This is a genomic window from Thainema salinarum CENA647, from assembly GCF_057732415.1.
Genome location: NZ_JBYJZJ010000022.1, coordinates 515352 through 573022 on the forward strand (window position 1 = coordinate 515352; position 57671 = coordinate 573022).

The window sequence follows — 57671 nt, forward strand, 5'->3', positions numbered from 1 at the left end:
CGCGGTTTGACATGTTTCCCACTCTACTGGTGCCCGATGGCGCATTCATGATTGACCGCCGGATGGGGGTATATGGCTATCCGCTGGAGATTCAGGTGCTGTTTTATGCTGCTTTGCGCACGGTGCGAGAGCTGTTGCTGCCCGATGGTGACGGGCAGGGCTATATCGATGCCGCAACGGAGCGCTCTAGTCAACTGGCCTACCACATCCGGCAGTACTACTGGCTGGATATGGTGCGGCTGAATGAAATTTATCGCTATCGGGTAGAAGAATTTGGTCAGTCGGTAGCAAACTGGCTGAATATCTATCCAGATTCCATTCCCGACTGGTTGACCGAGTGGTTGCCGATGGATGGAGGGTATCTGGTGGGCAATTTAGGGCCAGCCCGGATGGATTTTCGCTTCTTTGCTCAGGGCAATCTGCTGGCAATTCTAACTTCGTTGGCGGACGAGCGGCAATGTCAAGGAATTATAACGTTGATTGAAGAATGCTGGTCTACCTTAGTAGCGCAAATGCCGATGAAGCTGTGCTATCCGGCGATGGAAGGGCGCGACTGGCAGACGGCAACGGGCTGGGATCGGAAAAATGCGCCCTGGTCTTACCACAATGGCGGCAGCTGGCCTGTGTTGCTGTGGAATTTGACGGCAGCAGCGCAAAAGATGGGCAAACCGGAACTAGCAGAAAAGGCACTCGCGATCGCACAGCAGCATCTCCTCAAAGACGAATGGCCGGAATATTACGACGGCAAGCAGGGACGACTGATTGGTCGGGAAGCCCGGAAGTTTCAGATGTGGACAATTGCAGGATTCTTGGCCGCTCACTCCCTGCTGGAAAATCCGCACTATTTGGAGCTGATTACCTTTGAGGATGAACCGATTGTGCTCAGTTGTGACCTGCGATCGCAAGCCCTCCCTTACACAGAAATTGACTTAACATAAATTGATAGTTCGAGTCCGACTGCCTGGTGCATAGAAAACGCTGAACCGCTGATTTGACAAGCAGTCTGGCTTACCAAACCGTCAGCGTTGCAGCAGGGGGGACGGCGAACAGGACATAACTCATCCTAATGATTCCGATCTACCACCTTTTGATGGATCTCAATCCCAAGGATCTCAAGATAGAAGTAAAGTAATGTAAACAAGGCTCATCTTTAGCGCTGCTCATCCCAATCCCTCCCCCAAAAGCTGCGGTAGTTCTCAAGCTTATAACCTGAAACCACTACCAAGCTGCGATCGCAGTTCAGCGCTAGATGGCAATGCCTTGGTCGCTATTCCTATTCTTCAGTTCTATGCCAAACGAGAATCCAGTGATGCTATCGCGTGGTTTGCTAACTGCGCTTGGTATCCGGACCTTTCACTATTATCAACACCGCATCCCTCCGTCTACGCCGCTCTTGCTAGTGAGCAATCACCGCAGCATCTTGGACGTGCCGCTGCTAATGGATATCACCAATCGGCCCATCCGATTCGCCTGCCACCACTACATGAGCCAGGTGCCCATTCTGCGCGACATCGTAGATCAGATGGGGGCACTGCCGCTAAATGAACCGGGACAAAACCAGCACGAATTCTTTCGGCAAGCGGTACAGCTCCTGAAGCAGCAGGAAGCCATTGGCATTTTTCCCGAAGGTGCAGAACCGATGGTGCAGCCCAATCCCGCCGATGAAGTCGGAGAATTCCATCGCGGCTTTGCCCATTTGGCGCTGAAAGCACCCGTCGATGAACTCGCTGTTTTGCCCATTGCGATCGCATCCAATAAGGAGCATATTCACTCCCTCATGCCGCTGCGGGTCTTCAGTTGGTTCGACCCCAGTGAACCCCTGTTCCGCCGCTCTGGCTGGCACCCAATGGTGAACTACAGACGGGTGAATATCCTGGTTGGCCGCCCGTTCTGGGTAACCGATAAGCACCGTGAACAGTACCAAGGTAAACAAGTCCGCTCAGCCGTGACAGATTTAACGGATTACTGCCACCAGGAAATTCAAGACCTGCTGAACTACGGTTGCGTGTAACTTCTCGCCAAATCGAAGCACTAATGCAGAACTCGGAGCAAGGGAGCAACGGAATTTCTGGCTCCCTTGCGTCTCAATCACAAATCTCTAACTCGTACCCCACTTCTTGCTTCCCCTGCTCCTTTGCTCCCTGCCCAATCCGCTCACTACAAAAACCCCCATCAGTTTGCGTTACAAGCTGGTGGGGGCATTTTGATGTCTAGAGGAATGAGATATCGCGAATGAAACGCCGTATCGATTATTCAGCTCCGAGTTCCGTATCGGGATACTTCTTGGCAAAGTAGTTGACCAAGAACGTGCTAACAAAAGACAGCACGATAGGGCCAAGAATAAATCCGAGTGGGCCACGGACAATAAATCCAGGCACCAAAACAGATGCTAACCAGAAGCATAGGCCGTTTACAACTAATGAGAAGAGGCCAAAGGTGACAAATGTGATCGGCATAGACAGAGTCGTGATCACGGGTTTGATGAAAGCGTTCACGACACCAACCGAAGCGGCTGCGAGGAGAGCAGCGGTGAAGGTGGCGATGTCAACGCCAGGGACAACAAGGTCAACCACTAACAAACTCAATGCAGTGGCTAGACCAGCAAGTAATATTCCAACCATATTTAATCCTTTATTTTTTGAAATAGCAACGAAACTGCACCGCAAGATATCTTGAGTTATGCAGCTCAGAGTTTTTGTATTCAATCTAATTTCAGTTGTAGATCTAATTCGCTGAATAAGTCTCCATCGCCAGAAGCAAGTGGGGCGACCATTAGATAGATTTTGACGTTGAGCCAAAGATTGTGGATTAACTAGCCTATAAACCGTTCCACTCGTAGGGATACGGCAATGCCGTGTCCCACCCCAAAGAGCTCACTTTATTAAATTCGCGTTCTTAAGTGCTGCACTGACCAACCACGCACCACAGTAATCCCATACTGGGCAAGAGAGCGATAAAGCCGAACAGATCTTGGCACCAACGCTGTGACGGTTTGGCTGGCGGCAGTACTCCCCGCGCCGACTGCTCAGCCGCTTGAGCTAAATTAGCCGCAACTTGAGCCGCGTAGGGCCGAATCAACGACCAGGCCAAGGGGGACAGCCAACCGCGCAACGCCACGGAATAGGAAATTCGGGTTCCGCAAACGGTTGACTCAATTCGATAGGTTACACGCTCCTCAATGCCCGGAAACGCAACTAAGCGGATACTCAACAGTTCATGAGGCGAAACGCGCTCAACAAACAGGCGAATCGGAATCGGGAAAATGCAGGTAACGGCTCGGAAAATTAGTCCAGGTTTGGCCGTCAATCCATTCGGGACATTGGTTTGGGTAATTAAGGGATGCCAGGACAAATCGGCTAGATTAATCACGGTTTGCCATAAATCATCTACTGATGCTGAACTGATGGCTTGGTATGTGCTGACCAGCCAATGCTTCAAGTCATCCGGGCGATGATAACGTTTGAAAAGTTTCCAGTTCGGCATGTGGCTAAACCTTCGATTTAAATACGGAAAGATGAGCTAACTCATCGCTAAAAGTGGATAAACTAGCAGCGCAAAATTATTACATCAATCCGTTTACTACTATTGATCCACTTCGTTTAGCATCATTCTTGAGTGTAGTATCCTACACATCCGATTGGGATTCCAATGTCATCGTTGTTATTGTCCGTAGTTTACATTTCTCAATGCGAGAAACACTTTGACTGCCGTTTTTTGGCTTGATTTCAGGCTAGGCTAGGTAAGCATCAAGCAATAAAGAATAACTTGAAATCCTTCTTTGGAGCCGTTTGTATAGGTTGTCTAACTATTGGTCTAGTGACTCGTAGTTTTTAATAATTCTGCCTTCTACAGCTTTTGGCTCCGCTGACGTTTAAAATGCCACAGTAAACGGTATGACCCAGACGACTCCTACTCCTTCCAAAGTTTCTGCTTCTGTTCCACCTGCCGATTCTCGCGATCGCGTTAAGCAATTCATGATGGATTTGCAGGATCAAATCTGTCAAAAGCTCTCTGAGCTAGATGGCAAAGCCTTCCAAGAAGATGCTTGGCAGCGGGAGGAAGGCGGCGGTGGTCGTTCCCGCGTGCTCAAGCAGGGCAATATTTTTGAGCAGGGCGGCGTAAATTTTTCCGAAGTGTGGGGCGACCAGCTCCCACCATCGATCTTAGCGCAGCGTCCGGAAGCGGCTGGACATGGCTTTTTCGCCACAGGCACTTCGATGGTGCTGCATCCCCGCAATCCCTATGTACCAACGGTTCACCTCAACTACCGCTACTTTGAGGCTGGCCCGGTCTGGTGGTTTGGCGGCGGCATTGACCTGACGCCCTACTACCCGTTTGCAGACGATGTGGTGCGGTTCCACCAAACGATTAAGGACGCTTGCGATCGCCACCATACCGACTACTATCCCGTGTTTAAGCTCTGGTGTGACGAGTATTTCTACCTGAAGCATCGCCAGGAAACGCGCGGTGTTGGCGGCATCTTCTTCGACTATCAAGACGGACGCGGCGAACTGTACCGGGGGCCGGATCAGAATGGGCCTGCTGCTCAGCTCAGCCGAGAAATTGGTGAGCTACCGCAGCGGAGTTGGGAAGATTTGTTCAGCTTTGCCCAAAGCTGCGGTCACGCCTTTTTGCCTGCCTATGTGCCCATCGTTGAGCAGCGGCACAATACTGAATATAGCGATCGCGAACGGCAGTTTCAGCTTTATCGCCGGGGACGCTATGTCGAATTCAACCTGGTGTATGACCGGGGCACCATCTTTGGGCTGCAAACCAATGGCCGCACGGAATCAATCCTGATGTCGCTGCCGCCGCTGGTGCGTTGGGAATATAGCTACGATCCGGAGCCAAATTCGCCCGAAGCTCAGCTATACGAGACGTTCCTCAAGCCGCAAGATTGGATTCACTGGCAAGCGTAGAGCGATTTAGGACACAAACGTTTAGTAGGGGGCGGGTTGTGTTGACCAATTTTGGCTAAAGGCCATCACTTGGATGACTAAACCCGCCCCCACAGTTCTCATGTCTAGGTAGTTTGAAGCGCAGTTTACTGATAAAAACTATGCTGTCGTTCCGATAGATTGAGTTTGAGACTGTTTGTTTGGGAGTTCCTTCGGTATCATACAGGGGCAGTTTGCGATCGCATTCAACCCAATCAGCGATTATGGACAGAGATCGACCTTTCATCCGTACTATGATGTCAATCCGGGAATCAATCCGGTTCATCATGATGGATTCGTAGTCAGTCTGGGCAGTATATAGGTACAGCTTGGTCACAGCCAAACCGCAAAGTTCCTCACATTGGTTGTTAGCATGGGAGAGGTCAACAGCGCAAATATGGAGCAACGTACTCATACAACGGAAGACGGCAAAACCGTCATCATCCTGACTCCCACTGGTCGTTTGGATATCACAACGGCATGGCAGTTTCGGCTAAAGCTACAGGAGTGCATTTCGCGAGTCAGTCCCCATGTCGTCGTTAATTTGGGGCAAGTGAATTTTATCGATAGCTCTGGCCTAACCTCCTTGGTTGCAGGCATGCGCGATGCCGACAAGGTCAAAGGTAGCTTCCGCATCTGTAACGTTCATCCAGAAGCCAAACTGGTGTTTGAAGTGACGATGATGGATTCGGTATTTGAAATTTTTGAAACCGAGGAAGAAGCTCTAGAAGGGGTGCCTCGCGATATCGCTGGCTGAGCCAGCGTCCTAAATTGGCATCGTCAAATGGAGGAATGCGGCACGGGCAGCGGCCTGCTCCGCTAGCTTAATGGATCGACCTTTACCGATACCCAAGCACTCATCCTTAAACCAAACCTCAGCTTCAAATCGCTCTGCGCTGCCGTGGCTAGCGCAGACTTCTTTGACGCGATATTCTGGTAGCTGCTTATGATGGGCCTGTGTCCATTCCTGTAAAGCAGCTTTGTAGTTTTGTAAGGCTGGATCGGCGCGAATTTCGGTGGCGCGCTGGGCAAAGTGAGCATCTAGCCAGGGCCGGATTAAGCTAGAGTCCATTGTACTGAGGTACAGCGCCCCCACAACCGCTTCAAAGGCTTCAGCTAGGCGCGATTGCCGCCCAGCTCGATCGCGGGCCGCACTGCCGGAAACGGCCAGATATCGATCGAGACCGTAGCTGGCGCTGATCTCGGATAAGGTGCGATCGCTAACCAGGGACGACCGAATCGCAGCGAGTTCCCCCACCGGACTGGCTGCATAGTGTTCCAGCAAAAACTCAGCCGCGACTAACCGCAAAACGGCATCGCCCAAGAATTCAAGCTGCTCATAGTTGACCGTTGAGACCGATGAGTGGGTCAGCGCTAGGTCAAGCTGCTGCCAATTGACCGCAGCTGTTTCGGGGAGTCCTAATTTGCGGATAAATTGCTGAAGTTGTTGCTGACGCTGAGGGTGCTTCACAATGCTACTCTGTTGAAAAATGAAGTCTAAATCTGCGGTTTGGCAACGCAGATTAATCGCCGATTAAGTGATAGCCATTGCACAGAGCCTGCGAGAATGGCAGGTCAGGTTGCCTGTAAATCAGCAGTTTAACGATACTTGGTATTACAAGCAATTCGACCAGTGCGATCGCTGTTGTGGCTCACTCACGGCATATAACTGAACTTAAGAACCGAAAAACGAAAGAGTAGCCCTCAGGACGCCCTCCCGTTTTTAAGTTGAGTTTGTTTTAAGTTGAGTTTATATATGCCAACCGACTTATAACCAATTCTAAATTTCCGAACGTGCCGCTGTGCTGTCTATTCAGAAATTTGTACTGGTTTATATGCAATGCGTTCCCTCGAGACCATCTTTTTGAGCTGTTCTGACCTACTCCATCACGAATTTGCAACATAATTCATCTTTAAAGATGAGGAAAAGCCAGACATAAGCCGGGTTCTGTTCTGCTGAATGGTTGCTCAGCAGGGCAGTTATCTATCTGGGACACCTGTTACCAGATGCCTCATGCGGTACCTCTAAAAGCGGAACTGGAAAAGAACCAACCATTGTTCCTCTGACCTTGCTCCCAACCGGGGTTTACCGAGCCAGCACCTCTCGATGCTGCTGGTGCGCTCTTACCGCACCCTTGCACCCTTACCTGTGCAGACAACCGGGAACGGTTGCCGCCATCGGCGGTATGTTTCTGTGGCACTCTCCTCACGGTCACCCGCACTGGGCGTTACCCAGCAAGTTTGGTTCTTTGGGAGCCCGGACTTTCCTCAAATCAAGACCTCGATCTTGATTCGCAACTGCCTCGCCGACTCTTCCTCATGTATTAGTCTACTCACACGAAATCCGGTTATCGAATCCTCAAATTAATTTTTTGCGAAATGCCTGCTTATAAATTCGCTGTAGGTTGGATAGTGCGATCTCACTATCCAATTATTTGGGCCATTCTCTGGGCCGTTCTCTGGGCCATTCTCTGGGCCAGTCATTCGCAACATTGGGCCGGATATATATGCTATTCAGCAACGTTGTCAAACAACATCAAACGTAAGTGACATTGCCGCTAACTGAGTCGTATCAATCGTTTGCGCATTAGTCTGCCGACTCACGCCGCCAAAGAGTTGAGCCACCTGATTCACATCGCTCAATAATCCTTCAATTACACCAACAGCATCAGCTTCTGTGCCTGCTCCCCGCGCGAGGGCAATCGGCCCACTCACCTGATTAAGCTGATTGGCTAAATTACGCAATGCCAGCAGTGTATTGGTCAGAGGGGTATTACTGGCCAGCACCAGCACTTCAGTCAAGCCAATTGGTGGCTGCGTCACAATCTGAAAGCGATCGCGAGTTAAATCGGGAATCCGGAGTGTCTGTCCGGCAGGCAAGAGCATGGCCGCATCGCCTGCCGTCCACTGCACTGGATAAATGACGGTTAGCTCACCTGCGGCATCAATGGTTAATACGCTGAGATATAGATCACGGGTTTCTCGATTTTGAACTTCAAACTGTAGCGATGTCCCTACTGGAATTTGCGTGATACCAGGGATGGCGGGTGGTGCGGTTTTGGAACTCCGCGTTGTAACCAGCGATGCCCAAAGTTGGCTACCGGACTCTGATTGCATGTCTACTGAGACATTTAGTCGGGATGAGTTGGTATTCAGCGTGAGTTTCACCAATCGCGCGGCTAATAGCGATCGCAGTTTTGCTTGCAGCCGCTGTACAGCTCCAGTGACGGATTCACCCGCCGCACCGAAGGAATCTGGCATGGGTTCCAGTCCCGCTGAAAAGAGGCCAAAGCTGTTCATTTCTGGACGATACGTTCCCGTAAAAGCGGCCAAATCAGCCGTCATCTTGCCGAAGATGTACTGTACCTCACCAGCCTGGAGTGCTTTAGGCTCAATTCGAGGCAGTGCTGCTAGTGCCTGCTGAGCCGTGCTGTAGTCGGCTCCGAGCGAGTCGTGCAGGCCAATCTGGAGCGAAATATCGGACGGAATCCCTCTAGCCCGTTCCTGCAACAGCGCTCCTGGCTGAACAGCATCCAGCAGTTGCCCCTGCCCCACGAGTCCGTTGCGTGACTCAAGCTGTAAGAGCCCCTGCTCATTACCAGATTGATCGACCGCAGATAGCAAGGCTCCCTGGCGAAATGCGACTAAACTATCTGGATTGAGTCCGCCGAACCAGACTTCTGCCTGATTACCGTTGACCTGAGTGATTACCGCTTCGGCTGGCGGAGCCTGCTTTTGCACGAAAAATACTGATTTTTGCGAGCCTTGGCTGTTGGGAGCCACCTCTAGCAGTGGTTCCTGGGCGGTAAACGAAATTGCGTGGGTGCTGCGAGCTACGTTAGGAATCGCTTGGCTAAACGGCTCGTTTCCAGGCTGCTGCCAGAGGTACTGAGTGAACGTGTAGGTAAATGCGCCCGCATAGAAATCATCGAAGGCCGCATCTGCGGCAAGCTGGTCACGCTTGGTAGATGCGATCGCAACTCCTTTGGCCACACCCGCCCGCCGCTTTTGAATAAACTCATTAGGCGTCATGTTCAGTCGCGCCAGCAATTGCTGCTGATAGTCCAGTTCTTCTTGACTGATTTGCAGGGCCGACCCGCCGGAGCGCGATCGCACTTTGAAGTTGCCCCGCGTGCCGCCACCGGAGTAGCAGCTATCCAGCACGACGGTTAAATTTTCCGTTTGGATGGCAGACATCAGCAAAAACAGCGTATGTCCCGTGATGTCTCGCACAGGGCCACCCTCGCGGGGATAACCGGACGGCAAGGGACTATCAATGGGCACCAGCGTACTGTTTAAGCCATCGGCATTGTCTTGATCCGGGTCGAGTACCTGGGAGCCGTGTCCAGAGAAGTGAAAGACGACGACATCGCCCGGTTGAGCTTGCTGAATCAAGTGGGAATCGAAAGTGCTTAAAATGCGATCGCGAGTTGCCTGTCCATCGGTTAGCTTGACAATATTGTTCGCATCAAAGCCAAACCGATGAACCAGCAGGTGATACTGCATTTCGACATCATTCACACAGCCATCGAGCGGTGCCATGCCGCTACTTTCGGGATAGTCGTTAATGCCAACCAGTAGAGCCAGTTTGCGCGGTGCAGTTTGGGCCAAAACTCGACGAGCGGCTTGCCCCTGCCGCCAAATATCGAGCTGATTCCAGCCTAATGCCGCTGCCGTTGCGCCTGCGGCCTGCAAAAATCGACGCCGATTCCAGTGTAGTAGTGATGTCATAAGCCCTCTCAACATCAAAGCTTTTGTGCAAACACAGGCGCTGTCTGTCGTTCAAAAAACTTCTGGGATTTTATAGCCGGATCGGGTAATAGACCGCATCCCGACAGGCTGTAAAATAGAATAAAGTTCTCAACTGCCTTGAATCTACTAACCCTATGGAATCAGCATTTGAGAGCAATTTAAGTCTTAAATCCAGTGTTTTAACTTATCCATATTAATTGTCTTATTTCCTTACAGTCAGTCTTGACAGTTCGTCTTGAAGAAAGCTCTTTTGGACAAGCCAATAACTTCTACCATCTTTGGCTGCTGCTCAAGCGATGCTGTCACACTGATCAGCCCAGTGGCAATGACGTCTAAACCACCTGGAAAGTGCCCGCATCCAACCATCTTGATGGTTGCTAGATTGGTTGAGGGAACACTTGGTATAGACCACCTCTATGCTGCCGATTTGCTTTTGGCTCAGCCTGTCCCGACTGGCTAGGTCTGCTGGCTTCGAATACCGATAACCGAAGGCCGATTAACAGACGTTGCGGTGACGTTGCTACTGATCCTAAAAACTCGAATCAGGACGGTTGCTAAGCGGTAAGATGCAAGATCCTTAATGGTTGCCTCACGACTTTGGCGATCGCGATTCGGATAGATACCTCCTTTTTCCAAAGGAGTCGCTAAGGTATCGGGATACTTTGGAATTACTTTGGAATTTTGAAACCTGACGAGTGTATGAACCTATGTGAACTAAAGTGATCTAACGACATCAGCAGATATAGCCATCCCTAATCCTGCACAGTTCTGGCTCAGTATTCACGACCTTTTGCCGGATTATTGACCATCAACTTGAATTTCGTTCCATCTATTTTGTGAAGAGTACAACAGATCTATGAAGTCTTATCTGGTTGCAGCGTTACAAATGAACAGTCGGCCAAATGTAGAGGCCAATTTGGCTCAGGCTGAAGATTTAATTGATTTGGCGATTCGGCAGGGTGCCGAACTCATTGCTCTACCAGAGAATTTTCCGTTTTTAGGCGATGAAGACCAAAAACTGGCTCAAGCGGCTCATATTGCCTCTGCCAGTGAAAAGTTCCTTAAGCAGATGGCACAGCGTTACCAGGTAACGATTTTGGGCGGTGGCTATCCGGTGCCAATTGAAACGGGTAAAGTCCACAATCGAGCGCTGCTGGTGGGGTCTGACGGGCAGGAACTGGCTCGCTATGATAAGGTGCATCTGTTTGATGTTAATCTGCCGGATGGCAACATGTACCAAGAGTCAAAGACGGTACTGGCTGGAGTGCAGCCGCCATCGATTTATCCCTCCAAAGAGCTTGGCAACTTAGGGCTATCGATTTGCTACGACGTACGCTTCCCTGAACTCTATCGCCATCTCTCCCAGATGGGGGCGGAAGTGATGTTCATTCCAGCCGCGTTTACGGCTTACACAGGTAAAGATCACTGGAAGGTGCTGCTCCAGGCACGCGCAATTGAAAACACCTGTTACGTCGTTGCTCCTGCTCAGGTGGGTCGCCACAACGCCCTGCGGCAGTCCCACGGTCACGCAATGGTGATTGACCCCTGGGGCATGGTGCTGGCCGATGCGGGCAATGAACCAGGAGTTGCGATCGCAGAAATCAACCCCAGCCGCATCGAACAAGTCCGCCAGCAAATGCCATCACTCAAGCATCGAGTGTTCTTATCGGCCTAGGGCGACGGATCTCGAAATAATTCAGAATATCCCCTCATCTTTGAAAATGCGGCAGTGCTGCTGCACTCCCAAAGATGAGGGGATTTTTTAAAAAACTGAACTATCGCCTGATACAACGCCTATCCAAGATTCAGGTAGAGTAGACAGGATGCGTTTTGCAGAATTGATGATTGACCCAATGCTGTTCGGGGCATTCCCCAATCCACTCGGTTACCTCCCTGCCCTGCTTGTTCCCTTTCCGGGGTTACTCGCTGAAGTGGCGGAGGCAGGAGAAGCCGTTAATGAAGCCGAGCTTGGCCCGATTATCCTAGCCGGGGTGTTGTTGAGCTTGGTGGCGATTTATATGGCCGCCAAGATTGGGGGAGAACTGTGTGCCCGCATAAATTTACCCCCCGTTCTGGGCGAACTGGTGGGTGGTGTTGTAGTTGGCGTTTCAGCGCTCAACCTGATTGTTTTTCCAGAAGGAGCCGCCGCTGCTGAACCATCAAGTTCACTCATTATGAACTTTTTGGAGCAAACGGCTGGCCTGCAACCTGCCGCACTCTCTGCTGTCTTCAGTGCTGATAGCGAGGTGATCTCGGTTTTAGCCGAGCTGGGCGTGATTATCCTGCTGTTTGAAATTGGCCTGGAATCTGACCTGAAGGAACTGCTGCGAGTGGGGCCACAGGCTGCGATTGTGGCCGTAGTTGGGGTGGCGCTGCCGTTCGCCGCAGGCACCGCTGGATTAATCGCCATTTTTGGCACACCCACGATTCCGGCCATCTTTGCGGGTGCAGCTCTCACAGCCACCAGCATCGGCATTACAGCCAAAGTCCTAGCCGAGATTCGCCAGTTGAGCACCAAAGAAGGACAAATCATCATCGGAGCGGCTGTCTTGGACGACGTGCTGGGGATTATCGTGCTGGCTGTCGTCGCCAGTCTGGCGAAAACAGGTGAGATTGAGATTGCCAATGTCATTTACTTAATCATTGGAGCAGCGGTTTTTCTGATTGGCTCGATTTTTCTGGGTCGATTGCTGAGCCCTTATTTCGTCGCTCTGGTGGAAAAGCTGCAAACGCGGGGACAGGTGATTATCTCGGCTTTGATTTTCGCCTTCATCTTGTCCTATGTGGCTGCGGCTATTCAGTTGGAAGCGATTCTAGGTGCATTTGCCGCTGGTCTGATTCTGGCCGAAACCAGCAAGCGCAAAGATATCGAAGAGCAGGTTGGCCCAATCGCCGATATGCTGGTGCCCGTTTTCTTCGTAACCGTCGGTGCTAAGACTGACCTCAGCGTTCTCAATCCTCTAGATCCGGCGAACCGCGAAGGCTTGATCATCGCTTCTTTCCTGATCATCGTGGCCATTATTGGTAAAGTCGCCACAGGCTTCACGGTGTTTGGTCAGCCTGATATCAATCGACTGGCGATCGGAGTTGGCATGGTGCCACGGGGTGAAGTGGGTCTGGTCTTTGCCGGTGTCGGCTCTGCCAGCGGCGTGTTGTCCGAGTCACTGGATGCCGCCATCATCGTCATGGTGATTCTGACAACATTTGTGGCTCCACCGCTGCTGCGCATCGTATTTAAGGAAACCGAAGCCGCCTCGCCTGTCTCTGACCCGGCCCTCGCTGCTGCCGATGGCGCAACCTTGGCAATGGAGTCATCTACCGAATCGTCTACAGTCGGTCAAGCCACTGCGTCTGTAGCGGGTGAGGAAAAAGAATCCGCCGACTCATAACGCTGATATCTAAATCATCTGAAAAACCCACACTGATTTCGTGACAGCATAAGCTGTTCACCAAAATCAGTGTGGGTTTCTACGCGTAAATTGGGCACCGTATTGGGTGGGGCGAGAGGAGTATGGAAACTCAGAATTACTTGCATTCGTCGCAAATAGCGTTATGATGTCTTGCTGATGCACGCAAAACTGCGATCGCACCCCTCCTAGTATTGTTGAAAGACGCAAATAAGCCTCAAGTCGGTTAACCGGGGCTTTTGTAGAATCTATGTTTTAGTTCAGTTTCGTCAGGTTGCTGTCTTCCACTCGAACGTCACCATCATTCACCATCAAGTCAATCACGGCAATTTGTCTATTGTGTTGAGGAGCATCAATCCTTGTGAAGTATCGCTGGTTATTTCGTAGCTTGTTACCCGGCTTAGTTGGGCTCATGCTGTCCGCAACCCCAGCAGAAGCGGGTCGCCTCCAGTTTTGGCGATTTGATCGGGATGCCAATCGTCTTACCTTCACCACAGACGATGGTGTGCAGCCAACCGCTCAACTGATTGCGAACCCCACGCGGCTCGTTATCGATTTGCCGCAAACATCGTTGGGCAGTAGCTCAACTGCGCGGCAGGCGGTTGGTGGGTTGATTCGTGAAGTGCGCGCGGGGCAGTTTGACAGCAGCACGGCTCGGATTGTGATCGAAATTGCGCCGGGCTATACGATTGACCCGAATCAAGTCCAAATTCGAGGACTGAGCCCATCGCAATGGACAGTTGAGCTACCCACGCCGCAGCGGGTTGATCCAGCCTCAACTGCCCAATCTCCACCCACCACTCCAGCAGCCCCGGCGTCTACTCCAAGCAGTGCGGCTGGCGAGACTGAAGTACCTGATCCGGTCAACGCACCAATTCAGGTGACAGACCTGCGCGTCACCGCCGATGGGCTATTTATCCAAACGCGAGGCGGAGAACCGGAAATCTTAGACATCGATCGCGATCGCGATCGCAGAGATCGAGAAATCCGAATTGACTTAGGCAACGCCAGCATTGCGCCTCGTTTAACGCTGAATCAGCGCGATCAAACGTTTGATCGACCCGATATTGATCGTCTCCAGATTGAGCAGCTTGACGACGATCCAGCCGTTGTCCGAGTCACGTTAACCCTGCCAGAACGCGCACCGGATTGGGACATCAATCCCAGCAATTTAGGCGGTTTGGTACTGATTCCCCGGCGCGGTACAACCTTTGTGGCCGGAGAGCGTCCGGTTGAGTTACCTCGAACAACCGATACGAATATTCGAGTCGCTACTCCTGATCAAATTGCGACGATTCGTAGCGTTCAGCTGGCTGAGAATGAGACTCAACTGCTGATTGAGTCCGATGGCGCGCTGACCTACACCAGCCAATACAACCAAAGCGAGAATGCCTACGAAATCCGCATTCCATCGGCTCAACTCGCTGAAGAAGTTGAAGGGCCTGAACTGACTGAGGATAGCCCATTAACACGATTGCGGCTGCGACAAGAGGAGGGCAATGTTGTCGTTGTCCTGGTGCAGCCTGCGGCAGGCATCCAGTTCGGCAATGTTACCCGTCCAGAAGACGATACGATTGCCATTCAGCTACAGCGCGGATCCACGACGGCCACTGCGCCACCACCATCCACCACCGGAACCCCCATTCCTGTGCCCCAGCCATCTGCTGTTCCGCCTGAAACGCGGCCTGCTCCTTCGCTGCCGTCTGTGCGAAATGAACGGATTGTCGTCGTCATTGATCCGGGTCATGGGGGGCGAGATCCAGGTGCAGTGGGCATTGGCGGTCTACAGGAAAAAGATGTAATCTTCCCCATCGCCCGCGAAGTCGCGGCTCTGCTCGAACAGCAGGGAGTGCAGGTGATTATGACTCGTACTGACGATCGGGAAATTGACCTAGAGCCACGGGTACAAATTGCTGAACGGGCAAACGCCAGCCTCTTTGTCAGTATCCACGCCAACGCGATTAGCCTCAGTCGGCCCGATGTCAACGGGCTAGAAACCTACTACTACTCGTCTGGCCAGCGCTTGGCCCAGGTGATTCACAACGCGATTTTGCAGAATGTTGCCATTCAGGATCGGGGGGTGCGCCAAGCCCGTTTTTACGTGCTGCGTAATACCTCAATGCCAGCAATTCTGATTGAAACCGGCTTCGTTACAGGTGCTGAAGACTCGCGCCGCTTAGCGGATCCTACCCAGCAACGAGTAATGGCAGCCGCTATTACTCAGGGAATTCTGCAGTACATTCAACAAAATTTTTAGCCGTTTAGGTATTCGATACCGCATAGTCCAGATAAGAATGTCAAAATGCTGCAATGCGATCGCATTTTGGCCGATTCCATTACCATTTGGGACAACGCCAGCGATTCACATCTATACTGCTCATCTTTGGCCAATTGGCACCTTAACCCGAGTCAGTTGCGATTTCATAGGGTAGGTGCATATACTCATTCAGATGGTTTCCAGCGACGGAGTACAACTATACATGACGAGTTCAATGTCTTCTCAAGCCCAGATTGGCGTCTTTGATAGCGGCGTCGGCGGACTAACCGTCCTGCGAGAAATATATCGCCTCCTGCCCAACGAATCTGTGCTGTACTTTGGAGATACGGCTCGGCTACCCTATGGAACTCGCTCAGCCACTGAAATTACCCAGTTTGTCCGCGAAATCATTACCTGGATGCTCAGTCAGGGCGTCAAGCTAGTGCTGATGGCCTGCAACACCAGTTCTGCTCTGGCGCTCGAAACCGTCCAAGCCGAATTCAATATTCCTATTCTGGGCATCATCCAGCCCGGAGCTGAAGCCGCCGTTCAGCAGGGGCAACGTGTGGGTGTCATCGCTACGCCTGCCACTGCCGCCAGCAATGCCTACCGTCGAGCGATTATGACAGTGGATGAAACGGTCAAGGTTTGGCAAATTGGCTGTCCTGAATTTGTGCCGCTGATTGAGCAAAATCGGATTGATCATCCTTTAACCCGCGAAATCGCCCAAGAATACCTCGCTCCGCTGCTGGCTCAGCAGATCGACACACTCGTCTATGGCTGTACCCACTACCCGCATCTTGAACCTGTTTTGCGATCGCTGGTTCCGGCCACCGTCAAATTTGTCGATCCAGCCCGATACGCCGTGCTGCGAACCGCTCAGGTTCTCGACGAGCAAAAATTACGCAGCCATTCCCTTCCTTCTCCCACCCGTTTTTGCGTCAGCGGCAATCCCTCGCAGTTTGCTCACCTCTCAAAGCAGTGGCTGGGCTGTACTCCAGTAGTTGAATCGGTCATGCTGCCACCAGTTCGTAGGCACTCACTTCATTCCTACTCCCGGTCTTTGGAAGCATCATAAACCTGTTATAAAACCCGTGGTTTATTTCGATGCAGTGTTTGTGTTGCAAACACTGCATCGAAATAAACCACGGGTTTCGACCAAATTTCCTATGAGCCCAGCTATTGGCGCGCCTTTGACTGCTGGACAAACGTCAACAGCAAGTAAATGCAAATTAGGTAACCGATCGCGAAAGCTGGAATGATAATAGGCATAGTATCAGGGGTCATAGTGCAACGAAGAAGACTTTAAGATGTTGGAGACTGAATCAAAAGGTGCTGTTGTAAGCGTATTCAGAAACAGCGGTTAGGTAGGAAGGACAAAGCGGTACGACCACGGCTAGCCCTGTAGCTAACTGGACTATGGCCAACACCTACCGCTACAGTTACTCTGCGCAACTACGTGCAGAACGAGCGTACAAAGCAATTACAAAACAATAAATACCGCAAAGCAACGGCCAGAGATTTGGCCATAACCTGCTCATAATCAGGTGAAATGAAGTCGGAAGAGTCTTACCACAACGCTGAAACAAATTCGCCTGTAAATGGTTCAACCTCAGTTAAACCTCAGGCCAGTCTGCTTCTGCTTGTTCACGTATGGCAGATGACTGTGTCGAGCAAATGCTGCACACTAACTCCGCAGCAATACTGAAGAGCCATGCTCGCGACTTCGCTCGATTTTGTCTTTAACTCAACCTGCGAAGAATATTTAGTTTTTCGGGAAAGCCTTATATCTAAGGTAACATAGCACCTTTAACTTTTAGACACTAATCCCCTGATCTTGTTAACAAAGTTAGAAAACCGTCTGCTAGACAGCTTGGCCACTCCAATGAAGAGGGTTCGGTTTTGTACACAGGGTTGCGGGAGCCACTACACAATCATTTTGATCATTTCTCCAGCAGATTTTGATCGGTTGCCTTAGAATGAGAACAGAAATTATGTAAAATTTCGTTAATAAACGCCTGAGTCGGCTGGTTCATGACTTCTGTTCTTTCCCTTTTTACGCCTGTTGAGGAAGACCTCCGCACCCTGACGGAGAATCTGAAAAATTTGGTCGGTGCCCGACATCCCATTCTGTATGCAGCGGCAGAGCATCTCTTCGGAGCGGGAGGTAAACGCATCAGGCCAGCGATTGTGCTATTGCTATCCCGCGCTACGATGCCGGAACAAGCGATTACAGCTAAGCATCGTCGGCTAGCTGAAATCACTGAAATGATCCATACGGCTAGTTTGGTGCATGACGATGTCGTTGATGAAGCGGCAACGCGGCGCGGTGTACCCACAGTCCACAGCAGTTTTGGTAATCGAGTGGCGGTGCTGGCCGGAGACTTCCTGTTTGCTCAGTCGTCCTGGTACCTGGCCAATTTGGACAATTTAATTGTAGTTAAACTGCTGTCTCAGGTGATTATGGATTTGGCCGAGGGCGAAATTCGCCAAGGACTGAATCGTTTTGATACCGATTTAACGATTGAAGCTTACTTGGATAAAAGCTATTACAAAACGGCTTCCTTGATTGCTAACAGTGCCAAAGCCGCTGGAATTCTAAGTGGAGTCAGTGATACAGTTGCTAATCACCTCTATCAATATGGACGACATATTGGCTTGGCCTTTCAGATTGTTGATGATGTGCTGGACTTTACGGGGTCGGCAGAAACGTTAGGTAAGCCAGCTTGTTCTGACTTATGTAGCGGCAATATTACGGCTCCTGCTCTTTACGCCATGACTGAGCAACCCTATCTGGCCACTTTAATTGAGCGCGAATTTGCCGAAGAGGGTGATTTCGAAAATGCGATCGCACTTGTGCAAGATAGTACTGGCATTCAGCAAGCTAGAGATTTAGCTGCACACCATGCTAAAACAGCAACGCAGCATCTTGTCGAGCTACCCGATTCGCCAGCCCGTCAAGCATTAATTGACCTCGCTGATTACGTCTTAAGTCGCCTGTATTAGAGACATTCTCAACAAGGGTAGGTATGTCGCTGCGATGCGGCAGTATACCTACCCTTGTTGATGTGAAATAGAAAATTGCAGCTACGCTGAAGCTGAGAATGAGATAAAACCAAGCTCAGAAGCTGAGAACCACTGGTTAGAATCTGCCTGGAACTGCTTCCAAGCCTCGTAGATTTTGCGATAGCTTTCATTTTCAGCAGCGAGTTCGTCATACAGCTCAAAAGCAGCGTCACGGGCGGTTACCATCACTTCATCTGGGAAACGTTTGAGTTCAACGCCTTCCGTTAAGAGCTTAGCTAGTGCTCCCGGATTGCGGGCATCATAGCGAGCCATGATGTTGGTATGCGTTTCTGCCGCTGCCGTTTTTAGGGCTTGCTGATAGTTGGTCGGCAGTTGATTCCAGGCATCGAGATTAAAGTAGAACGAATACTGAGAAGCGGGTTCCCACCAACCGGGATAGTAATAGATGCTAGCGGCCTTTTGTAACCCCAATTTTTCATCATCGTAAGGCCCAACCCATTCCGCTGCGTCAATGGTGCCAAGCTGAAGCGCCTGGAAAATTTCGCCTCCTGCTAAATTTTGCACATTCACACCGAGCCGTTCTAGCACCGAGCCGCCCAAGCCCGGAATTCGCATGTTAAGTCCTTCAAGATCGCTGGCCGTATTGATTTCTCGCTTCCACCAGCCCCCCATCTGCGTCCCCGTGTTGCCACCCGGAAAGCTGATGATATTGAAATCAGACAGCAGTTCATGAACGAGGTCTAATCCACCCCCTTCATACATCCAGGCCGTTTGCTGACGATAGTTCAAGCCAAAGGGAACGGCGGTGTCAAAGGCCAATGCCTCGTTCTTGCCGCGATAGTAGTAGGAGTTGGTATGTCCGGCCTGCACCGTACCCTGCTGGACTGCATCGAGCACTTCTAAACCGGGTACGATTTCGCCAGCTGCAGACAAAATCATTTCAAATCGACCGTTTGTGAGTTCTTTAACGCGCTCCACAAAGACTTCGCTGCCGCCATACACCGTATCCAAGCTAGGGGTGTAGCTAGATGCCATCCGCCACTGCACCGACTGGGTTTCATCGGTTTGGACGGTTGGGCCAGTGCTATTCGTTTGCTGCCCACATGCGGCTAGAGCAACGGTTGTCGTTGTGCCGATGGCCGCGCTGCTTATAAACTGTCTGCGTTTCATATCTGTTGCTGCTATTCCTCAATTTATACCTCTGGATAGTAGCTATGAATACTATCCGTAATTTGTTATGTTCTATACCTTATTACAGTGGTCTGACAGAAGGCCGCGTTACAGATAGATAAAAACGCATTAACTACAAAAAAGAAGGGAGACAATTTTGTCTCCCTTCTTGCTTTTCAGATTATGAGCTGAATCAAACGCTGCTTGGGCGCTTCAGCAATAATGCTAGAGCCTTGGCTTTAGCTGAAATTAGCTGCCGATTTCGCCCAAACCCTCTACAGCACCACCATCAGTGTTATCTGTAGTGCCATCATCGGTGTCAGTAGAGCTGTCATCGCTACTGTCGTCAGTATCATCATCTAAATCATCGTCAGAGTCATCCGTATCATCTAAGTCATCATCAGAATCGTCATCATCGGAATCGTCATCGGAATCATCCGTATCATCGGAGTCATCGGAATCGTCATCACCGGAATCGTCATCGGAATCATCCGTATCATCGAAGTCATCAGAATCGTCATCGGAATCATCCGTATCATCGGAATCGTCATCATCCAAATCATCGTCAGAGTCATCCGTATCATCTAAGTCATTGTCATCGTCATCGTCGTATTCAACATCGTCGTCAATCTCTTGGAGACCAACGAGAACAACGCCTTCTAATTCTTCTTCACTGACTTCCTCTAGACCAGCTAGACCAGGGAAGATACGAGAGGTTGGGCCGACCTGCTTGTAAGCAGTGATGAGCGTTGCAGTACCTGTACGTGGGAAGATGCAGTAGTAGGTCGTGCCGCTGATTCTGACCTGCTGTACTCGGATTGTGCGAACAGTACCAGAACCAAAGTCGTCATCATCGAAGTCATCGCCAAAATCGATATCATCAAACCGATAAACGGTCAGAAACTGATATTGATAAGAAGCGGTATTACTAACGTTAACGGTGTAAGGCGAAAACAAATTGACGGAGATAGGAGTCGTGGAGATGAATGCGACTCTAGAAGACCGTTCAACGGTTCTTGTGAACGAGGCAGGCACGAAAACAAATTCGTCATCATCGTCAATATCGCCATCATCGTCAACATCAAAATCGATGGAACTACCGCAGGCGTTACAGGTGGAACCAGAGCCTTCGCTCACATCAACATCATCAACATCAACGTTATCAAAATCAAAGCTGTCGTCTAAATCGGCAACTCCAGTCGCAGCAAAGAACTGAACAATACCCTCATCGCGATCGGTGCGGCCCCGCAGCTCATTGTCACCTTGTTCAAACTTAAAGCGAGTATTGTTTTCGCCGGTGCTGGCGAAGCCGTAAGTACTGGAGTTGTAGAAGGCAAAAATTCCTTCAGCGTCGCCATCAATCTCGTACTTGTCAATTGGTTGATCTGGATCAATACTGCCGCCATCGACGCGCAACTGATCGAATGGGCCACCAAGAGTGATGTCAATCGCGCCAACTTCAGCCCGAATGTCTAGCTTGAGATCTTGGCCACGAGTTTCACCCGCTGTGCGAATCCGAAACTCGTCATTGGCTTCGCCGACAAAACGGATTTCATCATCAGCGAAATCGAAATCAGTTCCTTCACCAGCGGTTACATTTTCACCTTTGAAGTCAAATTGGAACCGTCCAGTAATACCCGTGGTAGGAGCGGGTGTAGGAATCGGTGTTGAGCCGCTATCCATGAAGCTTAACGTATTAGGCAAGCCAATTTTGCCATCGTCTAAGCCTGCTTCGAACTCGCCAATATCTAAATCGCCATTAGAGCTGGAAAACCCTTCGGTGATCACGTTTACATCGCTAGCGCCTGGCAAGAAGATGAGAGGGGCATCACCCGGATCATCAGCGGCAATTAGAGAACCGCCAATGGTGCCGATGTTGGCGTCAAAGCTAGTCAGGGTAAAGTCTAAGGATGTGGGTGCGCCAGTGAACGGAATCGGTGTACCTGATTCGGTGAAGGCTACACCGGATAGGGTTCCTTGCAGTACGCCTGTGTCATTTGCATCGGGAACGCCGTTGGCGTTAGCGTCGGTGAAACTAGCTGCGGATGGCGTAAAGATGGAAGTTGAGGTTGTGCCGTTCTCGCTTTCGATGAGCAACTGCTGAACGTTGATGTCGAACAGGCGCAGGTTTTCTTCTGGATCGGTGTCTGGGGTAAAGAATGCAGCTTGGCCGCTGGCTTCACCACCTGTGACTGTGATTTGCGCTTTGGCCGCTGGTGCGATCGCAATCGTTCCAGCCAGCAAACCCAGAGCTGCAAAACGAAATGACGTGTGACGAGTCATAGTTTCTTTTCCTTAGTGAATGAACAGGCTAGCTATCAAAAGGGTGTTGTGCGAACCGCACCAGAGTAAGCCAAACAGTGGTCTAATTTGCTGTTAATACTTGCGCTTTCTGTTCTGATTCTTGTGACAGATCGTTTGGGTCAATTTATGTCCAAAGCAATCAGAGATAACCCTACAGACAAAATTTGCTAGTCGGCGAGTACTTGCTGCGCTAATCATTAGCATTGTCAAGTATTAAATATCACCCTTTCGACATCTGAGGTTCGCTCAATTGCGTCTTATTCAAGAGCAGTTAGGCGAACCTCAGGTCATTAGAAGCATTTCAGGTGAGAAAGTTCCCCGGTTCTCAGATTTTTTTTAGAAGGTGAACGTGGTACGAACTGCACCGATCACAACAGTGTCATTGTTGTTATTGTGATTGGGATTGAAAACCGTAATTACACCAGGGGTGACAACAATATTGTCGGAAACTCGGAATCGATAAAACGCTTCTAGGTGATAACTCGTATCCGGTTGTCCACCTGCGATCGCAGCTAAATTACCTTCGTTGAATAGAGAAGGAACGTTGCGGCCAGCAGGCAAATCGCTGTCGGTAATCCGTGGCGGTTGACCAAAGTAGAGACCACCCAAATTGCCCTCTGCAAACAGATCGGGGAAGTTTAGATAGGTCATCCAGTTGAAGGTTTCAACGGTTCCATCTAATCCCAGCAGATCCGAGGTCGTAAAGCCAGCCCAACCCCCAGCCGTCAAGCCTGGAGTAACGCGCCAGTCAATTGACGCACCGAAGGCATTGGTTTGAATCGGTGCCCGACCCGTGGCGAAGTTTTGAACCGCAACGAGATCATCACCAACCCCTGTAAACAGGCGGCCAAAGGGAGAGTAGGAGTTGACGTACTGTAGACCGATATCCAAATCATCAAACGGAGTGACAATCAGTTGTGCGCCTAAATTGGTCACACCATTCTCACCACCGAATAAGCCGTTTTCGTTACTGCTCGGATCGCTAGTGGAATAAACGCCCTGCAAACTGATGCCATTGCTAATTTGCCAGTCAAAACCAAGTCCGCCTTGGCCCGCTCCAATACCAATGATTGGATTACGCTGAGCAAAACGTGATAAGGGACCAAAGCCCGCGCTTTCAACTCGGTTTGCACCTCGGAAGACGTTAACTGCACTGACACCTCGGGGGCCAACAATGAAGGTAAAGTCATCGCCAACCAACTGACGGAAATTCAAGTCGCTGAGTTCAAAATCATTGTTGTTGTCGCCTTGATATCCCAGAGCAACAAAGTTAGCAATACCGGAACCTGTTTCAGGCGTATTGCCTGTAAAGCTACCGTCACCCGCTTGTAAACCTGTCAACAGTAAGCTACGAGGGCCAAACTGGGTGTATAAGCTCAATTGAGCATTACTGATGACGTTGATTTCCGTGCTGTCCGTGAAGCGATTGAGGAACACGTCGTAATCGTTTTCGGTACGGCCCTGGACACCGACAACGACTTGACCGAAGAGTTTCGTCGTGGTCGAAAACTGGTTGGCTTCCAGTTCAGCTGTGCGAGATTCGAGGGAATCAACCCGACCGCGAATCGTAGCGAGTTCTGCAGCAAATTGATCCTGTAGGGCACGGATAGTTTCGAGATCTTCTTCAGAAACGCCACCAAAACCAACAATTTCCAGAATCCGGTCTAGACAAGCATTAACGCCTGCTGCGAATTCATAGCGAGTGAGCGCGCGGTCGCCACGAAATGTACCGTCTGGATAACCCGCAATACAGCCGTAGCGCTCAACCAAGGATTGCAGAGCTTGAAAGGCCCAATCGGTAGGCTGCACGTCAGCCAACTGGGAAACAGACGTTACCTGAGCCATTGGTGAACTATCGTCTGCGATGGGCGTTGATAGTTCATCCAGACTAGGGACGACCGTCATTGGATCACTATCAGACGAGATTTGAGCAGCAGCGGGTTGTACAGCTAAACCACCACTCAAAATCCCCAGGGTTAGCAGGGCCACGAAAGAACCAGTCGAGCCAAATTGAAATTGCATATGGAAATTACTACTCCACGAAAACACCACAATCTCAGCATCACCTGAGAACCGACTTGAGAAATACACGAATATAAAAATTTACTCGTATCGGTGTGCCGAAACACACTAAACTCCTTCATAACTCCGGACTTGAATCCGGAATCTTGTAGGCGTGACTCCGAGATCTCAACTAGTGTTCCCCATCCTTTAGAACATCAACCAAATTCACATTCAATTCACATTTAAGGGCTGTAGTTTTGCTGTCAGTAAAACTACAGCCCTTCAAATGAGCCGTAGTGCTGAAAATATGATGCGTGAACTCAATATATGATCTGTCTTTAAAGAGCAGGTGAAGCCTACATGAGAAGATTCTCATCTACGGGTTCCCAGAGATCAGCTGATTTAAGTCAAATAATCCCTCTGGGTTTCGCTACAGGATGCGAGATTGAGTACAAAACAGAAAGCGGGATGAAGGTGTGATATGTGATATGTGAGGTGTGATTATGAAGTGCGATCGCACCCTGTTACACTCTTACCGCAGTGCTTTATCTCTGAAGAGAGATGCGGCTGAAACCGTTTGTTGGTAGGCAACACAGCTTGGCCGTTATAGAACAAGTCAAAGCTTGTATCCATCAACACAATCCAGATATGGTAGGGGAAAGAACGTAGGTTTACGTTTTACAAAACTATTGATCAATTTCCCATAACAATGAAATTTCTAGCTTCAATCTTGATTCTTCTGATTGGCACTGGCGCATTCTGCTGGCTGATGACGGCTGATTTGGGATTCGGCCCGTTTTGTCACCTAATTGGCTTTGTTGGCGGAATGGCATTTTTGGGCATTGCTGGAGTCGCTAGCCTCAAGGCGCTTTAGGCTTTCCTTCGTAGGCTTGTTCCTTTAAAAAGCAAAACCCCAGGTCAAAATCTGACCTGGGGAGGAAGTAAGCTTATTAATTGTTAATCAAATTGTAGCGTAAAACACTAGTCACGCCCATTGATCGCAATCAATAAACGAAGAATAAAGATAAACAGGTTGATGTAGGTGAGATACATCGAGAGTGCGGCGGGCAGGTACTGCTCGTCTTTATAGGTGCGCGGCAGGATGAAGAAATCAACCACCGCAACGCCCATAAACAAGATGGTGCCGAGGGCAGAGATGCTAATCTCCAGCCAAGATGGTGTAAAGACTCCAAAGACAGCGAAGAGGAGTTGCGCAATTAAGACGACGAATAGAGCAACGACGCCGATACCAATTGTCTTGGTCAGCGCAAATCCGTCTTCTTCAGACAGATTGGAACCGACTGATTGAGCGGCGATGAACGTTACGCCACAGCCTAAGGCCGCAAAGCCGATTCCCATTACGCCAACACCTGGAGTAGCCAACGCCAGATAGATGAGGCCGCTCAGGGTATAGCCCGATAGCAAACCATAGGTGGCGAGCAGGGGTAAAGCAGTAGAGTTCTCTCCTTTTTCGGCAATGCCACGGGCCACGAAAAAGAGAACGAGTTCCAGTACCATTGCGCCGATGAAGGTCGGCATGAAGTACTAAGGATAGTTTTCCATGACGCCGAGGCCACCGTAGACACCAGCGGCGGTCAGGACTAATCCGCCACCCACAAACGGCAGCGCTTTAGCAATCACGTTTGGCCCAATAATGGCCTGTCCTTAATTTTTGCGAATTGCTTCGCGGAAGTTACTGGTATTTGCCATATCAAAATCTCCTTTGAAGGAGGCTATTAAACCTTGTACGAAACCTTGTATGTTGTAACATTTCTATCTTCTCTGATCTAGCAAAAAATACCCAGGATTGCAGTTACAACAACCAAAAGTGCTGTGGGGCAGTGCAGGCTGAGCCTGCACTGCCCCACAGCACTTTTGGAAATTAGTCAGATTGAGTAAGCGCTATTGCTTAGACGCTTCCTTGGTCGCTTTTTTGTTTTCGGGGGCGCGGCGCGATCGCACCTCATCTTCTCCTTTTGGAGGCACAATCTCATCTGGATTAACGCCCAGATCAGCAGCCGTGTCTAAACTCTCTTCTGCATTCGTGTTGGGCTTTACAGAATTTCCGTCGCGGCTTGCATGTCCACCCATAGTTGTCGTACCTCTTGCGAATCTGCGTATGGAATTGGTATTCCATTACTTTTTCTATTGCAGGCAAGATCAGCGCAGATTCCCTCCATCCCAGGTCAGAAGCCAAGTGGAACAGCGGAAATACAGCACTTTTGAACTAGGCCGAAGCTACTAAGCTGATAGTTGAGCGAGATTGGCGTATTGCTGTAAACTTGCGATCGCATTTTCTGTCGTCGCTGTCCAGCCGACAATGCCGCCCTGTGCCCGCACCATTTCGAGGGTTGACTGCTTGAATTCGGGGAAGTAGCTGGCGGTGGCATCTTCGATTAGCAAACATTCGTAGCCGCGATCGTTAGCTTCGCGCATGGTGGTTTGGACGCAGACTTCGGTGGTGACGCCAGTAATCAATAGATGCGTAATGGCCTGCTGCTGGAGCAGTTCGGCCAAGTTGGTGTTGTAGAACGCGCCTTTTCCCGGTTTGGCAATTACGGCTTCGTCGGGTAAAGGAGCTAATTCAGGAATAATTGTGTTGCCCGGTTCACCCAAGACCAAAATGCGTCCCATCGGGCCAGGATCGCCAATCTTCAGCGCAGCCTGTCCCCGCAGCCGCTTAGAGGGTGGACAGTCCGACAGATCCGCTTGATGCCCTTCAACCGTTTGAAAAATGGGCCAGTTGCGATCGCGAAAAAACTGCTGGAGCTGCTTAATGTTGGGCACAATGCTTTGTAGTTGACTAACGTCGTTGCCCAAGGACTCACCAAATCCCCCTGGTTCGAGAAAATCACGCTGCATATCAATAATCAGCAGTGCAATACCGCCGTGAGGTGGCAGATCGTAATCGTAGGGTTGGGCAGGAATAACTGGCATGGTCGTTGATTGAGGCGATGGGGACAGGAGAATTTTGTATGGGCAGGATTCTAACCTGAATTGCTAGAAATTACAGTGCAGCACGTGAACCTTTTCAGTTTGATTCCGCACAAATTTGTGATTGGTGGAGTCGGCGTAACGTTTGCGTAACTAAGGTGGCGGAGCAGGAGTGTGAGGAACAAGGGGAAGATGGGTCATTATTGGGTGCGGCACATCAATGCCTCGGTTAAGCCGGACGTTGCGCTATAACGGCGTTAGGTTGTTAATTACTGAAATGATTGCCTAAGTATCCTGCCTTATCTTGCTCTACCGTTGTGTCTAATTCTCGCTGTACCGTTTGCTTTCCTAATACCGACTTTTCTGCGATCGCGCTCTCCGCACATCAGCCGTTGGCGGACGTGTTGACCGCACAGAACTCTCCGGTGCTCTTTGGCTGTCGGACGGGAATTTGCGGCACCTGCTTGGTGACTGTCGATGGCCAAATTCCACCACCGGATGCGGACGAGCAGGAAATGTTAGACGTACTCGCGCCGGATATTCCCAATGCCAGATTGGCCTGTCAAATTGATCTCATTGACCATCTCGAAATTGAGCGATTAGACGCATGACGCATCCATCCGTTGATTCGCCTGTGCTATCCTCCGAATCTGAGTCTGTTCGGATTGAACCCGCGCAGCTCGACGCATCGGATTCCGGGTCAGCCGATCAAACAGCTCCAGTAGCTCAAACAGATTCAGCCAACCAAACCAGCGAGCCGCCGTTTATCTCTGAAGAAGTTCCTCAACCAACTACGGTTGATTTTGCCGATTTTTGGTACGTTGTAGCTCAAACGGAACAGCTTAAGCCGAATCAGGTGTTGAGCCGCATGGTGCTGGGCGAGTGGTTGGCTATCTTTCGGGGAGCTGATGGTCTGCCGGTGGCACTGCGCGATCGCTGTATGCATCGCAATAGTCGGTTGTCGGGCGGCACCGTCAAACAGGGCCAGTTGCACTGTCCCTATCACGGCTGGATATACGACAAACGGGGCCGCGTCGTTGCGGTTCCGGCAGAAGGAGACCAGTTTAAGCCGCTGAAATCGCGCTGTGCGCAATGGTATTCTGTCCGCGAGCAGGACGGCTACATTTATGTGCGGTTGCAAACGCCGCTAGAAGAGTTTCAGCCGTTTCGGATGCCGCATTATCAAGATGCCCATCCTAAAAAAGGTTTGAAAGAGCGGGAACCGGGTTGGCAAACCGTACGGGTGATTAATCGGTTTGAGAATTCTGTCACCAACTGCGTCGAGAACTTTATTGATATTCCCCATACGGTGTCGGTGCATCCCGGCATTTTCCGCCAGCAGCGGCAGCAGAAATTGGATATGACCGTAACGCGCAGCAACGGTTGCGTTACAGCAGAATACCGTAATGAAACCACGAATTTGGGCTGGTTTAGCCGCTTTTTGAATACCAAGGCCCAGGAAATTCGCCATATCGACAGCTTTCACATGCCGAATGTGACCAGCGTGGAGTATGACTTTGGCCCCCATCGGCGGCTATTTATTACCAGTCAGTCAGTCCCCGAAACGGAAACAAGTACGCTGGTTTATACTGACGTGACGTTTAACTATGGCATCTGGAGCCGATGGGCAAAACCCTTTGTCCGCTGGACGGCTCAGCGCATTATTAAACAGGATATTAAAGCACTGAAAATCCAGCAGGAGACGATTGCCAAGTACGGTCAGCGCTTCTCAAACACCCCTGCCGATACGATTCATGTGTTTGTGGAATCAATTCGCACTGCGATCGCACAAGGTAAGGATCCGCGCCAGCTACCCGATCGCTCCGTTGATGTCACATTTTGGGTGTAATCACAGTCACAGCACCAAAATCGATGGGGACAGAGGAGGTTAGTGTATTGTTATTAATACAGAATTTCTCTTAAAACCTCAAAATGCTTTCTTATAAAGACATGCTGTGCAAACCTTTTAAGAAATCAAAATTGGTTTTTACTGGCAAATTCGGTGTAAGCAATCATTAAGCAATTTCAAGCGATTTCGACGATTTTGTCTCAACCTCATCCCGGTTTGTGTAAAAATTTCCTGATCTTCCAATGTCTGGCTAGAATTTCGGAGATGACGTTGATTCAATCACAGTCCAGCCCTCGGAGATTTGCATGAAAGCCATCATGGTAGTGGGAACGACCTCCCACGCAGGAAAATCACTGATTACTACTGCTCTTTGCCGTATTTTGCATCGCAAAGGGTGGCGTGTGGCTCCCTTCAAAGGGCAAAATATGGCGCTTAACGCCTACGTGACAACGACTGGAGCAGAAATTGGCTATGCACAGGCCGTACAAGCATGGGCAGCCGGGGTTTCACCGCAAGTGGAAATGAATCCCATTCTGCTGAAGCCCCAAGGCAATATGACCTCTCAAATTATCATGAAAGGTCGCCCGGTGGGAGTCGCCAATGCAATGGACTACTACGAGCAGTATTTTGATGCGGGCTGGCAAAGTATTCGAGAGAGCCTGCGGCGATTAGGCGATGATTTTGATCTGGTGGTCTGCGAAGGGGCAGGCAGTCCGGCTGAGGTAAATCTCAGGCATCGAGATTTGACCAACATGCGAGTGGCCAAGCATTTAGAAGCACCAACGGTGTTAGTGGCCGATATTGAACGGGGCGGTGTCTTTGCCCATATTGTTGGCACCTTGGAGCTGCTGGAACCCGATGAGCGGGAGTTGATCAAAGGCATTATTATCAACAAGTTTCGGGGGCATCAGTCTCTTTTGCAGCCGGGACTTGACTGGCTGGAGGAACGTACGGGTATTCCGGTTATTGGCGTCGTACCGTGGCTGGAGGAAGCGCTGCCCGCAGAAGATTCGCTTTCCTTGTTCAATAACCGTAGTGTGAAACAAGATAGTGAAATTACAGTTGCCGTAATTCGCTTTCCCCGAATTTCCAACTTCACCGATTTTGACCCACTGGAGGCTGAACCGTCTGTGACGGTGCGCTATGTGGGACTTCAGGAAAACTTGGGCTATCCGGATGCGGTGGTGCTGCCCGGTTCCAAAACTGCGATCGCAGATTTAATTGCCCTCCAGCGCAGCGGTATGGCCGAAGCGATTCAAAACTACGCAGCAGCAGGCGGTACCGTCATGGGTATCTGTGGTGGCTTTCAGATGCTGGGCAACATTCTGGCTGACCCCGAAGGTATTGAGGGCCATGAAGGACGGTTTAAGGCACTGTCTCTGTTGCCAATGCGGACGGTCATCACCCGTCATAAGATTGCCCGTCAGCGACAGGTCACCTCCAAATATCCCCAAGATGGTTTGCCGATTGCGGGTTATGAAATCCACCAGGGACGGACTCAGCTCACGCGTCCTGAACCAGATGACCCCCATGCCATCGCATTTGAAACTCTGTTTGATGACCCCAGCTTAGGCGTGGTGGATGACACGATGTCGATTTGGGGTACCTATCTGCACGGTATTTTCGATAACGGCCCTTGGCGACGCGCCTGGTTGAACCGATTGCGCCAGCAGCGCGGATTGCGATCGCTACCAACCGGAATTGCAAACTATCGAGAGCAGCGGGAAGCCATGCTCGATTCTTTGGCTGACTCAGTTGAGGCGCATCTCAATCTGGAAGCCCTGCTGCCCTATATGTAACTCAGGTCAAGTGCCGTGAAACTGGGAGATTGGCTTGGCTTTTTAGTGTTAGTTGTGGCGATTTTTGTGCTGTGGCAAATTCGTCAACTGCTGCTGCTGGTGTTTACAGCAGTCGTGATCGCGACGGCGCTCAACAGTCTGGTGCGTCAGGTGCGTCGTTTGGGGCTGCAGCGCAACCAGGCCATTCCGCTGACACTAGCTGGCGCGGCGCTGGTGATGATTCTCTTTTTCATCATTATTGTGCCGCCCTTCGTGAGCCAGTTTGAGCGCCTGATTGAACTGCTGCCTTCTGGCTTTGCCCAAATCCTCAGCTTTTTGAGTGGTTTTCGTAACCAGCTACCGGACTGGGCACCCAATCTGCCGGATTTGCCAAGCTTGTTTCCCCGGTTAGTGCCCTCTGTGCAGGGCGTCGTCCGCAACTTCTATTCATTTTTCTCTGATTCAGTCAGCGTCGTTCTCAGTTTGCTGCTGGTGCTGGTACTGTCGGTCATGCTGCTGATCAATCCAACCGCTTATCGTCATACCTTCCTGCTGCTCTTTCCGTCTTTCTATCGTCGCCGTGCCGATCAGATCTTGTCGATTTGTGAGGTGGATCTCGGCAACTGGCTCGCGGGCATCCTCACGAGCTCGGTGTTTATTTTTGCCCTCAGCGCTTTGGGGCTTTGGGCTCTAGGCATTCCCCTAGTCTTGGCTCACGCATTACTAGCGGGATTGCTGAACTTTATTCCCAATATTGGCCCGACGCTGAGCGTTGTTTTCCCGGTTACGATCGCACTTCTGGAAGAACCCTGGAAAGCGATCGCAGTTTTTATCTTTTACATCGTGATTCAGCAAATCGAGAGCTATTGGCTCACGCCAACTATCATGGCCAAGCAGGTTTCTCTACTGCCTGCATTAACCCTAGTTGCTCAAATTTTCTTTGCGACAGCGTTTGGCCTGTTTGGGCTGATTCTTGCCCTGCCGCTGGCGGTCGTCGCCAAGGTATGGCTACAAGAAGTAATTGTGCAAGACATTCTGGATCAGTGGAATCTGCCCCTGCTGGAGCAGTCTCACCGTAAGCCAACAGCCATTCAACAACCAGAGGTGATCGAGCCATCCGATTCTCCGGCTTAGAAAGGTTTGTTTTGTGGATGTTGGTGCAGGCGATGAGTCGTTCTACTGCAAGTGGCGTTTGGCCAACTTTGGCTGATCTTCAACGTCGGTAATCGCTTCCTTGAGCTGAACCGGGCTCAGTTGATCAACTAGCGCAATCGGGAGGGGGGCTTCGCTGATGCGGTTGACAAAGGCCGAATTGAGCAAGCTGAGAGCGGTTTCGTCTTGTTCCAGATAGCCTTGTAAAAACAGTAGCGCCAGGATGTTCGCATAGCGTTGGGCCAATTCTGGGGCTGGGCCAATCACGGTAGCTGGCAGCTGGAGTACTTCGCTATTTTCTTCGCTGACTCCCATCACTGAGAAATGAGTTGCCTGACGAATCATCAGCAGATAGCGGTCAGGATTATCAAGCCAAGTAAACGGACGAATTTGCTCGATCAGCGCAGGAGTAACCGTGTCAGCACTGCCGGAAATGACCATCAGCGGCACGTTGATATTGCGAAATCCATCCACGCCAAAAATTGCGCTGCTGGCTGGATTAATTGCGATCGCAGCATTAATGCGTGGATCTTCCAGAAAGAGATCGGTGGCAGGTAGCCGATTGGCTTGACACTGCAGCAGGAGTGAGAGATTGAGCGATTCATTGAGCGCTGCACACTCAACCGCCAAACTATTTCGATTAATCTGAGCCCCCGCCAACGCCAGCGCCGTATAGCCACCAAAGGACTGCCCAATCACGCCAACCCGCGACAAATCAACCTGCTCGTTTAGGGTCGGATCAATTTGAATCCGCCGCTCTAGATCATCAATCACGGCGCTAATATCCAAGGGCCGATCCACAAACTCTTGTGCCGTTGTCACCTCATTGACCTGCCCGCTAACGAGCGCTTGCAGCTGTTCTGCACTGCTGCCCGGATGCTCTGGAATCGCGACGACAAAGCCGTGAGATGCCAAATGCTTCGCTAAGTAGGCGTAGGTTGTCCGATCGTTGCCCAAACCGTGGGAGATGATCACAACAGGTGCGGGAAACGGCGTAGTTGCCGAATTTTGAGCGTTTTCTCCAACCGGGAAATAGTAATCAACTGGGATGAGACGATTGCGACTGGCATTTTTCAGCGGACGAGTATATCGCACCCAGTCATAGAGGCCTAATTCACCCGGATCAGGATAGTTGCGTGGAATTCTGAGCGGATGATTGGCGGCTGCGACTACAGCGCGCTGTTCGATTAACCCGACGGCAGCATTGGTCTGATTCACCAGTTGCCGCAGCGTATTCGCGATTTCTAGGGCCTGCGCAATGTTGACTTGAATGCCTTCGGTCGGAAAATAGCGCAGCACATTGAGCAGCGTTAAACCATCTTCAGAGCTAGCCGCCAGAATCAACGCTGCCCGCAGCGCATAAAATCCAGAATTTCCGGCCTCCGTTTGAATTAAGCCACCCAGCCGCCTCAGCAGAGCCTCGCCCTGCGGCGTATAGAAAAATTGCGCGATCGCAACTTCTGAAATCTCGGCTTCGGCTGTGAGTGCTAGCCGCAACTGCTCTAACTGCTCGTTAGATACATAGCGGGTAAAGTCATCAAGTTCCGTATCAATCGTGCCATCGGCGGCATATTGTTCAAGGGACTCAAGCGGCATGGATCGCCGAATGATCCCGTAGGTAACATAAATCCGTTCTGCGCTCTGTGCTGGTCGCGCCATCAGCACTGCACCCAGCGACAAGCCGCTCCAGAACAATCTAGATATCCATTTTGGACTGAGTCGCCAACTCATGTTGCTGAATTTAGTGCTGAAGAAGGATGGGAATGTTGCTCAACCAGATACCGTTGACCGCCATTGCACAATCGCCATTCGGAATCCTATTCACCTTGCGGGTGAATGATGTAGTGAAATCGTGTTGAATGTGCGATCGCAACTAGCGGGACTGCAAAGGTTCCTCAAAAAATCTAACAAAAATTAGAGATAACTGATGCACTTACCCCTGTATACAGCAGCAACATGAAAAATTCCTGAATTTCAGCAGCCCTAGCTTATATGTAGCCGTTGCCACTTTGGTCAAGACAGGTATGACATTCAACGTTTAAACACTTGAACGTTTGAACGTTTTCAGAGTTTCCCAATGTTCCAATCAATGTGACTAGCTGTAATATGCAGTTGGCTGAACACCCATAATTAGGTCAGACAGCCTGACTCTCGATCGTACTTAGAGAGCACCATCAGAATCGAAAACACCATTGTCATCTGTCGAGTCAAACGTGTCATCGTCGCCAACGGTATCTAGCGTATCGTCATTCAGCGTATCGTTGTCGTCTAAAATATCGGACGTATCACTGTCTCCCAGATCGTCGTCGCCAACGGAGTCAAACGGGTCGTTATCATCAATGGTGTCTAGTCCATCATCATTGTCCAGGCTATCTAGACCATCCGTTTCCAAATCGCCATTAAAGTCATCATCTAACCCATTATCCAGATCATTATTTAAGCCATCGTCATCTAGACCATCATCATCCTCACCAACTAGCGGAAAATCATCAAGCTCCTCCTCGCTGATTTCATCCTCACCAACGACTGGAGAATCACCGAGTTCATCACCAATAACTTCAATATCCTCAATCTCACCGCTCACAGTGTCATCATCCAGATCATCATCGAGTGCAACTGGAGAGACTGAATCAGGTGCGATCGCAAGTTCTAAATCAACATCGGCATATACGGCCAGCTGATCGCGATCTGCACTACTGAAATTAGCAATAAACTGAACTGGCTCATTCGGCAACAAAACATCAGTGGCGGGAGCTGCAGTGCCAGCCAATACAGCCTGACCGTCCGTTTGCAGCAGTTCGTAGCCCAAGCCACCAATTCGCACAGGCTGATCAGATTCGTTAACGATGACTCCCGTTAACCCCGCCCCTGTCACCTGCACATTGCGGATGCTAAGCGATCCAGCCGCTGTCTCATCTCCTTCGGTCTCATCATCACCGCAGATCGACGATAGATTTACCACTTCGCCACTTGGCTTGCGTAAATAGCAAACATAGTTTGGCGGCGTTTGCGCCATAACAGACTCTGCTACACCATTGAGAACCAGCATGAAGATAGCGGTTGGCAAAGCAGAACGCAGTAATCGGATTGGACGAAGCGACATTGTGTGAAGCATTGGTAATTTCCACGCTATTGGCACGGCTTCCTTATAAATGCCGCAATTGGCCATCAAGACTCGTCTACCTCAAGTCAAATCATTCACCTATCAGCGGATAGAAATTAACAGAAATGACCAAAACTAACAGAACAGCCTAGCTATGGTGATTAAACGATCACCATAGCTAGGCTGCTTTAGATACGTGATGCTTGATTCAGGAGCGAATTACAAGATGTCTATTGTTTCCACGTCGCATCGATTTGCAAAAGACACGAAATGATGATGCAGAAGAACCTGTTTGCTCCAACATGCAGAACTTAGAGCCATCTACCTTAGATAGATTCCCCACCAACCTGCACATGTTTCATCTGCTGATTCGTAGCCAGAGCGACTATGAATTGGCGGTCTGTGTTGCTAGCATCTGCTTGAGTTTTTCCAGTTCGCCTGCCCAACGTGGATCAGGCTGAGTGGATTGACTGGAAGAAGAAGAGTCAGAACGGCGAGACTTGTTATTATTGCCTCCCTTCCGACGGCCACCGCCACTAGCACTGGGCGAACCATTCGATTCCTTCCCTTTCGAGCGGGGCAGCGCCTTCTCAATCTTCAGAGTTGTATCCTTGAACTCCTGGCCGTTGAGCTTTTCAATAATGGCGTCGGCTTGCTCATCTGTCTTGACAGTGACAAAGCCAAATCCACGACATTTACCCGTTTTCTTATCTGTAATCACCTTGACCGATAGTAAGTCGTTAAAGTCAGAGAACACAGCCTCCAACTCTTCGCGCTCCACCTCTTTAGGCAGGTTTCCTACATAGAGACGAATAGACATCAGTGATACCTCCAAATCGTATGAAAACTAACGCTTATAAACCTAATGCGCTTGAATAAGCAGTTGGTGCAAACTCGTCATAAGTAATATTGACACTAAAAAGAACCAAGTTTGCCTCGAAGTTGGGGCATGCTTGGAAACTCTCTAATCAGCGTTAAGTTTGCTAAATCTATTCTTGATACTACCGGACTAATAAATTCCTTAACAAACTCCTTTGGGGAGAATGAGGAGATTAGCTGAGCCGATTTTGATCCACCAACTTGCATTAATGAGTTGTGTCTAGCGACTTAAATTAATGTGGGTAACTGAGATAAATGACCTCTAGCGAAGCAATCAGGTTGTCTGATACTGCCAACCCACTGCTACAGCATAGGTGTTAGATCGACCTTGTGGCCTAATGAAGTTGATGTTTCATTACTGTACACCGTATATTAGGCTATCACGGGCTTAGGTAAAGGCCAACTTAATCTCACCCCTAACAAGAGGCCATAAATAAAACCAGCCGACAAATCGACTGGTTCACCTTGCTGTGTTGGGAGGAGAAACGAACAACTCGGCCACGAGTCTTGCAACTGCTGAGTTGCCAACTATGGAGTTGCATACTAACGGTTAAGCCACGCTGAGTCTTCCGAATCTCTGTAAAGAAATATAACACGCACCTCGACCGAATCGCAATATTTCTTTACATAAGATGCGTTGATTTTTACGAGTGAACTTGACACAGCCGTCGTCAGATCAGTTTAAGACATTGGAAATAGGACATTGGAGAAACGTTTAGACGTTCAAACGTTAGATTTCGCAACTGTCTCGATCAAAGTGGCGACGGCTATAGTAGGTGGCTCGCTCGTGACATCTATCGGCCCGTTACGAGTAGGAAAAGTCCCCAGGCAATACAGATGCCGCCGAGTAGAGTGGCGCTTGTGGGTGAGTTGGCCCGAATTGTATACCCAGCTTGATTTTTAATATGGTCGAGGTCAATCCAACTAAGGACACTGCGCCGAAACCAGCCGACGATTTGAATTCGGCGACCTGTGAGTTCTTCTGGACGAATTTTGGCGGATTGCAGGAACAGATTGCCTAATACACCCAGAGCAGAGGCGTAGCGGAGTTTGATCAGTCCCTGCTGGGATTGCATCAGCAAATCTTGCCCCAACCAATTGTGCAAGCCTGATCGACCCAGTAGTTTGCCTTGGATTTTGACGGGTAGGGTATTGGTCGGTAGTGCCACGGGATCAGTCAGTAAGAGATGGGCGTTAGGCTGATTACGGATTGCGCCAGGAGTGAAGTCTGGAAAAAGACGGTTGACTCGTAGCCAAGTGCCAATGCCAAATCCGATTAAAATGCAGGCCCAGAGTAAGCTTTGGCTATCCCACATCCACTGCAACCGATAAATGTTGACGACGGGCGAAAACCAGCCAATAAATTTAAGCAGCCATGCGATCGCAAATCCGCATACTAACCCCACCCAAGGACTCGCTTGAAATAACAGCGGTTGCCAGTAGGCGATTTGCTGGATGATGTTCTGGGCTTTGGGGCGAGGTGGAGGGGATTCCAGATCGAGTTCGGGTGTCAAATGCCAGCGCTGGGCATAGCGAGTCAAAATGTACAGCCGTTCACCTAAAGCTGGATGGGCTTGGCTCGTCGCGAGCCAGTGACGGTAGGGGTTTTGATAGTCCCACTGCAAAATGGGTTCAATCGGCGTGTATGGATAGGTGCTGCCCACCGTCAGGCTGGCTGCATAGCCTGTGGGAGAGAGCAGATTTAGGCTTTCCAGTTCTGAGCTAGTACGTCCCTGCCGCTGAATATCTTCGGCGCTGCCGATAGCAACTTTCAGTAAGGCTCGAATTAAACCGTTGGGATTGCCTGTTAGGCTCACTGAAGTGCGATCGCTGTGATAAGTACGATTTCGATTGGCCCACAGCCCTAACCAGCGAAGCAGCCAGTACAGGCCATACCCCGCACTAGCCACGAATGCAAAACACCCGCGTAGAATCGGCTGGGAGAGTCGATTGCCGAACTTTGCGGCTTCATCATACAGCAAGTAGGGCAGCTGCATGATCAACGCTATCCACGACAGAGTGACAAAATCCCAGCGCTGAATCTGGCTTGCTTCCCGTGCATAGAGAGTGGCAATTTCATCATCGGCAAGTTGATTAAGCAGTCCTTGACTAACGGAAATGCGGGCAAATCGAGGGAGGTTGCCATAGGTTAGAATCAGTGGGGCTTGGCTGGGTAATACTCGCAACTCCGGCATTGTGCGCCCAGACTGACGAAAAAATCGCTTCAGAAAACGGACTGATTCAGGACTATGGGATTCCAGGATTTGGAGGCTGAACGGCTTTTGACCATAAAACCAACTGAGCAGAAAATCCCAAAGCCAGGGTGAAGCTGCGAATAGAACAGCCAGAAACAGGGCAATCATCCAGAACGGATCGCGGTAAAACGCTTGGATGGGCTGGACATGAATTGGCCAATCAAGCCAAGCCAGGAATTTATTGACCTGTCGCAGTAGAAACCACGTACCTGACCGAATTAACCAAATTGACCCAACCACCGTTACGGCTTGAATAATCCAAAATCGAGTTTGATTGACGGGGGGGAGGGATGACCAGCGCTCGGCTCGTTCTGCTTGTTGCCAAGTCGGTTGATAGCTGATAGGTGGAGCAGATTGTGCGAGTGCTACTGCTGGATCTGCTGCTGTTTGAGCAGCGGTTGGCGTATCGGCAGGCGGATTGGCAGTGACAGCCGTATTTGGATCTGGCTGATCTGGGTTAGGCGATTGATCTACCAATCGATTGACCAGATCGCTAGGTGGACTGGTTGGCTGCTCTAATTCCTGATTGGCTGATGGTTGAGTCGCAGGCGAAGCGGTGGCTACGTCGGCTGGAGTTGGGGAAGATGGCGGCGGAGCCATCCTAGGAGTGGCCAAGGGAGGACGAGAAGGCTGGACATCGTCATCGACGTCATCTAGAGCCACAAATCCCGTCTCATGGCCAGGTTTACGAGCGTCATCAAGGGAGGCATCAAGGGGAATGAATCCTGTACTAGAGAGGGGGGTGCCTTGGGGCTCTGAGCTGTTTGTCTCCGTCGTTTGAAGTTCTTGGCGACTCAACCGCTCGGGTGGGTGATCGGCGCGAGTTGAGCTGGATGGAGTCGGGGATGAAGCGATATTAGAGTGGGATTGATCGGGGTGCGCCACATTTCGCTGCTGTAGCTTTTCCAATGTTCGGGCTGCCCAAGCTTGCACTTTGGGACTGCTGTTGCGGGTGAGTTGAGTGCAAGTTGCGATCGCAGCCTCAGTTTGCCCCCTATATCCATAAGCTTTAACTAACCCCATTTGCGCCTGAGCGTATTCAGCCGCATCAGTGGAGAGCTGCACAACCTGATGAAAGGACTGGATCGCCTGATCGTACTGCTTTTGCTTGAGGGCAGACAGCCCTTGCTTCAGTACTGCGGCACTGGATGGTGGTTGATTGGAAGACTCCGGACGAGACGGAGAGGGCATCGCGATCCCTCCTGGATAGAACTACAACTGTAAACACAACATCAGCGTTGCTTAATCTAGGTATGAATTGTGATGTGGGAGCGCAGCCCCCACATCACAATTCATACTTAATATCAGCAATCACACAACATCAGCTTAGAGTACGCCAAAGATATGAAGAATCTATCAAGCACGACTTAAAAAGTTGAAGATATCTAGCGGCCAACCACATTTTCGGATGTGTGGACTTCACGCTGAAGCACCCCGGTTTTCAACACTGGGGAGTTTATGAGTTTCTCGACACAATGAATGATGTAAGCTCAATTCAAGGTAGTGGCATGGATAACACCAACATTGCGCAGTCTTTTTACAAGTGGTACAAGAACACGCTACGTCACACAAAATACCGCTGGCTGATTATCTTCGGCACGTTGATTTACCTATTTAGCCCGATTGATATCGCCCCTGATTTTATTCCAGTTATCGGCTGGATTGATGATGGTATCGTCGCAACACTGCTAGTGACTGAACTGTCTCAGGTTGTACTTGAGTTTCTGAATCGTCGGACACGCAATGTTGCAAACTCCAACACCAATGCGCCTACTCTGGATGATGATGTCATTGATGTTCAGCCTCAAGCGTAAGCCTGATATCAATCTGAGCCTATTTAGAATTTAGGTTTTTGATAGTCAAAGTCTAGAAAAAGCAGCGGAAATAGCTTCCAGGCTGCTGCTGTAAACCGCGTTCCTATAGCGGTGGCCTGGAGTTTCCTCTGATTGGATTTGGCCCGCGACTTGAATTGGGCTGAGTCTAACTGTGGATGATACAGACAAGAGCGATCGCAACTTTGGGTCAAGTGCGATCGCTTTTTCGTTGTTTAATGATTCCCTATTCAAAAAAAACAACGGGAAGCCCTCATCTCCGCCTGTAAAGGCTACCAAGACTACGTCTGGGGCCAAACCGACGAACAAGACTCCTAACTCAAAACCCGTTGTAGCGAAACGCATTGTCCCACACATAGTCCAGCACCACCCTGGCCTCATGCAGCGGCAACACACAACAGCGCCCCTGCTTGTCATAGGTCAATACCGACTGCTCCATCGCCGAATCGGCAGTACGTCCCCGAATTTTCGCTAGATTCCGCAACGGCCCCTGAATATCAAAATTAATCGCCGTGCCCGTTTTCTCCAGCATCCAGGCTTCAATTTGGGCATCTAGTGCCTTCGGCGTTAACGGCTCCGGACTGGTCAGCAAATGATAGTACACCAGGATAATTTCCTTGCATTCCTCCTCCTCCGCGATATCCGTCAGCATCTGAAACACGCTGGCATTATTAGCCAAATTCTTAAAAAACAGCGTCTCGGTCACGTCCTTTTGAAACTTGATTTTCTTACTCTTGTACTGGCTGTACTGCTTAAACGCAAAACCACCCAAGACAATCATCAAGGTCAAACTGGCCAGTAGGACGGGTGCCAGATTACGTGCCTGTTCCTCCTCCACATCAATCGTTTGGAGTGCCGATTGTGCATTCATGGCCAACAAAATTGCGGCAATCAGCAGCAAAATGTTAGGTAGGGCTTTGAGAATGACCGGGATTGCTGCCCCCAGAACAGTTCCGACCAGAAAAATGCGATCGCGCCAGGTCATGCTGGTTTGCACATTAGGAAACAGCAGGTCTAAATCCAGCTTGGGGATGTTCTTGTAGAAATAGACATACATCTTGCCGGGAATAAACTTGCGCTTAAATGGATTAAATCGCCGCTGCTTATCCTTAGCCCGAAAATAGCCGTCCCCCTTAAACTTCATCATCAACACCAAGCGTTCAATCACCTCAACGGTCTGCTCCTTTTTCCAGAAGTAGAACTTTTTGACCGTCGTGGTTTGCTCAGTATCGCCCCGGTAATAGCAGAGAAACTGATCAAAATCCTCAAAGTCTACTTTGGTTGTCAGCTTAATCAGCGAACAATCATCCAGTGACGTTTGAATAATGTCTTGGGGCAATGATCGATAATTGGCCCGTTCTAAAATGTATTGAAATGCTTTGACCACCTTGGTTTCCATGTGCTGATACTCGTTCAAATCCGGTTCCCAAAGCGGCTGCACATCGGTATTGGGATTGAACACCCGATAGTTCGTTTTAATTTCCTCCAACATTCGGTGGAAGCGGAAGTGATAAAACGCGATCAGCAAAGTGCAGAACGACCGAAACACTTCTGCATCGCTCTCATGGAGACGATTGTCAGCTAAGCAAAGTTTAATAATGTCTTGGCGAGGATACGGAATAAACGATTCGCGACGGCTATCGATATCCATACTGGGATTAACTGGGGACAATAGGCCAATGATATCGGCTTTACTGTCCAGGGCTAAAGCCGTCTTGTCGAGGTGGATAAGTCACGCTCGCAATCGACCTAAACCGGCAATCGCACCGAACCAAAGTTTGTGCTTAACGCCACATTGAGCGTTTCTAGCACGCGCACCAGCCATTCCACCGATTCTTGAGCAAACGTTTCGTAATGGCTAAATAGAATCGAGAAGCGCCGCTCTAGATAGGGCTTCACTTTTTGGCAGAGCAGCACGATCTTGAGCAGCAACCCAACCGTGCGGGCTGGCCCCAAATTACTAATTAGATCAATAAACAGGAAGTGCTGTGGGCTTTGGGGACTTTCAACAATCAGAAAGTTCAATAGTTGGCTGTAGGTACGCACTAGCAAGAAATCGCTCAGCGGTTTGCCGTCACTTTCGGGCATCGTGTGTTCGAGTTGATCCACCAGTAGCTGATTGAATTGCCGTTTGCCATAAGCCGGATCAACTGAGGAGGTGATGTAATCGTAGAGATCGCGCTTGAAGCTACCGTAGCTGCGGGTGTGTTGAGAATGAGTCAAAAAGCTCTGCGCCAAATCCCGATAGGTATGTTGACCATCGATCTTGCCGGAAAACTGTTTTAATGACGCAACGAGATCGCGATCGCACAATAGTGTGGGATTCTCGACCGGACGCAGGGTCTCAATGACCGCTGGCGATTGATGCTTCAGGCGCGAACGGCGAATCCGATAGGTGACGTAATGAGACAAATCAATCTCGTACTGCTTTTGAACGCGATGCTGAAGTTTCTGAACCGTGTGCTGCTGGGCTTGAGTGCTGTCTTCGCTGAGCAAACAGTGTTCATAAAGATATGGATACCGACGAATCAAAACGCCTAACGGACGCTTCGCTTCGAAATGCTCCTCCTGTATTTCTCCTTCAATGATGCGGGCAAGTCGCTTGAGCGTTAGGTACTGCTCCGTACGGGTGAAGTCATGCACCAGCGCTCGCACATTGCGTACGCCCTTGGAGCGCGAAAGTTCCGTAATTGGGCGGGTTGATTCTGCTTCAAATAGATCAATCAGTGCCGGAATAGCAACCTGTAGATGAGGTCTTGATTGCCAGCGGTTGATGAGGATGTGGCAGCAGCGGTTTAAAACGAAGCGGAACTCATTCTGGGACTGTTCAGATCTTGCAATCTCGTCCAGTGCCAGTACAACTTCGCGGTCAGGATAGCCGACTGCATCGACAAATAACGATCGAAATCGCTCAATCAGCTCACTAGGTTCCTCTGCATTAACGCGTTCCATTAAATGCAGATAAAGCTGATCTTCCCCTGGAATAGGCGATCGATTATGGCGATACGTAGTAGTGCTCACTTTCTACCCAACTCCATGCCCACTGATGTTGTAAATCCATCATGTTTCAAGCCTTCATGAGCATAACCAAAATCCAGCGCCTCACTCAAATTCAGGCTGAAAGCTAAAAACTCAAACAACTCACAACACCTATCACAGCATCGCGGCAATCTGTACAAATCGATCACCATTCCAGCTCAGGCGGAGTGAGTAAAAGGACGCTGAATCCTAGTCAAATAAACCCTAAAGCAAATATTGATTACGTCACAAAATATACAGTGTGCACCCTTCTCTGTACATTAATCATACAAAGCAGACGCAACAATATCATGTGACGCATGTCACCCACTTCGTGAACTTTCGATGAATTTTTTCAGTAGTAAGTGAGATTACTTACCACGCTTGATAGTCTACACTGCTTTGGTCTTTTGGGGAGGAGGGTCAGTCCCTTTTTTTGATCGTTTTCGGACAATTAATCGAAAAATTGAAATGATAATGGGCAAATTTACGGTTATTGAGCCGATCTCACGCTCATTCATCAATCGGAACTCGCTTTACGACTCTAAGTAAAGTTCACGAATCGAAAGCTGGTTTTCATCAGTTGGAGTATTTAACTCAAATAGCGGCGTCAACGAGCCACTTGAATTTCGGGTTTTCAACCCAGAATTCAAGTGAACACGGTATGCTCACTTTGGGGTTTTTGATGAGTTGCTATGGTTTGCTCAGCATCGCTGCTACAGGTGATCACTGTACTCAACGCCTGTTCAGTGCATATTCAGGACAAAGCCGTGTCGTTTCGCAACGTGACAACGGATACCCGCGAATTAAAGCCCGGTGATTTATTTGTGGCGCTGCGGGGCGAAAACTTTGATGGGCATCAGTTCGTCGATACTGCGATCGCAAACGGTGCGATCGCGGCTGTAGTTGAAGCCGATGGTGATTTTGGCGATCTGCCAGTTTTACAAGTTAGTAACACGCTTCAGGCATACCAAGCAATTGCCCACTGGTGGCGACAGCAGTTTTCGATTCCAGTGATCGCGATTACCGGGTCAGTCGGCAAAACCACAACCAAGGAGCTGATCGCGGCAGTTCTGGGCACCCACGGCACGGTATTGAAAAGTGCGGCCAATTTCAACAACGAAATTGGTGTCCCTAAAACGCTGCTTCAGCTTGGTGCAGAGCATGATTACGCTATCGTCGAAATGGGGATGCGCGGCAGGGGCGAGATTGCTCTACTGAGCCAGATTGCCGCTCCCGATATCGGCGTGATTACAAACGTAGGCACCGCGCATATCGGTCGGCTTGGCTCCGAACATGCGATCGCAGAAGCCAAATGTGAGCTACTGGCCGAAATGCCCAACAGCAGCCTTGCCATTTTGAACCATGACAATGACCGTCTCATCCGCACGTCTCAAACCGTTTGGTCAGGCAAGACCGTTACCTACGGTTTAACTGGGGGTGATCTTCAGGGACAGCTTAACGAGGCTGACCAAACGCTAACAGTCGAAGGTGTAACGCTGCCGCTGCCGCTACCGGGTGAACACAATGCTCTCAATTACTTAGCAGCTCTAGCTGTGGCTAAAGCTTTAAACCTCAGTTGGCAACCCCTCGCTCAAGGTGTTGACGTAGATTTACCGAGTGGGCGCGCCAAGCGGCATGTTTTATCGAACGATATTGTGCTGCTAGACGAAACCTACAATGCAGGCGTCGAATCAATGCAGGCTGCCCTAAAATTGTTGGCGTCTATCGACGGGACGCGTCGCATTGCGGTTCTCGGCACGATGAAGGAACTGGGGGAACATTCCGTCATGCTCCATCACCGAGTGGGGCAGTGGGTTAACGATCTAAAATTAGATGCGCTGATGACTTTGGCTGATGAAGCTGAAGCACAGGCAATGGCGGAAGGGGCTGCTCCTGTTTCGACTCAGCAGTTTACGAACCACCAAGATTTGATAAACGCGCTGAAGTCCGAGATGCGCCAGGGCGATCGCATTTTGTTCAAAGCATCACGGGCGGTGGCATTGGATCAAGTAGTGGAGGGAATTTTGGAGAGTGAAGAGTGAGGAGCAAAAGGGCTGTCAAGGTCTTAGAAAGCTATAAAGGTTTGTAAAGGACTCAGTCCTCAGCACTCAGCACTTAGTCCTCAGCACTTACCTGGCCAGGAACGACAATCAAGGATTGTAGAGGGTTTAGAGACATGTCACTTGGACGGATTTGGGTGATCGCCAGCAATGTGTTTCGCGAAACGATTCGCGATCGCATTTTGTATCTAGTGGGCTTATTTGCCATTGTTTTTCTATTAGCGTTGTTATTGCTGCCCAGCGTAGCCGCTTCGACGGAAGACAAAATTCTGTTGGATGTGGGATTGGCTGGAATTACGTTGATTGGTTTAGTCGTGTCGGTCTTTGTCGGGACGGGGCTAATTAACAAGGAAATTGAAAAGCGAACGGTTTTAGTGCTGCTGGCTAAGCCAGTGAGTCGCAGCGAGTTTATTCTAGGCAAGCATCTGGGCTTAACGGCTGTGATTGCGGTACTGCTGGCGTTGATGGCGGCGATTTACCTTGGCGGTCTGTACTGGCAAAACATCGCTTTTCCGCTGGAGAGTATTGCGATATCACTCTTATTTCTGCTGCTGGAATTGTCGCTAATTATTGCCGTGGCGCTGCTGTTTGGCTCTACGATGAGTTCGCTACTGGCTTCGCTGCTGACGTTTGCCATTTATTTAGTGGGCCATTTCAGCCAAGACTTAGTCCGGCTTGGTCAGCTCAGCGAGCAAGCGGACATTCAGCGCATCACCAACAGTATTTATCTGATACTGCCTGATTTATCGCGACTCGATTTAAAGAATTTGGCCGTTTACGGCATGGATGCGCTGCCTTCGACGGCTAATCTATTGCTCAATGTCGCCTACGGCTTTCTTTACATGATTGTGCTGTTGTGTCTATCGACGCTGATCTTTCTGCGCCGGCAGTTTTGATTGTATAGCGGTTCTAGATAAGAACGAGAGAGGAGAGTGCCTCAGGATGAGGCACTCTCCTCTCTCGCTTTCTCACTCTTAACTGGAATCGCCCTAGAAAGATGCAAAATCGAATATTTAATATCGCCCCAGGTTTTGCCTGGGGTGATTTGTTTTTGCATAAATTGGTCTGCCGCCGTGGCGCTGATGATGACCTGGGCGGGAGCAATCTGGCCCAGCAGTCGCGCCTGGTGATAGTGGGGAGATTGGCAAAGGGCGTGGTCGAGTGCAGTTGCGATCGCGGGTTCTGTATCCTCAGCCTGATCGACTAGTAACTGATAAAACGGGGTTGCCGCTTCTCCCTCAGATGCTGGAACAACAGGCGTTAAGGTCTTAAACGTTGCGGTTTGCATCGGCAGCGTCGCCAGCACTTCGCGCACAAAATCTTCCGTCAGCTTTTCGCCCACCAAGTCGCTAATTGCGCCGCTGCGTCCTAAAAATTCCAGGCAAGGCGTTTGGTGAAAGTGATGCGTGACTCGCACCCGATCGCCAATGCGGTAGCGGTACAGGCCGCCTTTCTGCGAAATGATGATGGTATACATTTGGCCAATTTCTAGCTCATGCAGTTGATAGATTGCGCCTGTCTCATGCTCAAATTCAAAAAAGATCTGGTCTAAAACTGGCACAAAGCCCCGCGCTTGAATCAACGGAATCGTCATCGGTGCTTCCGTCGCTAGCAACCCCTTACCCTGTACTAATACGCCCGGAAACTGCTGCCTCAGCCAGTTTGCCGAATCCGCAGAGCTGGCGCTGTCCCAGCAGGAAATCAGCTTCAGTTCCGGCCAAACTTTTGTCCAGGGAATGGGCGTTTGGTTGAGCAGTTCGAGTCGCTGGGGGGAAGTGCGATCGCGCAGTTCCTCTACCAGCACATGCCGATGTGCCTGCATCCAGTCCAGATGAACTTTCAGAAAGCTCGGACTCCAGATTGAAATAATCTCTAACCGCTCCTCGGCAAGTAACGTCCGGCAAAGCTGATGTTTAAACGTTTCCGCATCTTGAATCCGGTTGATTCCCGGCGGAGAAACGAGGAATGGCGACAGTATCCAGCGCAGCCAGCCGTCTAGATATTCAGAATCGTTAGAAAGGCCCATTGGGGGAGGCTGGCCCTCATCCCCCAGCCCCTTCTCCCGCCGGGAGACGGGGAGCCGAGCAATGGCTTCGGAACTTTTTCGCAAAAACTGGCTCAAAGTCCCTCGACTCGTAGACTGCTTGCACACAAATTTCTTAGACTTCGTTTCGACATTGTGATCCCCCCTAGCCCCCCTTAAAAAGGGGGGGACTGGCTCACAATTCCCCCTTTTTAAGGGGGATTTAGGGGGATCAGTTCGGGATTTAGAAGAATTATTCAAGATGTGTATAAGCGGCAGCTCTGGGGGAGAGGGATTTAGGGTGAGGGCCACCTCATCCGACTTACCCAACTGTGGCGATACGCAGAAGTAAATCTTCCCGGTGCGAAACCGAGGGCCATTGCAGATTAAATCCTGTGCCCAAACGCAGAACATGTGACTAAACGACTGTCGCAGTGCCTGCGTATAGGGAATGAACTTAGCTGCACCGCGACTGCCGGAGGTTTTCTCGTAGAACAAAATTGGCTCAGGTGTCAGCCCGTTGTGCCGTTGATGCAGCGTCGGCAGAATCCAATCTTGCAGATCGTCATAGTCCACAATGGGCAGCTTGTCCCAATCGTGAATGGATTGAATGCCCCAAGTTTGACCATAGGTGCTACGGGTAATGCGATCGCAGATCTCCTGCTGCACTCGTCGCTGTGCCTGTTGGGGATCATCCAGCGCTTGATAAAATGGCCGCGTCAGCCGTGAAAGTAACCATCCAAACAGTTGAATAATCAGTCGTTGCATAGCGTTAGGCAGGATCGATTGGAACCGTTCTGCTTCACAATGAAATTAACTTGTCGTTGATCGGCAGCAGATTGAGTTATCCCATCTACGCTAGCCTGGTTAACTCGGTCAAATAGAGGTAAGCAGCCAGATTGACCAACTGCACATGTTTGATAAGTACTTGGACATAATTAAAAAACAGATCTCAAATCCTGTGCCGTCCGCGCAGCAGGCGGCACAGGATTTGAGGTTTTATGTTTAACTATGCTCAGCTACTTAATTCTTAGGAACATGAATTTAATCAGGTGAAATCTTTGGGGTAGGAACACGGCATTGCCGTGTTCCTACGGATGGAATGATTGACAGGCTATTTAATTCACGATCCTTAGCGGTTTAATGATCTTTGTTGTGGGGCCAATTCATACAGCAAAAATCATGGCCTGAAACCATTACCTTGAGGCACGATTTAGGCATTTATGCAGCGCAAATTTCTAATTCCAGCAGTTGCGGTTAGCATTGTTGCCGCGCTCGGCTTTGCCGCTAAATTTGTGCATGATCAAAACCGCGTTTACGTGCTGGAAATTGCCACTGCTAGCCGCGATGGCGAATATTACGCCTTTAGTCAGGCACTGGCCGAAGTTGCCAATCTCTATCAGCCTCGACTGCGGATTAAAGTGATTGAAACCGCAGGCTCCGTCGAAAACATGGAGCTGCTGCGTCGCCACCAGGTTGATCTGGCCATTGTGCAGAGCGATACGTCTGTCGCCCCTCAGGTGCGGGGCGTCGCGGGCTTATTCCCGGAAGTGTTTCACCTGATTGCGGCCTCTGATGCTGGCATTGAGCGGGTTGTTGATCTACGCGGCAAACGAGTGGCACTGATGCCAGAAGGCAGCGGTTCCTATGCGCTGTTTTGGGAAATTGCTCATCACTATGGTCTAACCGAAGCCGATATTGACTACACGGCCATGTCGGCGGCAGAGGCCCAGGCCGCCTTTGAGCAAGGACAGGTGGATGCGATTTCCCGCATTATCGCTTTGGGAAATTCCTCAGTGCGATCGCTGTTGCAAACGACTGAGGCTCAGTTTGTGCCGCTCGATCAAGCCGAAGCTGTGCAAATCATGCTGCCCTATTTGGAACCGATGAGCATCCCGAAAGGTGCCTATGTTGGCGCACCTTCAATCCCAGCCCAAAATTTACCAACCGTTTCAGTGCGGGCCTTATTAGTCGCCCATGAAGACGTTGATCCGGTGCTGATTCGGCAGTTGACTAGCTTGCTGTATGACTATCGTAGTGAACTCATTGATCGAAATCCTCGCGCCGCATCCATTAGCGTTCCAGACTCGATGCTCAACTTGGGATTACCGCTACATGAGGGAGCTAGAGATTACTTTACACAGGATGAACCCAACTTTGTCGTGCGCTATGCGGAGGCATTGGGTTTTCTGCTGTCGGTTTCGGTACTGTTAGGGTCAGGACTCTGGCAGTTGCGCTTTAGCCTCACTCAGCGCCAGAAAAATCGAGCCGATATGTACAATTTGGAAATTTTGGCCTTGATTGAGCAAGTGTATGAAACCGATGATCCCGACAAGCTGGAAGTCATCCGCCGACAGCTGTTTGATATTCTCCAGAAAGTCGTGGACGATCTTGACCTTGATCGCATCACTCCTGAATCGTTCCAGTCGTTTACCTTTCCGTGGGATGTAGCGATTACGACCATCCGCCATCGAGAGACGCTACTCAATCAGAAGTCTTTAACCAGTTCAGAAGATGCACCTGCTAACCCCAAAGCTTGAGCTATATCTGAACTAAAAAAGAGACGCCACAGCTGCGTCTCTTTGGCAAGGTTATGATTACAGGACAGTAGTCAAGTTGTTCTAGCTTTAGTAAAACCCACACCGAATCTGGTACCACTGACCGTTGGCATCTCGACAGTAATAGCAGCCATCCCACCAAACACAGGCATCGTAGCCAGCGACAAAGTTTTCGGAATTCATCAAGTCGGCTACGTCATCACGACGATCTTCGGCGGAAGGTTTACGTAGCTCTTGCTCAAGACGGCTCTTTAGCTCATCTGAAACAGGTTGCAGCGCTGAAAACATTTGAAAATCTGAACTCATCAATTATGTTTAATTATGATTTGATTATTTCAGTTCAACGCCTCAATGTCGTTGTAAAGACTTTGTATCTGAAATAACTTTTAAAGAAAACCCCGATCCCATGAAAGTTTTGTGTAATTGCCGCCGCACAGTCGTCCTGCGCAACGATCGCCTCAAGCTCTAGTAATTGGTCAACTTGAATCTGATGGGTTTTGGGTTGATAGGTCGCGTGGAGTGCGGTATGTCAACTAGCAAAACTAGAGTTGACACAGCACTAGATTGATGGTGATTTGGGGCATGCTAAGAGCAGCCAGATCACGTTACTCGTAGGCGGGTCAAAATTTTTTATGAAATTGCCTCCGGCTTGGCAACTGCCTCCAGAAATCAAGAATCGTTTTGGGCAAAAAAGTTCCGGTAAACAGCGGGCGATGGTTGCTCAGGGGCACTTGCTGCTCGTGCTGCATAAGGTGCCGCAGCCAGGGGACCAGCAGCGAATTGGTACCTTTTTTTGGCGTAAACCCGACGGTAGTTGGGAACACAGCGGCGGCGGTATTGGTGTTCAAACCCTGGTGAAGCACCTACGCGAGTATGAGCAGGTTGAAAATCAGCTCAGTCGTCTATATGAAGAGGCTGACAGCGCAGACGACTACTTTGAGCTGTTGGAAGCCATGTCCCCAGTGCGGCGATCGGCGCGCAATCTGCATTCCACCCTGCAATCGGCCCGCGAAGGCATCCCCTGCGATCGCGACATCATCGATTTGCGCGACTGGGCCTATGAGCTAGAGCGCACCTTGGATTTGCTCTATGAGAATACAAAAAACGCGCTGGATTTCCGTATGGCTCAACGGGCGGAGGAACAAGCTTACCTGACGCTTCAGTCGGTTAATGCAAGTCATCGACTAAACGTTTTGGCCGCCATCTTTTTCCCCTTAACAGCAGTGTCCTGCGTGTTCGGTATGAATCTGACTAGTGGATTAGAAGACAACTCGATCCTGACATTTTGGATAACGTCGGCATTTGCTGTAGCGCTGGGTTTATGGGTTCGTCGCTGGGTTACAACAGGAAAATGGCTGTCATAATTATGCTGTAATGCTGATACAGTCTGCGATATGGAATCTCACTAGAAAGCTGCCGAATGATGTTTGGAATCTGATTGGTGGATTTGCATGAGACGTGATTTCTGTATCTATTAGACTTTATCGGAAATTGTTTTGTAGCGCGGCGAAGCCGCGCTACAAAACAATTTCCAACCCCAAAAACTTTATTTCCAATAAAGTCTATTACCTGTAGCTAGCTATTGAATCCATCACTCGGCAGCTCAAGAAACGTATTAGACGACCAAAACTCATTAGAATCGAGAGATCAACGTCATTTTTGCGGTGCATGGCTCAGATTTTAGTCATTGATGAAGATCCTGCGATTTTATTACTCGCTCAGCGATCGCTGTCGCATCAGGGATATGAGGTCGCATTGGCCAACAACGGGGAAGAGGGCGTACGTAAAGCGAAAAGCCTACGTCCGGCAGTGGTGCTGTGTGACCAGATTATGCAAGGACTTAGTGGGCTGGAGGTGTGTCAACAGATAAAGGCCGATCCGGCGCTTTCCACGACGTTCATTATTCTGCTGACGGCTCGTACGGATATTCAAGATCGAATTGAGGGGTTTGACAGCGGAGCGGATGATTTCCTGACCAAGCCCGTTGATGTGAATGAAATGAATGCCCGCATTCGAGCAGCCATGCGGCTTTATCGGCTGAATCAAGATTTAGTTGAGCAAAAGCGATTACTGGAAGCGGAGCTGCACGAAGCCTCTGACTATGTGCGATCGCTATTGCCCAAGCCAGCTAATCATCCTATTAAGGTAGAGTGTCACTTTTTACCGTCGCTCCAGTTGGGGGGCGACTGTTTTGATTATTACTGGCTCGATCCGGACTATCTGCTGATCTTCTTGCTAGATGTGTCCGGTCACGGTTTGGGAGCCGCGCTACCCTCAGTGACGATTCTGAATTTGTTGCGATCGCAGATGCTGCCGGATGTAAACTTCTACCGTCCTGAAACCGTGCTGGCCGCGCTAAACGAAAACTTTCAGATGACCGAACAGCATAATAAATATTTCACGATTTGGTATGGAGTGTATAACTGCCAAACTCGCCAGCTGCTCTATGCTAGTGCGGGGCATCCGCCGGCCATTTTGGTTTCGGATCAGGTACCAGTCCATGTTCAGCGGCTTGATACGCCTAATCCGCCGATAGGTTTTTTCTCGGATGTCATGTTCGTTAGCGATCGCTGTACGATTCCAGAACAGAGCTTACTCTATATTTTTAGCGATGGCATTTACGATGGCGTTAATCTCAGCAATGCGAAGGATTGGGGTTTAGATCGGTTTGTTGAACTCATTTCACAGCAGCCCTCTGAGTCTCTAGAAAGCTTGCTCGATCAGGTCAAAACGATTAATCAAACCCAAACCTTTCCAGATGATTTGTCGCTGCTTCGCTTCAGTTTGCCGTAGCGGGTCAGTTTCATAAGTCTTTAAGGCGACCGTCCCTTCTACAGCCATCTTAAATTGATTATGAACAGGTCGCCCCATCGGGGCGGCCTGTTCATAATCAATTTAGTTCATCAGCTATTTGAGAGCGCTGTAGATCTTTCGCCAGACCTGAATATGACACACTAGACTGAGTACGTGTGGTTAATTTGAATCTGACGGACTAAACCTGACAACGTTAACCAATTTCGACTAACTTCAATATTCTGGAAGCCTATCTCACCATTTATGTCCGTGGAACCGTTATTTACACCGCACCAAATCGTTCGATTACACTGCGATCGCGCCTATCTATATGCTGAAGTGATTCAGCTCATCGAAAGTAAAAACTTGTGTTGGGCACGACCGCTGCTGCTTTGGTGTTGCGATCGCGGCCATAGCGAATCACTCACTGCCTACTTTCAGCAGCCTGATACTTATCCAGGTTGTCGGCTGTATGATTTACGCCAGTTGGCTGATTTACTCTGGCCGACCCATTTATTTCAGCCTGTTCTCGATACTGAAGCGATTCCCTTACTGACCCATCTTTATCATCAAGATCATCAAGGTCAAGATCATCAAACGGCGAGTAGCTCTAATCCGATTCAGCTGGCCTCTGCAAAACAATTACGTCAATTCGTTGATCAAGTTTGGCAGTCTAATATGGAACAGTTCAAAAAAATGTAGCGATGCATAGGAGTCTTCGTAGACTCATCAAACCCCTGATTATGTCGGTTCTATTAAATTAGATTGAGAACTGCTTAAGCTGAGAACTGTACAAAGATTTGGAATTTATACCCTGGTAACTGAGACGTACTGAGGTGTATAAAGACGTTCGCATAGAGACGCTGCAATATAAAAGCGGAACTCACCCTGATTGCTTCCCAACCGCTTTTACTAAACCATCTGTGATGAATAAATAAATTGATCGCTCACTAGAAACTGGGCACTAACCGAATGCGGCCAGCATCCATCTCGGACATTAAAAGCTCCAGTGCTTCATAATCCACATCCGAAACGTACCCTAACCGAGTTAGCTCATAGTTGATCTCATTTTCAATGTCAGGCGTTAACTGGCGAATATAGAGGGCTTTTTCCACCAGGCGACGAATCACAAACTTAGGTTCCATGGGACTGAACTCTTTTTAAAATCTGTGTACCATAGCTCCAATTATTAACGACGCGCTTCTTTCCCTTTGTGATTTAACACGCTAGTCTTTAGTGACCTGTATCACAGCCTGTTGTTTCCCGGTTAGCCACGCTAAAAGAATGTTTGTCTAAACGGGTGCGATGCCAAAAATCTGATCAAGGTCTCTTCTACAGGAGATCTCATGATAGTGTTTGATTGGTCTGTGCAGCATTGGGACGACTTCGATCGCAATGTTTTGTATTCTGGCGCACTGTCTCAGTATAAACACTTACCCTAATCTTTAATGAACAAGCGCGCCTTGATAAAGATTCGGCAAAGCCGCCAGTAAAATCTGGCAAGTTCTAATCTAGTCCGATTAACGTCGAAACATTAATACCGAGGTCTCGGCTTCGGTGGATTTTTATTTTTGTGGTTTTAAGGGAAGTAAGCAATGCGGAACCTAACGATGAACTATTCAATGGCTGTTATTCAACCATCTGGCTCCCTTAGCTCAGCCAATGCTAGCCAGTTTAACCAGGAGCTATCGGCAGCTATCGCCTCAAAAAACTGCAAGTCACTCTTGGTTGACATGGCGCAGGTTGAATCGATCGACAGTGCAGGTTTGATGGCACTGGTGTCGGCTTGTCACCTAGCTCAAAAGCACGGAAAGCAAGTCAGCGTTTGTGCTGTTTCTCCTTCAGTGCGAATCATGATGGAGCTAACGAAGCTAGATCGAGTCCTAGACATCTTAGTGCATCCTCCTGTATTAGAGGTTGCTGCTTAAATAGTCGCAATATAATTTAGCCAATACTCCCATCTACTGTTGATTAATCTTCATATTGCTGTTCATAGTTATCCGATGTAGTTTTGGCTCTCCTAGCTCCCCCTTAGCTCTTGAAACGGCAAAATAGCCCCAGCCTGGAAAGGCTGGGGCTATTTTTTACCTTGCTGGTTGATGAAAGCCCTGCTTAACAAGCCATTCATAGCCTGACGTAATCAGGTTAAGGCAGATAGTTTTTGAGAAGCTGCGCTCAGCGCAGCTTCTCAAAAACTATCTGCCTGGTTCTAAGCGCATAGCGCTACATCACCATTACTTTGTCAGATTTAGCTAGATGCTGTCTCAGCCTTGAGCAGCAACCAGCAGGGTAGGAAATAGCGAGCTAGACTGTCATCTACATCCCAGAACTCGGTGTAGCAGTCGCTAGAGCAGTAACTGCTGATAAACACCGTGAGTAAATCTTGAAAAGGCAGGTCGGGATGTTGGGCTGAGGTGAAGTCTGTGTAGAGGGTGTTGACGGCATTTTGCAAATACAGCAAATTGCTGGCAATTTCAGCGAATACGCTGCCGCTGCCGGCCAGAGTTGGCAAATAGTCGGCGCTATACTCGCTGAGAAAAATGTGATAGAGCTGTGCGATCTCACATTTGAGGCTGGTGCGACAGGTCAGCGATTCGACATTGTGCCCCTGCGCATCCCAAGCGGTCAGCAGTTCGGCTTCGAGCGGCGAGGAATGTAGAGCGGACAGCTCCATTTCCAATAAGGGTTTGAGCACCCGCAAAAACAAAAAATCTAAATCGGCCAGGCTTAAATCCAGCTTCATCGGCAGGGTTTTGAACAGCGACGAGCTGAGTAACTGATCGGCAGCCTGGGGATAGTCCCAGACAAACTTAAACTCGGCGGCATCAGCTACCATTTCGCCCAGGAGATGAGTAAACAGTACGCCCAAGCGTTGACGCACTTCACCATGAAAGAATAGCCGTGCCCGCTGCACATCTAGCGTGACCGTCTGATCCGTCAGCTTAAACAACTCCTGGCAGGTGAGCGGCCCGTTCGGGGTATAGGCCGTTTCCCCAGCTCGTAGCGGTTCATCACAATCGGCCAGAATGGCATAGTCGCTTTCAAATTGGGTCAGCATGAGCTGCCAATGATGTCCCCAGATATCATGCAGCAGAAAGGCTTCTGCTTTATGTAAGGGGATTACACCCACTGCCCGCGACAGCGATTGTAACAGAGCGACCACCTCAATTCCCACTGTTGCTGCCACCTGCTCTACCCACTCCCGATCAATCTGCATCGGGTCGCAGGGGCCAAAGGTCGGAAACCGCTGAAACTGGCTATAGCTAAAGCTACCTGCCGCCATCAGCAATTGCTTCAGCTTTGCCAGCGCAATCGCATCTAAACCATCCGCCGTCTTACCTTCCCCTCCCTCAAGTTCCTCTACAGCCTTTCCATCCACACAAAAATAAACCTGCAGTGGCGTATAAACCAGATGAACGAGGCCAACTGGCACGTCGATTGTGAACAGATAGCGAAATAGTCGAGCGGCACTGCGCAGATGGGGCTGCTCGGTATCGGGTATGATCTCTACGCTGGCTAGCACCGCCTGCATGATGCGCCGCTGCTGCTCAATTTGGTGATCCACCTGAGCCAAGAGCGTCTTTAACCCGGCTTGATGATCAGCGGGCAGCTCATACTGCTGGCAGAGAGTTGCGATCGCAGTTTCTGTATCCCAGCTGGCTGGAATCGGATCGGGCTGATATTGGCTGAGCGTCGGCGATGGCATGGTGCCGCGCCACTGCATCCCGCCCACACGGTGGTAGCGCGTCACGAGTAAAACTGACTCGACAAACGCCTGCCGAACCTTGAGTGGAATTTGGCTGGGCAAAATGCGATCGCAACAGACTGGATGGGCATAGGTCTGCAACGTAGCCTGAATCTCCCGTAGCCGCTCCTGACGACGCTGTACCAGTGATTCTGGACTGTCGTTACCCACCAGGAAACGCGACAGTTGCAGGGCTTCTGCTAACAGTTGACGACGAGCCGAATCGGGAGCCGGAGCAGGCATGGCAATGGTGAGGGAAATCAATATCCCAAATTATGGCCAATTTAATGCGCTGGCGTCATCTCCGTGCGCGTTGTCGCCTGGGCCAAATGGTGCAGCATTTCGGCAGTGGTGTCAAAATCCACGCAGGCATCGGTGATGCTCTGACCATAGCGGAGCTGGCTTAAATCCTTGGGAATGGGCTGATTGCCTGCTACCAAATGACTTTCAATCATAACGCCCAGCACATGCTGAGAACCATTGGCCACCTGCTGAGCCACCTCGTCCAGCACGACGGTTTGGCGATTGTGATCTTTATTGGCGTTGGCATGGCTGCAATCGACCAGAACCCGCGCGTTAATGCCCTGCTTACTCAGTTCCTGAGCCGCTGCTTCCACATGTTCTACGTCAAAATTAGGGCCATGCTTGCCGCCCCGCAGCACCAGGTGGCAATCAGGGTTGCCCGTCGTGGCAACGATGCTGGCTAAACCATGACTGTTGATGCCCAAAAAGTGGTGGGGACGAATCGCGGCCAAAATTGCGTTGACGGCGGTTTGTACCGAGCCATCCGTGCTGTTTTTGAAGCCAATCGGCATAGACAGACCGGAGGCCATTTCGCGGTGAGTTTGGCTTTCGGTGGTGCGTGCCCCAATCGCCGACCAGGAAATCACATCAGCGATGTACTGCGGGGTAATCGGATCGAGCAGTTCAGTCGCGGCAGGCAGGCCAATTTCAGCGAGATCCAACAGCAGCTTACGGGCAATCCGCAGGCCGTTGTTAATGTCGTAGCTGCCGTCTAAATGGGGATCATTAATCAACCCTTTCCAGCCGATATTGGTGCGCGGCTTCTCAAAGTAAACCCGCATGACGATTTCGAGCTGATCCTGATACTTTTCGCGCAGTTTGACCAGTTTATGACCATATTCCATTGCCGCGTCCACATCGTGAACGGAGCAGGGGCCAACGATTACGAGCAGCCGCTGATCTTCATTGCGTAGGATATTACGAATGCGATCGCGGGTTTCAGCGACCAACTCGGAAGCTTGCTCGGTAATGGGCAGCTCGTGGTGGATCATCGCTGGACTGATGAGTGGCCGAGTATCAACAACGTGTAGATCGCTGGTCTTATGCATGGGAAGTTCTAGGAGCATCGGCAAGGATACGATTCTTCAAATTGTAGTCAGTTTTACTCTTTTCTATTGTGTGAGGTTTTGGGGCTTCATCCAACCCAGTTTTAAATTAAATCTTGACTTAAATCGTGAGACTTTGGCCCAAACGCCACGTTTGTCACTTTAACAAGTTACTTCAACTCCTGTGGTGGCATCTGCCAAAATGCTTATTGGTTCGCAACTTTAGCGGATTGCCGTTCGCTGAAGATTACGGTAGACACGTAGTCAGCCTAAATGCCTGCGTCATGGATACTTGACGCAGCAACCGCTCTATCTGAGTCTAAAGAATTGCAGAAAAAATTTATAGCATCTGGGCCACTTCTTGGGTGTAGGCGGCTAGCTTGACCTGAGATTCTTCATCGTATTGACTGCCGTCCTGACGATTGAGTACCATCAGCGCTCCCAGTACATGACCATCGCGGCTGATTGGAGCGGCCAGGGCC

45 protein-coding genes and 1 other RNA gene (2 of these 46 cut by a window edge) are annotated in these 57671 nt (G+C 49.9%); 22 read left to right on the forward strand and 24 right to left on the reverse strand.

Translation table 11 applies throughout. The features are described from left to right. Window positions 1-938: the 3' portion of a glycoside hydrolase 100 family protein gene (locus AC286M_RS09110; RefSeq protein WP_488204074.1), read on the forward strand. It extends 493 nt beyond the left edge of the window; 938 of the gene's 1431 nt are visible here — the last part of the coding sequence; its start codon lies beyond the left edge, outside the window; its stop codon occupies window positions 936-938. Between the two features lie 350 nt (window positions 939-1288). Then, complete coding sequence (locus AC286M_RS09115; RefSeq protein WP_488204075.1) at window positions 1289-2011, forward strand: lysophospholipid acyltransferase family protein; 723 nt, start codon at window positions 1289-1291, stop codon at window positions 2009-2011. A 238-nt stretch (window positions 2012-2249) separates the two neighbouring features. On the opposite strand, the gene AC286M_RS09120 is transcribed toward AC286M_RS09115, so the two are convergent. Both AC286M_RS09120 and AC286M_RS09125 read right to left on the reverse strand, forming a co-directional pair. Next, window positions 2250-2621, reverse strand: coding sequence for a phage holin family protein (locus AC286M_RS09120; RefSeq protein ID WP_488204076.1), 372 nt, complete (start codon window positions 2619-2621; stop codon window positions 2250-2252). Between the two features lie 274 nt (window positions 2622-2895). Then, window positions 2896-3483, reverse strand: coding sequence for an SRPBCC family protein (locus tag AC286M_RS09125; protein ID WP_488204077.1), 588 nt, complete (start codon window positions 3481-3483; stop codon window positions 2896-2898). A gap of 410 nt (window positions 3484-3893) precedes the next feature. On the opposite strand from AC286M_RS09125, the gene hemF reads away from it, so the two are divergent. Further along, window positions 3894-4919 carry an oxygen-dependent coproporphyrinogen oxidase gene (hemF, locus tag AC286M_RS09130; protein WP_488204078.1) on the forward strand — a complete coding sequence of 342 codons (1026 nt, stop codon included), beginning with the start codon at window positions 3894-3896 and terminating at the stop codon, window positions 4917-4919. A gap of 415 nt (window positions 4920-5334) precedes the next feature. Continuing rightward, window positions 5335-5694 carry an STAS domain-containing protein gene (locus tag AC286M_RS09135; protein WP_488204079.1) on the forward strand — a complete coding sequence of 120 codons (360 nt, stop codon included), beginning with the start codon at window positions 5335-5337 and terminating at the stop codon, window positions 5692-5694. A gap of 9 nt (window positions 5695-5703) precedes the next feature. Here AC286M_RS09135 and rnc read toward each other — a convergent pair whose 3' ends face one another. The 3 genes from rnc to AC286M_RS09150 form a co-directional block, all read right to left on the reverse strand. After that, entirely contained in the window at window positions 5704-6408 is a 705-nt protein-coding gene (gene rnc, locus AC286M_RS09140; RefSeq protein WP_488204080.1) for a ribonuclease III, read from the reverse strand. 451 nt (window positions 6409-6859) lie between these two features. Next, window positions 6860-7251, reverse strand: an RNA gene (gene rnpB / locus AC286M_RS09145) — RNase P RNA component class A. A 212-nt stretch (window positions 7252-7463) separates the two neighbouring features. After that, complete coding sequence (locus AC286M_RS09150) at window positions 7464-9668, reverse strand: caspase family protein (RefSeq protein ID WP_488204081.1); 2205 nt, start codon at window positions 9666-9668, stop codon at window positions 7464-7466. 877 nt (window positions 9669-10545) lie between these two features. Here AC286M_RS09150 and AC286M_RS09155 point away from each other — a divergent pair. Then, complete coding sequence (locus tag AC286M_RS09155; RefSeq protein WP_488204082.1) at window positions 10546-11364, forward strand: carbon-nitrogen hydrolase family protein; 819 nt, start codon at window positions 10546-10548, stop codon at window positions 11362-11364. A gap of 148 nt (window positions 11365-11512) precedes the next feature. Beyond that, window positions 11513-13078, forward strand: a complete 1566-nt coding sequence (locus AC286M_RS09160) for a cation:proton antiporter (protein WP_488204083.1) — start codon at window positions 11513-11515, stop codon at window positions 13076-13078. Window positions 13079-13351: 273 nt separating this feature from the next. Here AC286M_RS09160 and AC286M_RS09165 read toward each other — a convergent pair whose 3' ends face one another. Continuing rightward, on the reverse strand, window positions 13352-13510 hold the full coding sequence (locus tag AC286M_RS09165) for a hypothetical protein (protein WP_488204084.1): 159 nt from the start codon (window positions 13508-13510) through the stop codon (window positions 13352-13354). Between AC286M_RS09165 and AC286M_RS09170 the strand changes: the two genes are divergently transcribed. The 3 genes from AC286M_RS09170 to sds all read left to right on the forward strand — a co-directional run bounded on the left by AC286M_RS09170 (window position 13509) and on the right by sds (window position 18359). Next, window positions 13509-15353 (forward strand): N-acetylmuramoyl-L-alanine amidase, encoded by a 1845-nt coding sequence (locus AC286M_RS09170; RefSeq protein ID WP_488204085.1) that lies wholly within the window; start codon window positions 13509-13511, stop codon window positions 15351-15353. The two genes, AC286M_RS09165 and AC286M_RS09170, sit on opposite strands and share 2 nt — an antisense overlap. Before the next feature lie 235 nt (window positions 15354-15588). Beyond that, complete coding sequence (gene murI, locus AC286M_RS09175; RefSeq protein WP_488204086.1) at window positions 15589-16431, forward strand: glutamate racemase; 843 nt, start codon at window positions 15589-15591, stop codon at window positions 16429-16431. 956 nt (window positions 16432-17387) lie between these two features. Continuing rightward, window positions 17388-18359, forward strand: a complete 972-nt coding sequence (sds, locus tag AC286M_RS09180) for a solanesyl diphosphate synthase (RefSeq protein ID WP_488204087.1) — start codon at window positions 17388-17390, stop codon at window positions 18357-18359. An 81-nt stretch (window positions 18360-18440) separates the two neighbouring features. Here sds and AC286M_RS09185 read toward each other — a convergent pair whose 3' ends face one another. From AC286M_RS09185 to AC286M_RS09195, 3 genes are all read right to left on the reverse strand, one after another. Beyond that, a complete protein-coding gene (locus tag AC286M_RS09185) occupies window positions 18441-19550 on the reverse strand; it encodes a TRAP transporter substrate-binding protein (RefSeq protein ID WP_488204088.1) in 1110 nt (369 codons plus the stop codon). Between the two features lie 249 nt (window positions 19551-19799). Continuing rightward, window positions 19800-21833, reverse strand: coding sequence for a hypothetical protein (locus AC286M_RS09190; RefSeq protein ID WP_488204089.1), 2034 nt, complete (start codon window positions 21831-21833; stop codon window positions 19800-19802). A 357-nt stretch (window positions 21834-22190) separates the two neighbouring features. Further along, on the reverse strand, window positions 22191-23876 hold the full coding sequence (locus AC286M_RS09195) for an iron uptake porin (protein WP_488204090.1): 1686 nt from the start codon (window positions 23874-23876) through the stop codon (window positions 22191-22193). Between the two features lie 712 nt (window positions 23877-24588). Between AC286M_RS09195 and AC286M_RS09200 the strand changes: the two genes are divergently transcribed. Further along, window positions 24589-24732: a hypothetical protein gene (locus AC286M_RS09200; protein ID WP_488204091.1), complete on the forward strand. Its 144-nt coding sequence runs from the start codon at window positions 24589-24591 to the stop codon at window positions 24730-24732. A 107-nt stretch (window positions 24733-24839) separates the two neighbouring features. Here the strand turns inward: AC286M_RS09200 and AC286M_RS09205 are convergent, their stop codons facing one another. From AC286M_RS09205 to AC286M_RS09215, 3 genes are all read right to left on the reverse strand, one after another. Further along, window positions 24840-25397, reverse strand: a complete 558-nt coding sequence (locus AC286M_RS09205; RefSeq protein ID WP_488204092.1) for a Bax inhibitor-1/YccA family protein — start codon at window positions 25395-25397, stop codon at window positions 24840-24842. A gap of 363 nt (window positions 25398-25760) precedes the next feature. Further along, window positions 25761-25949: a hypothetical protein gene (locus AC286M_RS09210; RefSeq protein WP_488204093.1), complete on the reverse strand. Its 189-nt coding sequence runs from the start codon at window positions 25947-25949 to the stop codon at window positions 25761-25763. Window positions 25950-26099: 150 nt separating this feature from the next. Then, on the reverse strand, window positions 26100-26795 hold the full coding sequence (locus AC286M_RS09215; RefSeq protein WP_488204094.1) for a cysteine hydrolase family protein: 696 nt from the start codon (window positions 26793-26795) through the stop codon (window positions 26100-26102). A gap of 314 nt (window positions 26796-27109) precedes the next feature. Between AC286M_RS09215 and AC286M_RS09220 the strand changes: the two genes are divergently transcribed. From AC286M_RS09220 to AC286M_RS09235, 4 genes are all read left to right on the forward strand, one after another. Then, window positions 27110-27403 (forward strand): 2Fe-2S iron-sulfur cluster-binding protein, encoded by a 294-nt coding sequence (locus AC286M_RS09220; RefSeq protein ID WP_488204095.1) that lies wholly within the window; start codon window positions 27110-27112, stop codon window positions 27401-27403. After that, window positions 27400-28641, forward strand: a complete 1242-nt coding sequence (locus AC286M_RS09225) for an aromatic ring-hydroxylating dioxygenase subunit alpha (RefSeq protein ID WP_488204096.1) — start codon at window positions 27400-27402, stop codon at window positions 28639-28641. Before AC286M_RS09220 ends, AC286M_RS09225 begins: the two co-directional genes overlap by 4 nt. A gap of 305 nt (window positions 28642-28946) precedes the next feature. Next, complete coding sequence (gene cobQ, locus AC286M_RS09230; RefSeq protein ID WP_488204097.1) at window positions 28947-30440, forward strand: cobyric acid synthase CobQ; 1494 nt, start codon at window positions 28947-28949, stop codon at window positions 30438-30440. Window positions 30441-30455: 15 nt separating this feature from the next. Beyond that, window positions 30456-31553 (forward strand): AI-2E family transporter, encoded by a 1098-nt coding sequence (locus AC286M_RS09235; RefSeq protein ID WP_488204098.1) that lies wholly within the window; start codon window positions 30456-30458, stop codon window positions 31551-31553. Between the two features lie 42 nt (window positions 31554-31595). Here AC286M_RS09235 and AC286M_RS09240 read toward each other — a convergent pair whose 3' ends face one another. From AC286M_RS09240 to AC286M_RS09255, 4 genes are all read right to left on the reverse strand, one after another. Then, the gene (locus tag AC286M_RS09240) at window positions 31596-33302 is read right to left on the reverse strand and encodes an alpha/beta hydrolase (protein ID WP_488204099.1); all 1707 of its coding nucleotides are present in this window, start codon (window positions 33300-33302) and stop codon (window positions 31596-31598) included. 430 nt (window positions 33303-33732) lie between these two features. Next, complete coding sequence (locus AC286M_RS09245) at window positions 33733-34674, reverse strand: hypothetical protein (RefSeq protein WP_488204100.1); 942 nt, start codon at window positions 34672-34674, stop codon at window positions 33733-33735. 385 nt (window positions 34675-35059) lie between these two features. Continuing rightward, the gene (locus AC286M_RS09250) at window positions 35060-35494 is read right to left on the reverse strand and encodes an RNA recognition motif domain-containing protein (RefSeq protein WP_488204101.1); all 435 of its coding nucleotides are present in this window, start codon (window positions 35492-35494) and stop codon (window positions 35060-35062) included. A gap of 853 nt (window positions 35495-36347) precedes the next feature. Then, entirely contained in the window at window positions 36348-38999 is a 2652-nt protein-coding gene (locus AC286M_RS09255; RefSeq protein ID WP_488204102.1) for a M48 family metalloprotease, read from the reverse strand. Window positions 39000-39316: 317 nt separating this feature from the next. Between AC286M_RS09255 and AC286M_RS09260 the strand changes: the two genes are divergently transcribed. Beyond that, window positions 39317-39622 carry a YkvA family protein gene (locus AC286M_RS09260; RefSeq protein WP_488204103.1) on the forward strand — a complete coding sequence of 102 codons (306 nt, stop codon included), beginning with the start codon at window positions 39317-39319 and terminating at the stop codon, window positions 39620-39622. A gap of 337 nt (window positions 39623-39959) precedes the next feature. Here AC286M_RS09260 and AC286M_RS09265 read toward each other — a convergent pair whose 3' ends face one another. Further along, on the reverse strand, window positions 39960-41312 hold the full coding sequence (locus tag AC286M_RS09265) for a TMEM143 family protein (RefSeq protein WP_488204104.1): 1353 nt from the start codon (window positions 41310-41312) through the stop codon (window positions 39960-39962). A gap of 77 nt (window positions 41313-41389) precedes the next feature. Further along, entirely contained in the window at window positions 41390-42661 is a 1272-nt protein-coding gene (locus AC286M_RS09270; protein ID WP_488204105.1) for a Sll1247 family protein, read from the reverse strand. A 692-nt stretch (window positions 42662-43353) separates the two neighbouring features. Here AC286M_RS09270 and AC286M_RS09275 point away from each other — a divergent pair. Continuing rightward, window positions 43354-44703 carry a UDP-N-acetylmuramoyl-tripeptide--D-alanyl-D-alanine ligase gene (locus tag AC286M_RS09275; protein WP_488204106.1) on the forward strand — a complete coding sequence of 450 codons (1350 nt, stop codon included), beginning with the start codon at window positions 43354-43356 and terminating at the stop codon, window positions 44701-44703. A 134-nt stretch (window positions 44704-44837) separates the two neighbouring features. Further along, the gene (locus tag AC286M_RS09280) at window positions 44838-45617 is read left to right on the forward strand and encodes an ABC transporter permease (RefSeq protein ID WP_488204107.1); all 780 of its coding nucleotides are present in this window, start codon (window positions 44838-44840) and stop codon (window positions 45615-45617) included. Between the two features lie 41 nt (window positions 45618-45658). Here the strand turns inward: AC286M_RS09280 and AC286M_RS09285 are convergent, their stop codons facing one another. Then, window positions 45659-47512: a GH3 family acyl-acid amido synthetase gene (locus AC286M_RS09285; protein ID WP_488204108.1), complete on the reverse strand. Its 1854-nt coding sequence runs from the start codon at window positions 47510-47512 to the stop codon at window positions 45659-45661. A gap of 455 nt (window positions 47513-47967) precedes the next feature. Here AC286M_RS09285 and AC286M_RS09290 point away from each other — a divergent pair, with 455 nt between their 5' ends. Then, complete coding sequence (locus AC286M_RS09290; protein ID WP_488204109.1) at window positions 47968-49284, forward strand: TAXI family TRAP transporter solute-binding subunit; 1317 nt, start codon at window positions 47968-47970, stop codon at window positions 49282-49284. Between the two features lie 87 nt (window positions 49285-49371). On the opposite strand, the gene AC286M_RS09295 is transcribed toward AC286M_RS09290, so the two are convergent. Further along, window positions 49372-49608, reverse strand: a complete 237-nt coding sequence (locus AC286M_RS09295; RefSeq protein WP_488204110.1) for a hypothetical protein — start codon at window positions 49606-49608, stop codon at window positions 49372-49374. A 326-nt stretch (window positions 49609-49934) separates the two neighbouring features. Here AC286M_RS09295 and AC286M_RS09300 point away from each other — a divergent pair, with 326 nt between their 5' ends. From AC286M_RS09300 to AC286M_RS09310, 3 genes are all read left to right on the forward strand, one after another. After that, window positions 49935-50666: a CorA family divalent cation transporter gene (locus tag AC286M_RS09300; RefSeq protein WP_488204111.1), complete on the forward strand. Its 732-nt coding sequence runs from the start codon at window positions 49935-49937 to the stop codon at window positions 50664-50666. A gap of 304 nt (window positions 50667-50970) precedes the next feature. Then, window positions 50971-52095: a PP2C family protein-serine/threonine phosphatase gene (locus AC286M_RS09305; protein ID WP_488204112.1), complete on the forward strand. Its 1125-nt coding sequence runs from the start codon at window positions 50971-50973 to the stop codon at window positions 52093-52095. A gap of 264 nt (window positions 52096-52359) precedes the next feature. Further along, the gene (locus AC286M_RS09310; protein ID WP_488204113.1) at window positions 52360-52797 is read left to right on the forward strand and encodes a hypothetical protein; all 438 of its coding nucleotides are present in this window, start codon (window positions 52360-52362) and stop codon (window positions 52795-52797) included. Between the two features lie 248 nt (window positions 52798-53045). On the opposite strand, the gene AC286M_RS09315 is transcribed toward AC286M_RS09310, so the two are convergent. Continuing rightward, a complete protein-coding gene (locus AC286M_RS09315; RefSeq protein ID WP_488204114.1) occupies window positions 53046-53240 on the reverse strand; it encodes a hypothetical protein in 195 nt (64 codons plus the stop codon). Window positions 53241-53690: 450 nt separating this feature from the next. On the opposite strand from AC286M_RS09315, the gene AC286M_RS09320 reads away from it, so the two are divergent. After that, a complete protein-coding gene (locus tag AC286M_RS09320) occupies window positions 53691-54023 on the forward strand; it encodes an STAS domain-containing protein (protein ID WP_488204115.1) in 333 nt (110 codons plus the stop codon). Between the two features lie 320 nt (window positions 54024-54343). On the opposite strand, the gene AC286M_RS09325 is transcribed toward AC286M_RS09320, so the two are convergent. The 3 genes from AC286M_RS09325 to AC286M_RS09335 all read right to left on the reverse strand — a co-directional run. Then, window positions 54344-56104 (reverse strand): hypothetical protein, encoded by a 1761-nt coding sequence (locus tag AC286M_RS09325; protein ID WP_488204116.1) that lies wholly within the window; start codon window positions 56102-56104, stop codon window positions 54344-54346. A gap of 20 nt (window positions 56105-56124) precedes the next feature. Continuing rightward, a complete protein-coding gene (locus AC286M_RS09330) occupies window positions 56125-57192 on the reverse strand; it encodes a 3-deoxy-7-phosphoheptulonate synthase (protein WP_488204117.1) in 1068 nt (355 codons plus the stop codon). Window positions 57193-57529: 337 nt separating this feature from the next. Next, on the reverse strand, window positions 57530-57671 hold the end of the coding sequence (locus AC286M_RS09335; protein ID WP_488204118.1) for a GAF domain-containing protein. 293 nt of this gene lie beyond the right edge of the window; only the last 142 of its 435 coding nucleotides appear in the window; the start codon falls outside the window, past its right edge — the gene reads right to left on this strand; its stop codon occupies window positions 57530-57532.

Excerpts from the sequence above, each read along its gene's own strand:
- AC286M_RS09155 (WP_488204082.1), top strand. The coding sequence starts at position 10,546 with ATGAAGTCTTATCTGGTTGCAGCGTTACAAATGAACAGTCGGCCAAAT.
- AC286M_RS09170 (WP_488204085.1), top strand. The coding sequence starts at position 13,509 with ATGCTGTCCGCAACCCCAGCAGAAGCGGGTCGCCTCCAGTTTTGGCGA.
- AC286M_RS09250 (WP_488204101.1), bottom strand. The coding sequence starts at position 35,494 with ATGTCTATTCGTCTCTATGTAGGAAACCTGCCTAAAGAGGTGGAGCGC.
- AC286M_RS09330 (WP_488204117.1), bottom strand. The coding sequence starts at position 57,192 with ATGCATAAGACCAGCGATCTACACGTTGTTGATACTCGGCCACTCATC.
- AC286M_RS09120 (WP_488204076.1), bottom strand. The coding sequence starts at position 2,621 with ATGGTTGGAATATTACTTGCTGGTCTAGCCACTGCATTGAGTTTGTTA.
- AC286M_RS09260 (WP_488204103.1), top strand. The coding sequence starts at position 39,317 with ATGGATAACACCAACATTGCGCAGTCTTTTTACAAGTGGTACAAGAAC.
- AC286M_RS09165 (WP_488204084.1), bottom strand. The coding sequence starts at position 13,510 with ATGAGCCCAACTAAGCCGGGTAACAAGCTACGAAATAACCAGCGATAC.
- AC286M_RS09135 (WP_488204079.1), top strand. The coding sequence starts at position 5,335 with ATGGAGCAACGTACTCATACAACGGAAGACGGCAAAACCGTCATCATC.
- hemF (WP_488204078.1), top strand. The coding sequence starts at position 3,894 with ATGACCCAGACGACTCCTACTCCTTCCAAAGTTTCTGCTTCTGTTCCA.
- AC286M_RS09160 (WP_488204083.1), top strand. The coding sequence starts at position 11,513 with ATGCGTTTTGCAGAATTGATGATTGACCCAATGCTGTTCGGGGCATTC.
- AC286M_RS09150 (WP_488204081.1), bottom strand. The coding sequence starts at position 9,668 with ATGACATCACTACTACACTGGAATCGGCGTCGATTTTTGCAGGCCGCA.
- AC286M_RS09320 (WP_488204115.1), top strand. The coding sequence starts at position 53,691 with ATGCGGAACCTAACGATGAACTATTCAATGGCTGTTATTCAACCATCT.
- AC286M_RS09290 (WP_488204109.1), top strand. The coding sequence starts at position 47,968 with ATGCAGCGCAAATTTCTAATTCCAGCAGTTGCGGTTAGCATTGTTGCC.
- sds (WP_488204087.1), top strand. The coding sequence starts at position 17,388 with ATGACTTCTGTTCTTTCCCTTTTTACGCCTGTTGAGGAAGACCTCCGC.
- AC286M_RS09295 (WP_488204110.1), bottom strand. The coding sequence starts at position 49,608 with ATGAGTTCAGATTTTCAAATGTTTTCAGCGCTGCAACCTGTTTCAGAT.
- AC286M_RS09210 (WP_488204093.1), bottom strand. The coding sequence starts at position 25,949 with ATGGGTGGACATGCAAGCCGCGACGGAAATTCTGTAAAGCCCAACACG.
- AC286M_RS09275 (WP_488204106.1), top strand. The coding sequence starts at position 43,354 with ATGGTTTGCTCAGCATCGCTGCTACAGGTGATCACTGTACTCAACGCC.
- cobQ (WP_488204097.1), top strand. The coding sequence starts at position 28,947 with ATGAAAGCCATCATGGTAGTGGGAACGACCTCCCACGCAGGAAAATCA.
- AC286M_RS09300 (WP_488204111.1), top strand. The coding sequence starts at position 49,935 with ATGAAATTGCCTCCGGCTTGGCAACTGCCTCCAGAAATCAAGAATCGT.
- AC286M_RS09190 (WP_488204089.1), bottom strand. The coding sequence starts at position 21,833 with ATGACTCGTCACACGTCATTTCGTTTTGCAGCTCTGGGTTTGCTGGCT.
- AC286M_RS09255 (WP_488204102.1), bottom strand. The coding sequence starts at position 38,999 with ATGCCCTCTCCGTCTCGTCCGGAGTCTTCCAATCAACCACCATCCAGT.
- AC286M_RS09240 (WP_488204099.1), bottom strand. The coding sequence starts at position 33,302 with ATGAGTTGGCGACTCAGTCCAAAATGGATATCTAGATTGTTCTGGAGC.
- AC286M_RS09225 (WP_488204096.1), top strand. The coding sequence starts at position 27,400 with ATGACGCATCCATCCGTTGATTCGCCTGTGCTATCCTCCGAATCTGAG.
- AC286M_RS09195 (WP_488204090.1), bottom strand. The coding sequence starts at position 23,876 with ATGCAATTTCAATTTGGCTCGACTGGTTCTTTCGTGGCCCTGCTAACC.
- AC286M_RS09125 (WP_488204077.1), bottom strand. The coding sequence starts at position 3,483 with ATGCCGAACTGGAAACTTTTCAAACGTTATCATCGCCCGGATGACTTG.
- AC286M_RS09245 (WP_488204100.1), bottom strand. The coding sequence starts at position 34,674 with ATGTCGCTTCGTCCAATCCGATTACTGCGTTCTGCTTTGCCAACCGCT.
- AC286M_RS09310 (WP_488204113.1), top strand. The coding sequence starts at position 52,360 with ATGTCCGTGGAACCGTTATTTACACCGCACCAAATCGTTCGATTACAC.
- AC286M_RS09185 (WP_488204088.1), bottom strand. The coding sequence starts at position 19,550 with ATGAAACGCAGACAGTTTATAAGCAGCGCGGCCATCGGCACAACGACA.
- AC286M_RS09285 (WP_488204108.1), bottom strand. The coding sequence starts at position 47,512 with ATGCAACGACTGATTATTCAACTGTTTGGATGGTTACTTTCACGGCTG.
- AC286M_RS09305 (WP_488204112.1), top strand. The coding sequence starts at position 50,971 with ATGGCTCAGATTTTAGTCATTGATGAAGATCCTGCGATTTTATTACTC.
- AC286M_RS09315 (WP_488204114.1), bottom strand. The coding sequence starts at position 53,240 with ATGGAACCTAAGTTTGTGATTCGTCGCCTGGTGGAAAAAGCCCTCTAT.
- AC286M_RS09215 (WP_488204094.1), bottom strand. The coding sequence starts at position 26,795 with ATGCCAGTTATTCCTGCCCAACCCTACGATTACGATCTGCCACCTCAC.
- AC286M_RS09280 (WP_488204107.1), top strand. The coding sequence starts at position 44,838 with ATGTCACTTGGACGGATTTGGGTGATCGCCAGCAATGTGTTTCGCGAA.
- AC286M_RS09115 (WP_488204075.1), top strand. The coding sequence starts at position 1,289 with ATGCCAAACGAGAATCCAGTGATGCTATCGCGTGGTTTGCTAACTGCG.
- murI (WP_488204086.1), top strand. The coding sequence starts at position 15,589 with ATGTCTTCTCAAGCCCAGATTGGCGTCTTTGATAGCGGCGTCGGCGGA.
- AC286M_RS09205 (WP_488204092.1), bottom strand. The coding sequence starts at position 25,397 with ATGCCGACCTTCATCGGCGCAATGGTACTGGAACTCGTTCTCTTTTTC.